Here is a 57,671-nt window from a genome sequence, read left to right on the forward strand (position 1 = left end):
ATGTGCAAGTGAAGTGATGATGGCAAAGAGGTCACACCCGTTCCCATCCCGAACACGGAAGTTAAGCTCTTTAGCGCCGATGGTAGTTGGGGGATTCCCCCTGTGAGAGTAGGACATCGCTTCGCAACTAACCAGTCAACTGTTGTTTAGCAGTTGACTGGTTTTTTATTGATTGAATATGAATTACTACTGCTGTATATACTTTCAAATTTAATAGTATAGGAGCTAAATGACAGTACTTGATGAACGAAAATAATACCGTTTAAAAAGATAACTTTCTAACCTAATTGATTAGTTTGATAAAGCCATTATTTTATCGAAGCTATTTATAGCAAAACGGAAAGTTATTCGTTAGAGGGGATAGTAATTAATTTTTAATAGAAATAGTATTGCATATGTTATGTTTTTATGATATATTTTTAAATGTCTTAAATAGGTCCCGTGGTGTAGCGGTTAACATGCCTGCCTGTCACGCAGGAGATCGCCGGTTCGATCCCGGTCGGGACCGCCATTATCAATATTAACAAAGCTCTTATGATATTTTCATAAGGGCTTTTTTTATGCTTATAGTCTCTAAATGAGTATAATTGAAATATATTTTCCTGTTTGACCATCTGTGTATACAAATTCAATAAAAGCCGTAAATCGTTTGACTTGCATCTAAATATCTTGTGGTACCACATGCAATTTGTTTTGCCACTTGTGCCTGCACAAAATACTTTCGATGGTTATACTAATTAGTGCGAGCACGTATATAGGATTTTGTAAATGGAGTACTTATTGTAATAAATCGATAGCCGATCCATTTTACTAGCTATTGCGTCTTTCTATAGCTTTTGATGATATATTAAATTAGTCATTATGAAAAAACGTTGAAATGATAATAACACTAGCTTTCGAGGAGATATGAAAGTATGAAAAAGTGTCCTTAAAATAAAGAAAGGAGAAGCTACTCGCAAAATATCCAAACAAGTTAGTAAGGTACGAAAAATCTCGAGAATAAACGACTGTGCAGTGGGGAAGATGAAGTTCGAGAAAGCCGCAATTGTACATTGTAAGGGTTATTAAAATCTTGTTATGGATACATTTGTCTCTATTTTGAGTGGCAAATATATATTTTGGTAAAAGTAAATGTAAAGCATATTGACGCATTTAGTTCAGTTCCAGGGAAAGGGAACCCAGCTGGTGTTGTCTTGAATGGTGAGGATTATACAGAGCAACAAATGCTTGCTATTGCTGCAGCAGTTGGATTTAATGAAACAGCTTTTGTTGTTCCATCGAATATTGCTGATTTTCGCATTCGTTATTTTACACCTGGGCATGAAATGAATTTATGTGGACATGCAACTATGGGAACAGTTTATGCACTACAAATGCAGGGAGCATTAAAAAAATCAGTATTTACCATTGAAACAAATGCTGGTGTATTACCAATACAAATTCGTAAAGAAAATAATCAATTACTAATTACTATGCAGCATGCGAAACCGCAATTTCAACCATTTAATGGTTCCAAATCGGAGTTGGCAGCATCAATTGGATTGAGAGAAGAAGACTTACATGCAGACTATCCAATTGTTTATGGTAGTACAGGTATTTGGACTTTAATTATTCCAATTAAAAAGTTGACAAGCTTTTCCGAAATGTTACCACGCACCGAAGAATTTCCGAGAATTTTAGCAGAGATGCCAAAAGCTTCTGTACACCCTATCTGTTTAGAAGTGCGTCATCCTGAAAATGATTTGCATGCACGTCATTTTTCATCGCCTTATTCAGGAACAATTGAAGATGCTATTACAGGAACAGCTTCAGGTGTGATGGGTGCTTATTACAAAGAATATGTCGATAAAGCTATGGAGTTGCCAACAACGCTTATTGTCGAACAAGGACATGAGGTCAATAAAGATGGGCGAGTATATGTACATATACAAAAAGAAGAGGAAGAACTAGCTATTTCTATTTCCGGGACGGCTGTTTTTGTGAAAGAGATTGAAGTTGAAATAAATGAACATAAAAACAACTCTCTTGGATTTATATAAACCAAGAGAGTTGTTTTTTATGTACAATTGAATGAAAATCAATAGATACTTTGAACATTCACGTTCATTTCGGTAAACTAGAGATAATGTAGCTTAGAGAGGATAGAAAGATGATGTATGAGAAAATCATGAATTCACTTGAGGAGACGGAACAGTTTGCACTGTCATTAGCGAATTTATTAGAATCACAGGATACAATTACATTAGAGGGGGATTTAGGAGCTGGCAAAACGACTTTCACCAAAGCGTTAGCAAAAGGGCTTGGAGTAAAGCGTACAGTAAACAGCCCCACCTTTACGATTGTGAAGCAATACGAGGGACGTTTGCCATTTAATCATCTCGATGTGTATCGTTTAGCAGAGAGCGATGAGGACTTAGGCTGGGATGAGCTATTTTATGGTGAGGCAGTGTCTGTGGTAGAATGGGCACATTTAATTGAAGCAGATTTACCGAAGGATCGTTTAACGATAGAAATTTACCGAATGGAAGATACAGTGCGTCGTTTTGTGCTCAAACCATACGGTAAACGTTATGAAGGATTGTGTGAGGAGTTGATGAAATGATTTGGCTAGGGATTGAAACAGCGAATGCCCCACTCTCTGTAGCTGTTGTACGTGATGGTACAGTTGTGGCAGAAATTGTCCAAAATATTAAGCTGACACATTCGGTAGGGGCAATGTCTGCTATTGAAAAAGTTTTAGCAACGGCAGGTGTACAAGCAAAGGATATTGATGTGATTGCTGTATCAGAAGGTCCTGGCTCTTATACAGGTGTACGAATTGGTGTCACACTTGCCAAAACATTGGCATGGACGTTACAAAAGCCTTTAGTAGGTGTATCTAGTTTGCAGGCATTAGCAGCAAATAGCTCGCTTTATAATGGCTTGATTTGCCCAATTTTTGATGCTAGAAGAGGCAATGTTTATGCAGCTGTTTATCAAGGTGTGATGTTAACAGAAATCATAAAAGATAAGCATATGGCGATTGAGGAATTACTAACAAAATTGCAAGCTATGGAAGTGCCTATATTATTTGTCGGTGCAGATGTAGATGTCTTTTGGGATACAATTGTTGCCGCTCTTGGTGAAAAAGCGCAACGTGCACCACTCAGTCATCAATTACCACGAGCAAGTGAAGTGATTCGGCTGGCTATTCAACAAGAGCTACCTAGCATTGAAGCGACACACCATTTTGTTCCTCAGTATCAACGCATTGCAGAAGCAGAAGCGAATTGGTTAAAGGAGCAGAAACATGAGTAATATTACTTATCGTAAAATGGTATCTGCTGATGTCCCAACAGTGTACGAGATTGAGTGTGCGACATTTCCAACTCCGTGGACATTAGATTCGTTTTACCATGAGATGCATGAAAATGAATATGCCTATTATATCGTGGCGGTGGATGAAGAAGAGCATATTGTCGGCTTTTGTGGCATGTGGATGGTCATTGATGCCGCACAAATTACAAATGTGGCAGTGGTAGAAGCAGCACGTGGTCAAGGTATTGGTGAAGGCTTAATGCGTGAGGCGATGGATGTGGCACGTCAGCATAATATGGATGTGATGAGTTTAGAAGTGCGTGTAACGAATACCGTAGCTAAAACACTTTATCGTAAGCTTTATTTTCGAGATGGTGGTTTACGTAAAGGCTATTATACAGATAACGGGGAGGATGCCCTGGTCATGTGGGTGAATTTATAATGGAAAATCGAATGATATTAGCAATCGAAACAAGTTGTGATGAAACAGCCGCAGCCATTATTCGCAATGGCTCAGATATTGTTTCTAATGTTGTGGCTTCTCAAATCGAAAGTCATAAGCGCTTTGGTGGAGTTGTACCTGAAATTGCTTCTCGTCATCATGTGGAGCAAATTACTATTGTTATAGAAGAAGCTTTAAAACAAGCCAATATAGTGCCAGCAGATTTAGATGCAGTGGCTGTCACTGAAGGACCTGGTCTTGTTGGAGCATTGCTGATTGGTATTAATGCAGCGAAGGCATTTGCATTTGCACATAATTTACCAATTATTGGTGTCCATCATATTGCGGGGCATATTTATGCAAATGCTCTGATACAGCCAATGGAGTTTCCTTTATTAGCACTTGTTGTATCAGGTGGGCATACGGAGCTTGTGTATATGAAGGAACACGGCTCTTTTGAAGTGATTGGCGAAACACGTGATGATGCGGCAGGTGAAGCATACGATAAAGTAGCGCGTGTGTTAAATTTACCGTATCCAGGTGGTCCACGTATCGACCAGCTTGCCCATGAAGGACAGGAAGCAGTAGCATTTCCAAGAGTATGGCTGGAGGAAGGCTCCTATGATTTTAGCTTTAGTGGCTTGAAATCGGCGGTCATTAATTACAAGCATAATATGGATCAACGGGGAGAAACGATTTCTCCAGCGGCTGTTGCAAAAGGATTTCAGGATAGTGTAGTGGAAGTGTTAACAGCTAAAACATTGCGTGCTGCTCGTGAATATCAGGTGAAGCAGGTCATTGCAGCAGGTGGTGTAGCCGCCAATAAAGGCTTACGTACATCGCTTGAGCATGTCTTTGTGGAGGAAGGTATTCCATTCTTCGTGCCACCGTTAAAGCTATGTACAGATAATGCAGCGATGATTGGTGCGGTCGCAGCGCAAATGTTTGAAGCGGGTATACGAGGCAATTTAACGATGAATGGACGTCCAGGGATGGAATTACACTCTTGGACAGAATAAACGTGGGACATCACTAATAGGTGGTGTCCTTCTTTATTGCATGTTATTTGTTGTCGATATGAGAAGGCATGTATATCCATAAAAACTGCACAGTATTGACAATATTTTCAGAAAAATTGTACACAGTATGAATCATTAAAAGTGAGCGAACATTCGTACTTATGCACAAACTGTTGATAAGTTGTGTATAAATTGTGATTATTCTATATTTAGTAGTAGATATAAACAGTTTGAATGTGGATAAAATAAATTTCAATTGTGGATAATGTGGAAAACTCTGTTGATATGTTGATATTGCTAGATTAATAATGTGAATAAATTTGTGGGCATTTTTTGTCGAAAATTAGCACTTGACCAATATATATGACAAATATAGATAAGATACGACAAACGAAGCAGTAAGACTTGCAAAAAGATATCTTGAGAAATATAATGATGAAATGTTAAAAATATTTCTATAACCGAAATATTCTAATAACAATGTGGGGGGTTCATTAGAAAGGGGGAGAAAGATGAAAGTCTTTTTAAAGTTAGGATGGTTCTTTAAGCTACAGTGGCGAGAATATACAATTGGTATCGTGATGCTTATATTCGTTGCACTACTTCAGCTAGTACCACCAAAGATTATTGGCTATACCATTGATGAAATCGGCACAGGTACATTAACAAAATCTTCATTATTAAAATGGATATCGATTATTGCACTTGTAGCGCTCTGTATGTATGTACTTCGTTACTATTGGCGTAAAATGATTTTTGGTTCCTCTAATTTACTTGCTAAAATAATGAGAGAGAAATTATTCCGTCATTTTACGAAATTAGGGACATCTTTTTATCAACAACGTCGAATAGGAGATTTAATGGCACATGCTACAAATGATGTGTCTGCTGTGCAACAAACAGCAGGTGGTGGGGTACTTACATTATTTGATTCTATTACAACGGGTGGTTTTGTATTAATAGCGATGGCTTTTACAATCGACTGGCGTTTAACATTGATTGCCTTGATTCCTATGCCGTTAATGGCTTTTTCAACAAGCTATTATGGAAAGCTGATTCATCAGCGATTCCGAGATGCACAAGCTGCTTTTTCAGACTTAAATGACAAAACACAGGAATCTATTTCAGGAGTTAAAGTTATTAAATCATTTGGCTATCAACAGGAGGATATTGAGGATTTTACAAAACTATCGAAAGATGTTGTGGATAAAAATATCCGTGTAGCACGTATTGATTCACTTTTTGATCCGACAATTAGTCTTGTGATTGCGATTAGTTACTTTTTAACGCTAGCATTTGGGGCCAAATTTATCGTTGAAGATGCCATGTCTATCGGCGATTTAGTGGCTTTCACTGCCTATCTAGGGTTACTTGTTTGGCCAATGTTGGCAATTGGTATGTTATTTAATATTGTAGAGCGTGGGCATGCTTCCTATGAAAGAATTGAGCAAATTTTAAACGAACCGATTGGGATGGAAGATAGAGCAGATGCATTGACACATGTGCCAAGTGGTGATTTATCCTTCCATATTAATAGCTTCACATTCCCAGGTGATGCCACACCTTCTTTACGACAGGTTCATTTTGAGTTGAAAGAAGGGCAAACATTAGGAATTGTAGGAAAAACGGGTGCTGGTAAATCAGCTATCTTAAAATTATTATTACGTCAGTTTGATGGCTTTGATGGATCGATTATACTAGGTGGACATACCATCGAAGCATATGAGAAAAATAAATTACGACAAGCAATTGGCTATGTGCCACAAGATCATTTTTTATTTTCCACAACAGTCTATCAAAATATTGCATTTGCACAGGTGGATGCAGCAACTGAAGAAGTGGAACAAGCAGCGAAAGTTGCCCATATCCATGAAGATATTTTGCGTTTTAGCAATGGCTATGAAACGGTTGTAGGTGAACGTGGTGTGGCATTATCAGGTGGACAAAAGCAACGTATTTCCATTGCTCGTGCGCTCATGATGCAGCCCAATGTGTTAATTTTGGATGATTCTTTATCAGCTGTTGATGCGAAAACAGAGGAAGCTATTTTAGAATCTTTAAAAATGGCTCGTGATAAAGCGACAACGATTATTACGTCCCATCGTTTAAGTGCTATTCAGCATGCACATATCATTTTATTTATGGAAAATGGTACAGTTGTTGAAAAAGGTACACATGAAGAGCTCATGGAATTACAAGGGCGCTATTATGAAATGTATCAGCTTCAACAACTAGAGCAATTAGTAGAGCAAGGTGGTGGCACACAATGACCAATTTAACGATTTCACGTCAGGAGCAGGCAACCGTTTTAAAGCGTCTTATTGGTTATATACGACCACATAAAAAAGCGCTAGCCATTGCGATTAGTATTTTATTACTATCGGTAGTAGGGGAAGTGTTATCGCCTATTATTATTAAAACGTTTATTGATAATCATGTCATGAAGATGAGCTTTGAAACATCTGCTATGGTGACACTTGCCATATCATTTATGTTTTTGGAAATTGTCAATGTCATTTGTCGTTACTTCCAGCATTTGCATTTCAATATGATTGCATTAAGAGTAGTTCAGCAAATTCGTGTTGATGTTTATGAAAAGGTTCAACATTTAGGTATGCGCTATTTTGATAGAGTGCCTGCTGGTGCAACTGTGTCACGTGTAACAAATGATACAGAGGCTATCAAAGATTTATTTATTAATGTGTTCATCGCCATTGTTCAAGCGATATTCTTGATTACAGGTGTATTTATTGCGATGTTTTTATTGAATGCTAAATTGGCGGTATTTGTGTTATTTATTTTGCCGGCAGTCGTGTATGTTGTTTATTTGTATCGTAAAAAAAGTGCGGTCATCTACATGGCTATGCGTGAAAAATTAAGTGAGCTAAATGCAAAGCTATCTGAAAATTTATCAGGCATGAGTATTATTCAAATGTTCCGTCAAGAAAAGCGGATGAATACGGAATTTGATGACATTAATGAGCAACATTTTGCAGCGATGATGAATAATACGAAATTGAATAGCTTGTTATTGCGTCCAATTATTGATTTAATTTATTTCGCTACTATTGTGATATTGCTTAGTTTCTTTGGCATTACATCTTTTACGACGGCTGTTGAAGTTGGGGTTGTATATGCCTTTGTGAGCTATATTAACCGTTTCTTTGAGCCGATTAATCAGATGATGGAACAGCTCGCTTTTTTACAGCAGGCTGTCGTAGCTGGTAAACGCGTCTTTGATGTGTTAGATGAAGAAGATATGGAGCCAGCTCAGCAGGAAAAGCCTTATGAAATTACGGCTGGAAAAATTGAGTTTAAAGATGTGACGTTTAGCTATGACGGACAAACAGATGTGTTGAAAAATATTTCGTTTACGGTGAATCCAGGGGAAACGGTAGCACTTGTTGGGCATACAGGTTCAGGAAAAAGTTCGATTATTAACTTATTAATGCGCTTTTATGAATTTGAGCGTGGTGACATTCGAATAGATGGTCATTCTATCAAAAGTTATCCGCAACAGCAATTACGCCATAAAGTAGGCTTGGTGCTGCAAGATCCATTCCTGTTTTATGGAACTATCGCAAGTAATATTCGTTTGTTTGGCCGTAGCACTGAACAGGAAATTAAAGAGGCAGCTGAATTTGTGCGTGCTGACTTTATTCAGGAGCTACCAAATCAATTTGAACAGCATGTGACAGAACGTGGCTCTACTTATTCTAGTGGACAACGGCAATTAATTGCTTTCGCCCGGACAATGGCAAGACAGCCGAAAATTTTAGTGCTGGATGAAGCAACGGCCTCGATTGATACAGAAACAGAGGTAGCTATTCAAGAGTCATTGGAGCGTATGCGAAAAGGGCGTACAACGATAGCTATTGCCCACCGATTATCTACAATTCAGGATGCGGAGCAAATTTTAGTGCTACATCATGGTGAAATTGTAGAGCGTGGTAACCACCAAGAATTATTGGCGAAAAAAGGGCTATACCATAAAATGTACTTGCTACAAAATAGTATTGTAGAATAAATAAAAAATGCGAGAAATCAATTTTAACCTTTGATTTCTCGCATTTTACCCCGTATTAACAGGCTGTAAGACCCCAACTTCCAAAGTAGGGGGAATGCACAGCCTGTAAAAACCCGATTGGTGAAACTACCAATCGGTGGGGATGAGGAAAGCCCCCACCGATTGAAGGTTCACTTTATTTTAGGAAATAATCCCCTCTAATTCTTCATTCAACTCTAGCCATTCCATTTCAAATAGCTCATGTTGCTCCTTTGTAGCTGCTAATTCATCTTGGAGCTGTGCGATTTTTTCGTGATTGGTAAAAATGTCAGGATTGCAAAGGTCTTCCTCTAAGCGTGCAATCTCCGCTGTAGTTGTTTGCATTTTGCCTTCTAAATCCTCGATAGTACGGCGGATTTGACGTTCACGCTTTTTCGCTTCCTTATCAATTTGTGAGGTAGAGGCTTTTTCAGGTATGTCGAGCTGTGTTTGTGGAGCTGATTTTAACTGCGCAAGCTCTAGTAATTCCTGCTTTTTCTCTAAATAATAATCATAGTCACCTAAATATTCAAATGAACCATCACCAGATAGCTCAATGACTTTTGTAGCAATGCGATTGATGAAATAACGGTCATGTGAGACAAATAATAATGTACCAGGATAATCAATTAAGGCATTTTCTAATACCTCTTTACTATCCAAATCAAGATGGTTGGTCGGCTCATCAAGGATTAAAAAATTGGCTTGTTGCATCATAAGTTTGGCTAGTGCGAGTCTTGCCTTTTCTCCACCTGATAAAGAAGAAACAATTTTATCTACATCTTCACCACTAAATAAAAAGCGCCCTAAGATGGAACGAATATCCCCTTCATTTAGCAATGGCCACTCATCCCAAAGCTCCTTTAATACACTTTTATTGCTGGATAGCTTAGCTTGCTCTTGGTCGTAGTAGCCGATTTGTACATTTGTGCCGTAGCGAATGTCTCCAGTAAGGGCTACTAAATCTTTCACAATCGTTTTGAGTAAAGTCGATTTTCCAACACCGTTTGGGCCGACAAGTGCAATGCGATCTTCACGGAAGGCTCGCAATGTAATGCCGCTTGAAATAGGCTGTTCATTATAGCCAACAGTGAGGTTATCGACTGTTAAAACATCGTTGCCACTTTGGCGGTCGATGGTGAAGCCAAATTTAGCTGATTTTTCGTCACCATCTGGCGCATCCATCCATTCTGTACGCTCCAACATTTTACGGCGACTTTGTGCCATTTTTGTAGTGGAGGCACGGGCGATATTTTTTTGAATAAAGTCCTCTAACTTCGCCTTTTCATCCTGCTGACGCTCATATAGCTTTAAATCACGTTCATAATTTTTTGCTTTTTCATCTAAATAGCTACTATAATTACCTACAAATTTTGTGACACGATGACGAGAAACTTCATAGACAATGGATACTACTTGGTCTAAAAAGTAACGGTCATGTGAAACAATTAAAATAGCGCCTTCATAGCCTTTTAAGTAGCTTTCTAACCATGATAATGTTTCAATATCCAAATGGTTCGTTGGCTCGTCCAATATAAGTAAATCAGGCTTGCTAAGTAATAGCTTTGCTAGTGCTAAACGTGTGCGCTGACCACCAGAAAGAGAGCTAATGGATTTTGCATAGTCCTCAGGGTAGAATTGCATGCCATGTAGTACAGAGCGTGTATCTGATTCATATTGATAGCCACCTGCATGTTTAAAATCATGCTGGAGCTGGTCATATTCAGACATAATTTTTGCATATACCTCGGCATTTTCGTAGATAGACGGATCTGCCATTTGTTGCTCTAATGTGCGTAATGTACGCTCCTGTGCAAGGAGTGGCTCAAAAATAGTCATCATTTCATCCCAAATGGACAGTGTTGAATTTAAACCTGCATGCTGCTCTAAATAGCCAACTTGAATACCTTTAGGAATGATAATATCACCAGCATCATAGGACATTTGCCCAGCGATGATTTTTAATAATGTCGATTTTCCTGCGCCATTTCTTCCAACTAAGGCGACACGGTCACGGTGCTGTACTTCTAGCTTGACACCACTTAAAATTTCCTCTGCAAGGAATGATTTATACAGTTGATTGACTTGTAATACAATCATTTTTGACACCTCAATTCCTCTTAAGTGTAATGGATGAGCGATGGGCTTGCAATGTCGGTGCTTTACTTATTCCTAGTTGTCATGTAAGATTGAAACGATTTCTCAATTATATAGCTACTATTTAGGGTCAATAGCCGATTTTGGTGAAGAGCCACTATTTAATATGAAATAAATCGCCTTTCATCAATAGCTGTGTTGAATCACATAGTTTGTGATGTATACAAGCATAGATGTTGGGCAAAGTAGGTTGTTTTACATTTTAGGTTGACGAAAAGGAGGGATATTTTTGAAACCAGATTTAAAAATTCCACAAGCCACAACGAAAAGGCTTCCTTTATATTACCGATTTATCCAAAACTTTGCACGTGAAGGCATGGAGCGTATTTCATCTAAGGAATTGAGTGAAGCGATGAAAATTGATTCAGCGACAATTCGCCGTGATTTTTCTTATTTTGGTGCATTAGGTAAAAAAGGATATGGCTATGATGTACAACATTTACTAGCTTTTTTTAGTCAGACACTTAATCAGCATGAGACGACAAAGGTTGCTTTGATTGGTGTCGGAAATTTGGGAAGCGCCTTGCTGAAATATAACTTTCAAAAAAATCATAATACCCATATTGTAGTTGCCTTCGACTCAAAAGCACCGAAGGAAGGGAAAATGATTAGTAATATTCCTGTGTTTCATCCTGATTTGCTAGAGGAAAAATATAAGGAGTATGGAGCGGAATTAGCTATTTTGACCGTTTCTTCACGCTCAGCTCAAAGTATGGCAGATCGACTAGCTGCTATGGATGCGAAAGGAATTTTAAACTTTACACCAGAGCGTTTGACTGTACCTGATCATATGCAGCTTTTAACGATTGATTTATCTGTAGAATTGCAAGCGCTCATTTATTTAATTCGCAATCAAGAGAACTGATAGTGTACATATATTTCGCGCATAGAAATTACGAGTATGACGAAAAAATTCACATAGAATTCGTTAGCCAAATGGCGAAATATGCGTTAAAATGATGAAGAGAAAGAGGAGGTGGCTACAATGGCAATGGCTAGTATTGGTCCTATGAGCCTCATTATTATCGGGATTGTTGCGTTATTAATCTTTGGTCCTAAAAAATTACCTGAATTAGGTAAAGCGTTTGGTTCAACATTGCGTGAATTTAAAAATGCAACTAAAGGTTTAACAGATGACGACGATGATGACAAGAAAAAGAAAGAATTAGATAAGTAAAAGTTAGGATGTTAAGGAATGAATCCAAAAGATCTAACTATCATTGAACATATAGAAGAATTAAGAAAACGGCTGTTTATTGTTGCCGTTTTCTTTGCTCTTGCTCTATTTGGTGGTTTTTTTGTAGCGAAGCCTTTGATTAAATATCTTCAAGGAACAGCAGGAGACTATGGTATAACGCTCAATGTATTTGATGTGACTACACCTTTAACTATCTATTTTCAAGTTATTTTTTTAGTGGCGTTCATCCTATCCTCACCACTATTAATGTATCAATTATGGGCGTTTGTTAGCCCAGGATTACGAGAAGTAGAACGGAGAGCAACATTAAGCTATATCCCATATGCATTTTTATTGTTTCTTGTAGGGCTATCCTTCTCTTATTTTTGGTTGTTTCCATATGTGATGAAGGCGATGATGACCTTATCGAATGAGATGGATTTCCAACAAACAATTGGTATTTATGAATACTTTTCATTTTTGTTTAAGTTAGTCATTCCATTTGGCATTTTATTTCAGTTGCCGATTGTGATGCTATTTTTATCACGCATCGGCTTGGTGACACCAATGTTATTAGCACGTATTCGTAAGTATGCTTATTTTGCTTTATTTGTATGTGCAGCGGTTATTGCGCCACCTGAATTAACATCGCATTTGATGGTGTCAGTGCCATTATTCGTGTTATATGAAATTAGTTTAATGATTTCACGTATTGGTTATCGAAAATATTTAAAATCAGAAGAACTACGCTTGAAGGAAGAACAGGAAGCAGAGGAAAAGCGCCAAATTGAAGAAGCGTTAGCATTACAGCAACGTCAAATTGAAGAACTTAACCAATAAGCATAAAAGCTCGGTGTCTATAAAAGGCACCGAGCTTTTGTACGTTTACTGCATATGGATTAATTGCTCTGTTATTTTTTTGAGAGATTCAGCATATTTTTGTAATGGCTCTGCATAGATTTGTACAAGGGTTACAAAACCATTCAATAGAATATGTGCAATAATAGATGCCCAGATGCGTTTTGTCACATGATATAAAAAGGCAAAAATTAAGCCACAAATGGTATACAGTAAAATATGAGAGAAATCAAAGTGAATCAGTGCAAAACAAAAAGCACTGACAATGGCAGCAATCCAAAAATTTGTGACCTGAATCAATGAGCCAAAGATGACACGACGAAAAACAAATTCTTCTAAAATAGGGCCAAATACAACAATAGCGAGGATAGCAATGGGAGCACCTTTCGCAATACCCATAATATCAGCGGTGTTTTGTGAGCCACCTTCAATACCAAAAACAGTCATTTCAATAATAGCACCAATCGTTTGCCCAACAAAGACGAGGATAAAGCCAAGCACCCCCCATACAATTGTTAAAGGAATCGATTCTTGTTTACTCTCATAAATAAGCCAAAATGATTTATCACGAGACGTTAATGCTAAACTAATAATTAAGGCAACTGCAAAGCTAATGGCAATATACCAGCCCTGTGTAATTGGTGCAGCTTGTGTAGACGATAAATCCGTCATACGCATCACTAACTTATGAAATGGTAACAAGAAAAAGGCACTGGATAGTTGCATCACCATGTAAACGACTAAAAGTAAGATCGCTGTTGTGAGATGTTTTTTTGTTTTAGTCACGGACAAAATCCTTTCCATTTATCAATTATGCCCTAGTGTAAATGACATCGAAATTTTTGCATTAAATCCACTGGAGCTTTAACCTTGGTTCACTGAATAGATGGTAAGCCAAGACCAACTATTCTCTATTGTAGAGGAAGACAACAAGAAAACAAAATTTTTAGGAGTTCAGACTTGCAAAAAAAAGGGTGATTGATTATTATAATAATTGTGTTAGCACTCAATAGGATAGAGTGCTAATAAAAAATAAATGAACATTTTATTCATAGGAGGTTGTTTCACGTGTTAAGACCACTAGGAAACCGTATTGTAATCGAATTAATCGAGGTAGAAGAAAAATCAGCATTCGGGATTGTACTACCAGACTCGGCTAAAGAAAAAACACCCGTTGGTAAAGTTGTCGCAGTTGGGGCAGGTCGCGTATTAGAGAATGGACAGCGTGTAGAGCTTGACGTGAAAGTTGGCGACCAAATTTACTTCGCACAATATGCTGGTAAAGAAGTGAAATATGAAGGAAATGAATATCTAATTTTGGAAGAAGATCATATTCTTGCAGTAGTTGAATAATAAGCAAAGTCAATCATTCGTTTGATATAAATCGATTCATCGAATACTTTTATTTTAGGAGGATCATTTCAAATGGCAAAAGATATTAAATTTTCGGAAGAAGCACGTTCATTAATGTTACAAGGTGTAGATAAATTAGCAAATGCTGTAAAAGTAACATTAGGGCCTAAAGGTCGTAACGTAGTATTAGAAAAAAAATTCGGTTCACCACTTATTACAAATGATGGTGTAACAATCGCAAAAGAAATCGAATTAGAAAACCCATACGAAAACATGGGTGCAAAATTAGTTGCAGAAGTAGCCTCTAAAACAAATGAAATCGCTGGTGATGGTACAACAACAGCAACAGTATTAGCGCAAGCAATTATTCGTGAAGGCTTGAAAAATGTAACGGCTGGTGCAAATCCTGTAGGTATCCGTAAAGGCATCGACAAGGCTGTAGCAGCAGCATTAACAGAGTTACATGCTATTTCTCGTCCAGTAAGCAACAAAGAAGAAATCGCTCAAGTTGCAGCAATCTCTGCGGCTGACGATGAAGTAGGTCAATTGATTGCAGAAGCTATGGAACGTGTTGGTAACGATGGTGTTATTACAATCGAAGAATCTAAAGGCTTCACAACTGAGCTTGATGTTGTAGAAGGTATGCAATTCGACCGTGGCTATGCATCACACTATATGGTAACAGATACGGATAAAATGGAAGCGGTACTGGATAACCCATACATTTTAATTACAGATAAAAAAATCACAAATATCCAAGAAATCTTGCCTTTATTAGAGCAAGTAGTTCAACAAGGTCGTCCACTATTAATCATTGCGGAAGATGTTGAAGGGGAAGCTCTTGCAACACTTGTTGTCAATAAACTTCGTGGTACATTCAATGCTGTAGCAGTAAAAGCTCCTGGCTTTGGTGACCGTCGTAAAGCAATGCTTGAAGATATCGCTATCCTAACAGGTGGACAAGTGATTACAGAGGAATTAGGCTTAGACCTAAAATCTGCGGATATTACAGCACTTGGTCGCGCTGCAAAAGTAGTGGTAACAAAAGACAATACAACAATCGTAGAAGGTGTTGGCGGTGCAAATGCAATCGAAGGACGTATTGGTCAAATCCGTGCGCAACTTGCTGAAACAACTTCTGAATTCGATAAAGAAAAGTTACAAGAGCGCCTTGCTAAATTAGCTGGTGGTGTAGCGGTTGTTAAAGTCGGTGCAGCAACAGAAACAGAGCTGAAAGAGCGTAAACTTCGTATTGAGGATGCTTTAAATTCTACTCGTGCAGCGGTAGAAGAAGGAATCGTATCAGGTGGTGGTACAGCACTTCTTAACGTATATGCAGCTGTAGAAAAAGTAGCAGAGAACGAAGAAGGCGATGTAGCAACAGGCGTAAAAATCGTTTTACGTGCTTTAGAAGAGCCAGTACGTCAAATTGCTAACAATGCAGGTCTAGAAGGTTCTATTATCGTAGATCGTTTAAAACGTGAAGAAATTGGCGTAGGCTTCAACGCTGCGACAGGTGAATGGGTAAACATGATGGAAGCGGGCGTAGTAGACCCAGCGAAAGTAACTCGCTCAGCTCTACAAAACGCAGCATCTGTAGCATCTTTATTCCTAACAACAGAAGCAGTGGTAGCAGACATTCCAGAAGCATCAGGTCCAGCAATGCCAGATATGGGCGGCATGGGTGGAATGGGTATGATGTAAGCCTTGTGTGACAAGGATTTACACAGCTGTTGAAGGAAAATAATTGAGCCAATTATGGACAAAGATTTTCCACTCCACCACTTCTTTTATGAAGTAGTGTTACGCACAATTAAAATGCAAAGCAACTACCACTTCTCATCATGTCTAATACTTGATGAGAGGTGGTTTTTTAATACTTAAAAATGGCTAAATCCGTATGTGGTTTTTATGAACACAATTCACTTTAAGAATAAAACGTTTTTATTTTTCATTTTATAGCGATTTTTTTCAAAATTCGTTAAATTAATTTTAATAAAGCGCTTTCAAAAAGTGAAGAGGGGTGTTTCACAATGACGATGCTTGCCATTCTTGGTTTTGCCATGGTAGCTACATTTATGTATTTAATTATGAGTGGAAGACTTTCTGCATTAATCGCACTGATGATTGTACCAGCAGCGTTTGCTATTTTTGCTGGTTTTGGCTCTACTCTTGGTGATATGGCACTAGAGGGGATTAAAAATCTAGCACCAACTGGCGTTATGCTAATGTTTGCTATTTTGTATTTTGGCGTTATGATTGATGCTGGTTTATTTGATCCAGTTGTTGGGAAGATTTTGAAGGCTGTGAAGGGAGATCCGATGAAAATAGTAGTCGGTACAGCGGTATTAGCGACAATTGTTTCCCTTGATGGTGATGGGACAACAACGTATATGATTACGATTTCTGCTATGTTTCCACTTTATCAGCGTTTAAAGATGAATCCACTTATTTTGCCAGCAGTTGCGTTAATGGCGGTAGGTGTCACGAATTTAACACCTTGGGGAGGCCCAACTGCACGGGCTGCTAGTGCATTAAGTCTTGATATGCACGAGCTATTTAATCCACTCATCCCTGTTATGATAGGTGGCGCTATATGGGTGATTCTTGCAGCTTACTGGATGGGAAGAATGGAGCGAAAACGTCTTGGTATTTTATCCATCGACACAATGCCTGTAGCGATTGGTAAAAATGAACATGGTATGGTATTGGGAGATGAAGTGACAGCTGATGAGAATATGCAATGGAAGCGTCCAAAGTTACTATGGGTGAACTTCCTTTTAACGATTACACTTATGGTATTACTGATTTTAGGTGTTATGCCGTTAGCGATTTTGTTCATGCTTGCATTTGCTGTCGCTATTACAATCAACTATCCAAATGTTATGCATCAAAAAGAGCGAATTGCTGCACATGCTGGCAATGTACTTGCCGTTGTATCACTGGTTTTTGCGGCTGGAATTTTTACAGGTATTTTATCGGGTACGGAAATGGTAGGTGCGATGGCTAATAGTCTTGTCGCCATTATTCCGGATTCAATGGGACCTCATTTACCAGTTATTACAGCTCTTACAAGTATGCCATTTACATTTTTCATGTCTAATGATGCTTATTATTTTGGTGTACTACCAATTATTGCAGAAGCAGCATCAAATTATGGTATTAGTGCAGTAGAGCTTGGACGTGCCTCTTTACTTGGGCAGCCTGTTCATTTACTTAGCCCACTTGTTGCATCCACCTATTTACTTGTTGGTATGGCAAAGGTTGACTTTGGTCAGTATCAGCGTTTTACAATTTTATGGACGGTTGGTACATCTGTTGTTATGACGATTGTTGCAGTGCTACTTGGTGTTATTTCACTTTAATTAACCATTCCCGGATATTTTACATTCGGGAATTTTTCTTTTATTTCGATATATTTTTTCGTACAATTTAGTATAAAGCAGAGATGGGGAGCCTTTATGAGCAAAAAAACGATTACATTGCGGACAAAAATTTTTATTCTCGTATTTTCACTGCTTTTTTTCATTGTTGCGGGTATGTCTGCCGTTTTTTACTTTATTCAAGCGCGTGAAACGTCTGGGCAGGCTGAAAAACTGTCTTTGCAAACCGCACAAACCTTGTCTTTTATGCCAGAGACCATTGCTTTTTTAAATGGACAGGCAGATCAAGATACGCTGCAATCCATTTTAGAGCAAATACGAAAACGCACTGCAGCACAGTCGATTACTATTGCAGGGCGAAATGGGGTTATACTCTCTACGCATGAATCTGTTATATCTTTACAGGAGTCTGACAGTCGTTCTCTTATATATGGTGGAACGTATATCGTTGAAGAGCAGGGAACTGACGGGAAGGCAATCATTGGTAAGGCACCTATTTTACGTATTGTTGAAAATTATACCGAAGTCGTTGGTACTGTTTCAGTTGAATTTTCCAAGCAGTCTATTGCCGTTCAAACTGCTTCACAAATGAGTGATATTTTAGTTGCAGCAGCTTTTGCCCTTTTCATAGGCGTTATTGGTGGACTATGGCTGACAAAAAGTATTCTCGCAGATACACTCGGCTTTGAACCTGTGAAAATGGCTGCTATGTATAAGCGGACGATCGATGAAATGCGACTCTATTCAGATGAACTACGCGCTCAGACCCATGAATTTATGAATAAGCTATATGTGCTCTCTGGACTTTTACAACTAAATCGCCATGATGCTGCATTGGATTTCATTCAAAAAGAAGTGGATACTATCACTGTGCACCAGCATATTGTATTCAGACAAATTAAGGATGATTTTATACAGGCTGTTCTACTTGGTAAAACAGCAAAGGCATCTGAGCGTAAAATTGCTTTTTCTATTGAGCCAGAAAGCACACTATCGGCTGTACCACCAACGATTGATGTGCATTTATTGCTGACGGTCATCAGCAATCTTATCGATAATGCCTTTGATGCAGTAAAAGAATCGGAGGAACCAAGTGTTACTTTTTTAATCACAGATGCTAGTCCAACACTCATTATTGAAGTAGCAGATAACGGACATGGTGTTGATGAAAATAGGGTGCAGTTGCTATTTGAAAAAGGCTGGTCCAAAAAAGGAGAGCATCGTGGCTATGGCTTATTTAATGTCAAAGAAGCAGTGGATTCTTTCGGGGGCATGATAGAGGTGCTACCAAATGAACCAAACGGCACGATTTTCACCATTTATATACCTAAAAAGGGGGAAGCTTAACGTGATACGTGTTGCGATCGCTGAAGATGATTTTCGCATTGCTAGCATACAGGAAGGCTTTTTGCAGCAACTAGAGGGATTTACACTTATCTGGAAAGCATTAAATGGGGCAGAAACATTGGAGCATCTGGATAGAGAGCCAGTGGATATACTATTGCTAGACATTTATATGCCTGATCAGCTTGGAACAGAGCTTCTACCGATTATCAAAGAGCGCTTTCCACAGACTGATGTTATTATGATTACCGCTGCCTCTGAAAAAGAAATGCTACAGGAGGCGCTTCGCTATGGCGTTTTTCATTATTTAATCAAACCAGTATCATTGCAAAAATTTACATCTGTGTTGATGAATTATAAAAAGAAAAAACAGCTTTTATCTGAAACGAGCCATGTGACACAAGATGTAGTGGATGCCTATTTTTCGGAAGCAGTGTCACCAACTTTGTCTAATACATCCCTGCCGACAGGGATTGATAGTGTCACACTTACACATGTGTCGGACTTGATGAAAACGATTGAATCAGGTATTTCCATTGAAGAAATGGGTGCAAAAATGGGTGCTTCTCGAACAACAGCCCGCCGTTATCTTGAATATTTGGTGACAATAGGTGCTTGTCGTGTGGTGCATGAATATGGAATTGTCGGACGTCCAGAGCGTCGTTATTTTAAGCTATAGCTGGAGGGGTGAATGATTGAAAAAGTTAATGATTTGCTTATTCATCGGCTTTATAGCTGGTTGCGTTCCAACTGATACACCCCTGTCCGAAAAAGAGTTGACATTGATTGTGCCGAGCTCTCCAAATGGTGGTTGGGATGCCCTTGCTACTTCTATTAAGACGGTAATTGAAAAAGAAAAGCTTGTAAATGGCAATGTCAACATTGTCTATGAAGAGGGAAATGGCGGAGAGCAAGGCTGGTTGCGTTTGAATGAATCCTCTAGTAGCACTGTTGCTATGACATCTAGCCTTTTACTAACAAATGAGTTACTTGGGCATAGTAAGCTTCATTATGAAGAGTTTACACCACTTGCTACAATGGCAAGTGAATGGCAGGCAATTGTTGTTTCGAATCATTCGTCCATTACCTCCATTCAAGATTTAATGCACAAGCTCAAAATGGAACCAGCTCAATATCCGATTGGCATTGAAATACAGTTCGGCAATGACGATCAAATTTCCTTTATACAAGCTGCTCGTACACAGCAAATTGCTGCGGCAACATTACGCTTTTTCCAATATGCAAACAGCAATGATTTGTTGCAGGCACTGAATTCAGGAGAAATTGTAGCTGCTTCGCTTTCTTCTTCTCAATCAGCGGTACTTGCTGAAAATAAGCAAATTCGTATTATTGGCATTTCATCACCTAAACGGCTAGAGCAGCTTCCTACTATCCCAACATGGAGGGAGGAAGGTGTTGATGTTGTATTTCCGCACTGGCGAGGGGTAATGGGGACAGGAGAGATGAATGACGAGGAGCGGGAACAATGGAGCCAATTATTAGCCAAAGTGCAAGCATCTCCAATATGGGAGGAGGAACTACAAAAAAATAATTGGACTGCTTTTTACAAAAACAGTGAGGAAACGATGATATTTTTGGATAAAGAGTATCAAAAATACCGCTATACAATGAAATTAAAATGAAATTCTTCCTACTAATGACCACTTCTTAAAAACTAATTTGAGAAGTGGTTTTTTATATGTATAATTAAAGATAAGTACTAAATATATGTAAATTAAAGAGAATAAGGAGGTAGATTTGACTAATGAATAATTTTCATGAATTAGAAGTTGAGCTTGAAAAATTATTGGAGCTGTATATAAAAGAAATTGACGGGACGATGAAAGTAAATGTAGAAGTATTGAAAGATGGAAAAAGTGAGCAGCTTCAAGAAGAGGTAGACGAGGAGAAACGTTCAGTACTGGGTGAAAGTGATATTTATAGCATTTTAGAGTACCATGATACTTTTCAAATTGAAGCTGACGATATCTCTATTTATATTCAAGTACACGGACTTCCGAAAAATATTATTGATTACTCGAAGAATGGTATCAAAAATCAGTATGTTTTCATTCATTTTTTATTAGATTATATTTTAAAGAGAATTAACTTAATAGAATATGGAATTATAGTAAAAAAAGTAAAGAAATTAAAGACAGAAGATATAAATATTCAGCTTAGCTATATCGTCAATAAATTTTTCGAAAAACTAGTTCTAACTATACAAGAGGGAGAGCAGGAGGAGGAACCAACTAATTCTTTATCGCTTAAACATCTTGATGTTATTTCCACTATGCATTATGAAGGGGCAAAGGTAAATGCGAAATTAATTGTTATTAATGACAGCTATAAAGATACCTTCATTCATTTTATGGTTGAATTACATAAACCTATTCCTTATACAGAATATAGAAAAGTGAGAAAGATGCTGGAGCTTTCAGGGCAAGATATTTTTGTAATAGGGAATCATCAGGAAATTTATGGTCTAGGAAGGTTAAAGCAATTTTACAAAGCGCAAAAAATTGAAGATAAAATCTTAGTCATTGATTTTTTAAATACATCTTATTATAAAATTAGCTCCATTGATTTTGTCAAAAAAATGATTGATTCATCACATGCAACAATTGAAGATATAAGATGGACTTATGAACAACAGCTTATTATCGGCTTTAAGCATAAAAATTTATTTTTAACAGACAGTGAATTTCCTGAAAAAAAACTTAGACGTGTTTTAAAGAACACTTTTGATACATATGACAAAGAGCATAAAAATGAGTTAGAAAATATGCTTGAAATTGTAAGGCTAGCCGCAAATCAGAAAAAGGGCACAATGGTTGTGATCACAGAGCCAAGTATTGCTGAAGCTGAAATGGATAGATTATCTGGTCAGGGAATGCAAATAAACGTTTTAGATTTTGCGAAGGATGTACCTAATAATGATAAGGCATTATTAATCGAGCGTTTAACAAGTATTGATGGTGCCATTTACTTAGATACGGAATGTACATGCTATGCTATCGGCATGATATTGGATGGCAAGGCTGTAGCAGATAAAGGTAATAGTTCAAGAGGTGCTAGATATAATTCTGCTATTAGATATCAAAATTTAGATAATCTAAAGGATCGAAGTGTTATTGTGGTCATATCTGAGGATGGAATGGTAGATGTTATTGGTGATGAGATAAAGCTCCAAGAAGCTATTGATGATGTGAAAAATTTAATGGTAGATAAGCAATATAAAGAAGCGCTAGCAGTATTAGAGAATTTGTTGACTAAGTATGGTAGTGTATTGGAATTAGATGAATTAAAAGCAGATATTTTGTATGAATTAAAGGAATATGACAAGGCACTTGATGCTTTAAATCAAATTGTAAAAGATGAAAATGATGTACAATTTTATTTTAAACGAGGTTTGATAAATAGGAAGCTTCAAAATTATGAAGGTTCTATCGTAGATTATACCAAGGTAATTGAACTTCGCCCAAACTATGCAGTTGCTTATAACAATCGAGGTGTTGCATATGATGATTTAGGGAAATATGACGAAGCATTGGAAAATTACACCAAGGTAATTGAGTTAAATCCTAATTATGCGAAGGCTTATAATAATCGTGGGATTGTATATAAGAAGTTAGAGAAGTATGATGAGGCATTGGAGGACTACACAAAGGCAATTGAGCTAAACCCAAATTATGCACGAGCTTATTATAATCGAGGAAGTATATATGATGATTTAAAGGAATACGATGAGGCATTGGAGGACTATACAAAGGCAATTGAGCTAAATCCAGATGATGTAGATGCTTACAATAATCGAGGAATTGTGTCTAGGAAGTTAGAAAAATATGATGAAGCATTGAAAGATTATGCAAAGGCAATTGAGTTAAAACCAGAGGATGCCGGTCTTTACAATAATCGAGGGGTTGTATATAAGAATTTAATGAAGTATGACGAGGCATTGAAGGATTATACAAAGGCAATTGAGTTGAATCCAAATTACGCAACTACCTACAATAATCGAGCGTATGTTCATCAAAAGCTAGGGAATAATGAGGCTGCTGCGTTAGATAGACAAAAGTATAATGAATTAAAATAGAATAAAAATAATCCAACTCTTATCAACTGTTAACTTGATGAAGGGTGGATTATTTTTTATATAGTTCTAGGATAACGTAATAAAAAATATATTATTAAATTGACCTAATTTATCAGCAATCTACCTGCTAAAATTTAATCAATATAGTCCAAAAATTTATAAAAATTACTATTATTATTTAACAGGTGTAACTTAATTCTCTGTATCGAGATGGAAAAGGAATCTATTGAGAGTTCACTTCAGCGGTTCCAAACAAAATTGTACTTTATGCTTTTAACATACATTTTCCTAACATTATGAACAATTTGACCGAATAATAGAGTAAGACAACTCTTGGCAAAGGAGGAGTATATATGCGTGTGATGAATGAGCGTGCTGTAGATAATTCGTTAAAACTAACAAGACCGCGACTAAAAGCAACAGATGATGACAAGCAATTGAAAAAGCGGCAACAGCTAGAGCAGGAATTAAAAAGGCAAGAACAGCAGGCAGAGCAGCTCAAAAGAGAAATGGAAGCATCTAAGAAACAAATGGAGGCGGAGAAGGATGCCTTTAAAATCTATACTACATGCTTAGAAATTGCGAGACGTATTACAGCTGGTGATAAAGTACCATCGAAAGACCATCACTATTTACTTGAGCATGATCCTGCACTTTATGGGAAATCATTGACATTGCGTATCGAAAAAGAGGACCCTGAGGAGTATGAGCAATTGTCTGAGGATGAAGAATCGACTAATAGAATGAGTGAGATACCTAGCCAAAATAGCGATAGCTCGGCAATCAATATAAAAATTTAACACGATATATCTAGCAAAGAAGTGTTTCTACATGAAATAGGAGCGCTTCTTTTTGTCTGCAAAAATTTAAAATTGCCTATTGTGTTTCTACATATTATCTATTACAATACAAAATGAAAATGATAATCGTTATCATTAATTGATAGGTAGAGGTGACATTTTGAATACTAGTAATAGGAAGAAAATGGGCAACATGTATTATGTCATGATTTTGCTATTAATCGGCGCTATTTTACTCTCTGCTGTATTGTCCGTATCAATCGGACAGGTGAGTATTCCGTTTAAACAATCAATGGACATTCTGTTGAACGTTATAACAAATGGGAAGGTCGGTTCACTTGATCATATACAAAATGAATCGTATCACAATATTATTTTACAAGTGCGGATGCCACGTGTGATTTTTGCCTTGTTAATAGGTATGGGGCTTGCTTTATGTGGAGTTGTGATGCAAGCGATTGTACAAAATCCACTTGCCGATCCTTATATTTTAGGGATTTCCTCTGGTGCTACATTAGGTGCAACATTTGCCATCCTAGTTGGCTTTGGTGGTAGTGCATTATTATCACAATTTGGTGTTGCGTTTGGTGCCTTTACAGGTGCAATGCTTACATCTATGGCTGTTCTCTTATTATCCAGTATTGGTGGTAAGGCAACATCTATTAAGCTAGTACTATCAGGCGTTGTCATAGGTGCGCTATGTAGCTCGTTTTCTAGCTTACTTATCTTTTTTGCGAAAAACACGGATGCCATTAAAGCTGTAACATTTTGGTCAATGGGGAGCTTAGCATCTGCAAGTTGGGATAAAACACCCATTTTAACGATTGTCGTTGTGCTTGGTTCAGCATTATTCCTCTTCCAACATCGAATATTAAATACCATGTTGCTAGGTGATGAATCAGCTATAACACTAGGTATTAATCTAAGTGTTTATCGAAAGCTGTATATGGTGCTAACTTCGCTAATTGCAGGAACAATGGTTGCGTATGCAGGTATGATTGGCTTTGTTGGTTTGATTATTCCGCATATTACAAGAGGTATTTTCGGTGCGGATCATAAGCGATTGATGTTAGGGACATTACTTTTAGGTGCACTTTTCATGATTTGGGCAGATATTTTATCAAGGACATTAATTGACAATATTGAATTGCCCATAGGGATTATTACATCTGTTATTGGTTCACCATTATTCATCTATATGATTGTGAAAAAAGGGTATAACTTCGGAGGGTAAAACAATGGAATTACTTGCAAAGGATATGGCTGTAAAAATCGGCAAAAAGGAAATTGTGAAAAATGCTTCGGTTCATGTGAAAAAGCGTCAATTTGTGGGCTTAATCGGACCAAATGGATGCGGAAAGTCAACTTTGTTAAAAAGTATTTATAAAAGCCTTACACCACAGCAGGGAACCGTTTTTTTGGATGACTTAGATGTATTGAAATCATCTGAAAAGAAAGTATCACAGCGACTAGGTGTGGTAGGTCAATTTAATGAAATGCATTTTGATCTCACAGTACATCAGATGGTCATGCTAGGAAGAACACCACATAAGGGAATGTTGGAGTCCGATACACAAAAGGATTACGAAATTGTAGAAGAGGCACTTGCACGTACAAATTTACTTCATTATAAAGAGCGTAGTTATTTATCGCTATCAGGTGGAGAAAAACAACGTGTGATTTTGGCGAGAACGATTGCACAGCAGCCTCAATTTATGATTTTAGATGAGCCGACGAATCATTTAGACATTCGTTATCAAATTGAAATTTTATCATGTGTAAAAGATTTAAATATTGGTGTATTAGCAGCGCTTCACGATTTAGAAATGGCCGCACATTACTGCGACTATCTTTATGCGATCAAAGATGGTGAAATTCATGCGCATGGTGTACCCGAAGAAGTGCTAACACCCGAAATAATTGAAGATTTATATCAAATAAAATGCCAAACATTTACGAACCCTGTCACAAAGGGCTTAAGTTTTGCATACGGATTTTAGGAGGAACAGAGGATGAAGAAGAAATTATTACTTGGAGTGGGCTTGGCTACAATGTTAATGCTAGCAGCTTGTGGCTCAACGACTAAAACAGATACAGAAAAAACGGGGGATAAAGAGGCAGCTCATTACCCACTAACAATCGAAAACTTTGCAAAAGCTGAAGGTAGCGAGCAATGGGATAAAAAAGAGCAAACTTTCGATAAAGCACCTGAACGTATTATGGCAAATACACGTCCAGCGGCAGAATTATTATTACATTTAGGCTTAGGCGATAAAATTGTTGGGGTTGGCGCTGACTTTGGTGCAGTAGATGAATCAGTTGCAACAGAATATGCAAAACTTCCGATTTTAAGTTCAGATTATGTTGGGAAAGAGGTAACATTAGGAACAAATCCTGACTTAGTATTTGGTCGTGGTGGCTTATTTGATAATGCAGAATGGGGTGTAGGTACGGTTGATTCATTAAATGATATGGGTGTTAAAACATATGTATTAGAATCATCTGTGACAGGTGGAACATATGAGTCAGTATATAAAGATATCAAAAATCTAGGTGAAATTTTTGAAGTGCAAGATAAGGCAGATGCGTTTATTAAAGAATTAAAAGAAAAACAAAAAACAATTGCAGGTAAATTAGACAGCATTAAAGAGCACAAAACATTTGCATACCTACATACAAATGATCCGAAAGAATTATATATATATCCCGCAAACGGCGAAACATTCTTTAATGATGCATTTACGATGGTGAAATTAGATAATGTCTTTAAAGAGGAAAAAGGGGATGTCAGCATTGAAACATTAATTGCAACAGACCCAGATGTGTTAATTTTACCAAATTGGGATGGTTCAGATTTAATACCAGTACGTGATGCAATCTATGCAAATCCTAAATTATCAAGTATGAAGGCTATTAAAAATAAACAACTGTATATTGTAGATTACAACTATATGTTTGGTTATGGCTATAGTACAATTGATGGTATGGAAGCTTTAGCAAAAGAAATGTATCCTGATTTATTCAAATAAAAGCAAAAAGCCGCTTCACACATTTATGTGAGGCGGCTTTATAGTGTTGAGAGAAGCTTTATTCAAGCGAAGAAAGGATTCGTAGACAATCGACAAAATTACGTCGATAAATTGCTGGAAGGCAGGCTCAGAACCTTTTTCAACAATTTCTTCACACTGTTATATAAGTTGCTGTGTATTAATGACTGTGATATTCACTGTGAACTGCTTTGGATACCAACAGATAGAGACAGGATGTTCTTCGTCCAGATAAATTAATTTCGTAGCGACATCGAGTACGCCTGCTTTAAAACGAGCTTCCTGTAATGTCCAACGTTCATAAAATAAACGTAAATAATTCTCTGTTTGTTGTTCTCGGTCTGATAAAAGATAAGATAAAACCTCCGAAGAGACAGGACGAATTTGCTCTACATCAATGCCGACATGCCCTCTATCTGTCAGAGCAACCACAAGCCATTCACCAGAATGAGAAAGATTAAAATCTCCCTGCCAGTCTGCCGCAAAAGGACGTCCATTTGCACTACGAATAATTTGTATAATGGGTATGTTCAGCTGTTGCCGTAATGCCCATCTGATTAAAATACGCCCAAGCAATGCACGCTGACGATCTTGCCACAATCGGTACTGATCGATGGCTAGTTGCTCGTCAGAGGGGAGCTGCGTATAAAAATACATCCATTCTGATGGTGTTAACTCTGTACCAAGTGGCAATGCCCAAACATGAATCATAGTATTTCAATAGGCATTGGTTTAGGGAAATATCCAATGTCTATGCCGTATTGAAGCATGCGATGAATATAGGACACGTTTGGAGCAACACAACGAACATCAGTAGATGCCAAAAAGGCTTGTGTTGTACGGCAGTTAAAGACAAAAGGTGAATCACTAGCACCATCACCTTCTAATTGTGCGATAGCCAAAGGTAAATATTGCTGGACTTCTCTAGAAAGCTGTCCATGTAGTAGCCATTCTGTATAGTCAGTGGCAGTCATAATATCTAAGTTGTAGCCTAATTCCTCTATTATTTCTAATAATTCACTATATGGTAGTTGAATAGGGTTGCACAAATGGAATATTTGCCCGGGTGATGGTAGTTGATTAGCCAATGTGACAAGTGCCTTACTAGCATAATCAATTGGTGTAAAATCAACATGCCAATTAGCACTTGGTGTTTTACCTAAAGCTAACATGGATTTCATCATACGATAAAAGGCATTATCGTCAATATTACGTTGGAATTTTCCTGTTTCCGAATGACACGATAAGTTACCTACACGATAAATCGTGGCAGGAATTTGTTCATTCATTGCATGGCGAACAAGATTTTCAGCTGTTAGTTTACTTTGCGTATACACATTATCAAGCTGTATATCATAGTTAAAGTCCTCATCTTCCTCATGATGTGCTGCAAGCTCCTCAGGGATACCCATCGTTGATACGTAATGAAAATGAATTCCTTGTCTGCATTTGGCAAGCTCTAGTAAATAGCGAGTGCCTTCTACATTAACATCTGTAAAATGCTGAGCAGCACCGAAATGTCGTACATCAGCTCCGCAATGGATAATCGTGTCAATGGCTGTTGCCAACAGTTGCTCATCTGCTAATGATAAACCAAGTTTCTCCTGCCCTAAATCTCCTTCTACGATGGTTAGACGATTTGAGAATAACGATTTCATATCATCATCGAAGTAAAATTGCATGCTAGTTCTTAATTTTTCATCTATTGATACAGAACTATTAGAACGGACAAGACAATAAATATGTGCATCTGTAGATAGTAAAAGTTCATATAGTATATGACTACCTAAATAGCCTGTTGCACCAGTCAGAAGAACATTCCTCATAGGTAAGGATTTTACAGTAAGAGGCGTACCAAAGGCTTCTGGCTCCATTAATTCCTTCAATATCATATGTTTTGGTGATGCTGCTACTGCTTCTGATTTATGCTGTTGCAAATATTTATCCAATCCCGAAATCGTAGGATATTGGAAGAAATCCTGTATTTTTAAAGTGGGTATATGTTTTTTGACGAGTGCTAAAATTTCTAACACTTTCAGTGAGTGTCCACCAATATGGAAGAAATTATCGTGAATACCGACACGTTCAATGCCTAATACAGATGACCAAGCATTTGCTAATAATTGCTGCTGTTCATTTTCAGGTGCATCGTATGTTCGATCAGATGATACATCTATAGGAAGAGTTGCTAGGTATTTACGGTCTATTTTACCAGTAGGTGCTAAAGGCATCTCCTGTAATGTCAAAAAATGATCAGGCACCATATAGTCAGGTAAACGCTGCCCAAGATACGTACGAATAATATCGTGTTCCACTGTACCAGTATAATAAGCATATAAACGATTAATGCCATCCGCCATTTTTTTAGCGAGTACAACGACTTCTTCAATGTGAGGATGGCTACTAAGTACCGCTTCAATTTCACCTAGCTCAATACGGAAACCTCGTACTTTAATTTGTGAATCTTTGCGTCCGACAAATTCAATCATGCCATCTGGCAATAAACGTACAATATCACCAGTTCGATACATCAGTTGATTGTCCTTTAACAGATGTGGAACAAAGGCTTCACTTGTTTTTTCGGGTTGATGTAAATAACCTGCTGCTAAACCAATCCCCGCAATATAGAGTTCTCCCGCTGTATTGACGGGGCATAGTTGCTGATTGTCATTGATAACATACATCTCATAATTGGCAATAGGTTTACCAATAGGGATGCTCTTTTGAGGATAGGTGATGGACCAGTCGACTTTATAGTAGGAGGACAGCACTGTACATTCAGTAGGTCCATAAACATTGACAATCTCTGTTGTTGTGCCGAATTTTTCGTGCCATTTTTGAACAACAGCAGGTAATAAGGCTTCACCACCTACAGCTATATAGCGCAGAGATGCTAGCTTGTCCTTATATTCTTCAGGCAAATATGTAGCAAGCTGTGTGAAAAAAGCGTTTGGTACAGTAGCTGTTGTAATATGCTCTAGTGATATTCTATCTGCAAATGCTTCTACAGAGATACGCTCAATACTTGTTAGTAGGTGTAGACGTGCACCTGAAAAAAGAGCAGTAAACGTTTCTGTAACAGATGGATCAAAGCTATACGAAATGAATTGCGAAAACACATCTTGTTCAGTCGTTTGATAAATTCGTTGATTATCAGTAATTAAATTAATGACTGCCTCATGTTTGAGCATGACACCTTTTGGCTTACCTGTAGAGCCAGAGGTATAAATAATATAAGCTAAATCAGTTGGTTGCACGGTACTTGAAAAATCAGCCGTTGAAAGAGACAGTTCTACTTGATTGAATGACAATGTCGTACAAGGCTGTGCGTAGTCAGCTAATAAAGGCAAATGCTCCTCCTTTGTCAAAATAAATGGCGCACAGGTGTCGTTCAATAAATAATGGCAACGTTCTTTTGGATAGGTTGGATCGATAGGAATATAAACACCACCCGCTTTTAAAATGCCAAGTAAACTAATAACGGTTTCTATGCTACGCTCCATGATAAGTGCTACATAATCGCCCTTTTTTAAGCCATGTTTCACTAACATATGAGCAATTTGGTTAGACTGCTCATTCAATTGACGATAGGTTAATGTACGGTCTTCAAAGGATAATGCAATGCGATCTGCATATTGGTGGGCTGCATGATAAAAGGCATCGGGAATTGTTTGCTCTTTATGATAAAAAGCAGTTGTTTGATTTAATCGTTGGTAGATTACTTGATCTTCTTCATTTAATAATTGTGTAATAAATGCTAATTTTTGTTTCGTCGTCACACGTAACAGCTCCTATTTTATAAAGAGCCATATCTTGCAACTTCAAGATATGGCTCTTTTAAATGATTAGTAAAAGGACATGCCTTTTTCATAAAAATGAATGTTACTTCACGATAAATGTGTTAACAACATTTAACAGTTCATCAGAGAGATCTGACAATGCCTGTGCTTCTTCAGAAACTTTGGACATCATATCATGCTGTGATGCTGTGGCTTCTGCAACTGTATTTGTCATGTTTCGTGATTGGATAGAAAAGGCTTCTGTTTCTTTTACTGTAGATGTAACTTCTTCCATACCTGCTGCCATTTCTTCGATAGTGGCTGATAGCTCCTGCATTTGTCCTGTCACATGATGAATGGAACTTAGGATTTGGCTAAATGATTGTTCAGAGTCATTAATCATGATAATACCACTATCTACTTCTTCAACAGCACGCGTCATTACAGTAACAGATTCATTTGTATCATGCTGGATACGTGAGATCAATGTTGAAATTTCTCGAGCAGATGTTTCAGATTGCTCCGCTAGTTTGCGCACTTCGTCTGCTACGACAGCAAAGCCACTACCCGCTTCGCCAGCACGGGCTGCTTCTATAGCTGCATTCAATGCTAGTAGGTTCGTTTGAGAAGCAATACCTGTAATAATCCCAACAATTTCTTCAATTTTTTCAGAATGCTCCCCTAGCATTTTCACAAAGGTAGAGGATTGATTAACGGCTTGGCTAATCGCATTCATTTGTGCTACCGATTTAGTAGTAGATAAATTTCCTTTTTCAGCTTCCTCTGAAGCAATGATGGAAGCTTCTGAAATTTGGTTTGATGTAAGGGCTAAACGTTGAATACCAATACTCATTTCTTCAATTGTTTGAGCGCTGTCCTGTGCTTTTTGTGCCTGTAAGTCAGCACCACTAGCAATTTCTTGCATCGATGAAGTCACTCGATTATGAGAATCAGTAGCATCAAGCATATTCGTAGAGATAACGGTAGCTGTATCCGCTACACGAGCTGAAGCCGTTGACGCGCTTTTAATAACCGTTTTTAGACTGTCAATCATCGAATTAAAGTTGTGTGTCAGTATACCAAATTCATCTTTTGATGTTACAGGCAATGGTTCTAGCTCTAAATTTCCTTCAGCAACCTTTTTCGATTGTTGGGAGAGCTGTTGAATAGGTGCTAATTTTTTGCTCAATAGTGTATAGACAACTAGAGAGGAGATAATAAGAAAAATAGCTGTGACTAATAGCATCCACAATGCTTCAAACATCGCTTTCGTCGTAACGATGGAAACATTATAGTCAATCGCATAAGCTGCTACAATATTCCCATTCTCATCTAAAATTGGGGCTAAGCCTGTTTTAAAGCTACCAAATGAGTCAGTATATGTAGCAGTGGCTGTATTTTTCTTTGTTTCAAAAACTTCTGTAATTCGTGCAAGAAAGTCTTCAGAAATACCCATTTGACGCATATCTTGATTGTACTCAGCGCCAAGGTCAAGGATGGTAGATGACATAACAGGAGCGTGAATGTTATCGCCATCCACGGTTATAATGTATAGATTCGTAATGATTTCAGAATGCTCATTAATAGAATCCATCTCTTTTGTTAGCTGGAGAACATCTGGATTGCTTGCATTTGGATCTTTGAGAGCAGATTGCAGTGTTTTTTGATTAATAGTTTTAGCTAAAATCATCCCTTTGTCTGCTAAAGAACTGTCCATATCTTTTAAATTACTGTTTCTTACTGTGAAATAAGATATAGCAGAAGAAACGATTCCGAATAATAATAAGACACTAACAGTTATAATGGTTAATTTCTTGCTGATAGATAGTTGTCTTTTGGCCATGTAGCATCCTCCTAATAGTATTAAGCTTACAAGTATAACAAAAAGAACATAATAAATGATAAAGTATATTTGTTAATAACTGGTTAATTCAGGGGAGATTCATAGATTTTAAAAATATATACTTTACCACTTTATAACTATAACACCTAGTAACGCGATTCGTAATGTTGAAAAAATACTGTTTTTACTACTTCAGTATTTAAAATTGCTATGATTTTTAGTCCTTAAGAACTGGGAAAAATATCTGAAAATACTAACTTTATTGAATAGTGCAAGTAACAAATGCCTATACTGAATCAATTACGCTAAGATATGCTGGCTTTGAAAAATAAAGGGAGCTTTCAATCTGGTTTTTACAGCCTTTTAATACAAGATAAATTTGCTCAGAGCTTTATTTGTGCTAATGATAAAATCTTATTTCCTACAAAATGTTTCACTTTAAACTATGTGAAAGGTTATACAGTAAGCTTGCCGTAATTTTGAAGAAGAGCATAAAAAAAATTGCCATTTCATACGATAAACGAGCGTATCAATTCAAAAAAGGAGGCACTGCTATTCAAATACATGTTGTGCGAGCAGGAGATTCACTATGGGGAATTGCACAAGCCTATGGGACAACAGTGCAAAGTATTGTGGACGCCAATCAAATTCCAGATCCGAATCAGCTTGTTGTTGGGCAAGCACTTGTTATACCGATTGTCGGGAGCTTTTACTATGTGCAACCTGGAGATAGTCTATGGTCAATTGGACAGCGTTTTGGCATTAACTATATGACACTTGCACAAATAAATGGTATAAATCCGAATCAAATGTTAGTGGTAGGGATGCGTTTGTATATCCCACCATTACCAAAAACCCCTGCACAAACACTAGCTTATCTTGAACCGCGAGGAGAGAGGGTCAGCGAGGCACTGTTAAATCAAACGAGGGAAGCTGCTCCATATTTAACGTATTTAGCACTGTTTAGCTATGAAGCAAAAAGGGATGGTACATTAAAGGTTCCACCAAGTCAAGGTGTAGCAAAAATTATGAGTGATACAGGTGCTGTTATTGCTATGGTTGTGTCTAATTTAGAGAATTTCAGCTTTAGTGGAGAGCTAGCAAGAGATATCTTTCAAAGTAGAGCTGTACAGGATATTTTATTCGATAATATTGTGGAGGAAGCAAAACGCTTAGGTCATGTACGCGATATTCATTTTGACTTTGAAAGTTTACCGCCTGACCAGCGTCAAGCCTATAATCGCTTTTTAAAGAGAGCTGTCGAGCGATTCCATCCAGAAGGCTTTACTGTATCCACAGCATTAGCACCTAAAACAAAAGATGATACGACAGGTCAATGGACAGGGGCACATGATTATAAAGCACATGGAGAAATTGTAGACTTTGTTTTACTGATGACATATGAATGGGGATATTCAGCAGGGCCTCCTATGGCAGTATCTCCACTTCCAGAGGTCGAGGCAGTTGTTAAATATGCAGTGAGCGAAATTCCGCCACATAAAATATTGCTTGGTCAAAATTTATATGGCTATGATTGGACATTGCCCTTTGTACAAGGGGGACCAATTGCTGAAGCAGTGAGTCCACAAAGAGCGATTGAGATAGCCAAAAAATATCATGCAGCAATTCAGTATGACGAGCGAGCACAAGCGCCTTTTTTTGAATACTATGATGAGCAAGGGAGAGCACATATTGTTTGGTTTGAAGATGCTCGTTCGATTCAGGCAAAATTCAATTTAATCAAGCGTTATCAGTTAAGAGGCATTGGCTATTGGAAGCTAGGTTTACCATTTCCGCAAAATTGGCTATTGCTTGGTGCGAATTTTGATATAGCTAAAAAATAAAATCTCCTAAATTTTTAGAATATAGAAAAATATTTGGGGATATTGTTTCCTATTTCATATTTTGTATATTATAATTGTTGGTAAAATAGTAGTTTTGGAGGGATATACTGGTGAAATTCAAAAATTTAGGAATCGTTCTAGCTTCAGCAGCATTAACAGTAGGAGCGTTTACACCAACATTACAGGCATCTGCAAATGGTAAAGATACTTCAGAGCGAATTGAGATTGCTTTAACAGATGAAAGTAAAGTCACAAAAAGCACATTGATTAAACAGTTACGTGCATTGTTCCCAGAGAAGTTTGATTTCTTAACAGATGATGATTTTTATACAGGTCGTGGACATTATTATACAGATGACAAAACAATACGCTATGAATTAGGTTTTAATAAAAGTGTAGATGGTAAAGAGGCCCATGGTAATTTCACATTTAAGGGGGATAAGTTGGAGCTAGAAAACTTCTATTATCGTCCACTAGCTGGAGAAGAAGCAATCTACCCATTAAAATATTCAGAGGAAGATGCTAAAAAAGCAACACAAGACTTTTTGAAAAAGGTCTTGAAAATTGATAATTTCAAGTTAAGAGAGAATAAAGAATTTTGGGAGTATAATTATTATGGTGGGCGACTTCTTTCTGAGCCACAGACGTACTCATTTATTTATGATGTGACTCAAAATGGTGTGCCAATTGCTGATCAAATGATTGCGTTTTCTGTATTAGCAAATGGTGAAGTAGTATCTATGAATCGTAATATAGAGCCTATGCAAAAAGCGACATTCGATGATACGAGTAAGAAAAAAGAAGTAACGGAAATATTGCCAGCAGTACAAGATAATATGGCAGTAGAGTTACGTTATATGCTTGACTACGATTTTAAAACAGATGAGCGTATCGTAAGACTTGTATATGCACCAGCAATTGGCTTTAATGGTGTACAGGCACTCACAGGGCAATGGAAAACGCCAAATGGTTTTGTTTCACAAGTACCTAAAGCCAAAACAATTGAAAAGCTGTCTAAAGAATCATTAGCACCAAGAAAAAGCAACATGACTTTGGCAGAGGTAGAAGCATTAGCGAAAGCCTTCTTAAAAGTTGGAGAAGAACATAAAGATGTTGAGTTCCAAATTGACATGATTGATGAACGAGAAAATGAAAACGGCAATACTATCTATTCTGTTAGTTATTCCTACACATATGGAAATGGTACAACAAGTACATCCTTCGAAATAGATAAAGCAACAGGAGAGATTGTGCATTTCTATGATTTACGTCGAGAATTTACGAAATCAGGTAATGTAGCATCACCGATTTCAAAGGAAGCTGCTTTAGCAAAAGCAATTGAGTATTTAAAGGAATGGTCGCCATCAAAATTGAGTAATTATGCAAAACCTATTAATGAAGTGACATATGATAAATACAGCCAACAATATCAGTTTGCATTCCCACGTGTCATGAATGGCATTATTGTTGAGGGAGATGATTTAATGGTATCTGTTGGTGCAGATGGTGCGATATACTCTATGTATGGCAATACACAGAAAATTGATAGCTGGCCTGCTGTGAATAAAGTGATTGAAGCGGAGAAGGCCAAGGAACTATATCGTGAAACACTTAAATTACAGCTACAATATGAAAAACAAGACACAAAAGATAATCAGCATTATGACCTTGTTTATGTATCAACTTTTAATGGTAGCTTAGAAAATAGAATAGACGCGGTTACTGGTGAATGGTTAGTGGATATGGACAAAGAAAAGCCAGTGATTTCACACCCAACTGCTGCAGACGAATTAAACTATTTATTGAACCGTAACATATTGGAAGTAAAAGATGTTAGTAAATTTAATGCAGATGCGAACGTGACAAAAGGAGAAGCATTAAAAATTCTTTTAAATGCTGTTGGATATGGCTATTATGGTGCAAATGATGAACAAAGCAAGCCGACATTTAGCAATGTTGATAAAAATCATCCATTGTATAAAGTTGTAGAGCAAGCAGTGAAAATGAAATTACTATCACCTGCTGAGCAATTTGCGGTGGATGCACCGTTAACTCGCCAAGAATTAGCTGTATGGTATATTCGTGTGTTAAATTTAGAAAATGCAGCAAAACATAGCGATATTTATAAACTGAACTTTGCAGATGCAAGTACTGTTGACCCAGCATATACAGGCTATGTAGCGCTAGCAGGAGCACTGGGCTTAATGGATGCGCCACAAAACAACTTTAATGCAACAGGTAGTATTACGTATGCAGATTTAGCTGTATCTATCTTACGTTTAGCAAATAGTAAATATTTAGAGAACAGTGACTATAGATATTATTAAATAGTATGAAAGGGGGCTGCGAACAAGCCAGATTTTGTCTGACTTGCTCGACAGCCCTTTTAAAATATATTGGTTAAATAAATTGCAAAAGATAAATTTCTATGTTATTATTATCTCGAATTAGAGATAATTTAATTCGAGATAATGAAACGAGTGATTGAAATGGAGCAGAATCATCAAAGTTTAAAAGCCTTCACTATTTTGTTCCAAGCCTCACAAACCATTCAAGATGTCGTGAGGAAAGATTTATTACGCTACGATTTGAATCCAAGTGAGTTTTCCGTGCTTGAATTTTTATACCACCATGGAGAGCAACCTGTGCAGACCATCTGCAAAAAAGTATTATTGGCAAGTAGTAGCATTACCTATGTTATTGATAAATTGGAGCAAAAACGCTTTGTATATCGTCATGCTTGCCCGAATGATCGCCGTGTGACATATATCGTATTGACGGTGGAAGGGCGGCAACTAATGGATGCTATTTTTCCAGAGCATGTACAAATCATAGATAGGATATTTGAAGTATTAGAAAAAAAAGAGCTGAACACAATGATGTTAGCATTGAAAAAAGTAAGCTTTCATACAGAAGAAATTTAAAAAACTAGGAGGCATATTATTATGAATCATTTAAAAGGTATTCATCACGTAACAGCTATTACAAGTAGTGCAGAGGAAAATTATAAATTCTTTACGTATGTATTAGGCATGCGTTTAGTAAAGAAAACAGTGAATCAAGATGATATTCAAACATATCATTTATTCTTTGCAGATGATAAAGGAAATGCAGGAACAGACATGACATTTTTTGATTTCCCTAATATACCAAAAGGTATGCATGGTACAAATGAAATTGCGAAAACATCATTCCGTGTGCCAAGTGATGCAGCATTAGATTATTGGGTGAAACGCTTTGATCGCTTACAAGTAAAGCATACTGGTATTCAAGAGCGATTTGGCAAAAAAACATTGTCATTTGTAGATTTTGATGATCAACACTATCAATTAATTTCAGATGAATATAATGAAGGGATTGCATCAGGCACACCATGGCAGAACGGACCAGTTCCGTTGGAGTTTGCTATTACAGGCTTAGGACCGATATTTGTTCGTGTAGCAGACTTTGGCTATTTTAAAGAGGTGCTTGAAAAGGCATTACTTTTCAAAGAAATTGCGAGTGAGGGAGATTTTCATTTATTTGAAGTAGGAGAGGGTGGTAATGGTGCACAAGTAATTGTTGAACATAACACAATTTTACCAGCAGCAAGACAAGGCTTTGGTACAGTGCATCATGTAGCCTTCCGTGTAGAGAATCGTGCTGTATTAGATGAATGGACAGAACGATTAGAGCAAATAGGCTTCCATACATCAGGCTATGTAAATCGTCATTTCTTTGAATCCTTATATGCACGAGTAGCACCACAGATTTTGTTTGAATTTGCTACAGATGGTCCTGGATTTATGGGAGATGAGCCATACGAAACATTAGGTGAAAAGCTATCATTGCCACCATTTTTAGAGCCAAAACGTCAACAAATTGAGCAATTAGTTCGACCAATTGATACAACAAGAAGTACAATTACATTTGAAAAAGAGTATGAATGAGGTGCTGTAAATGGAGTTTACAAAGCTAATTGATAAACGACGCTCCGCTAATAATTTTATCAAAGATGTTCACATGACTGAAGATGATATTCGACCAATTTTGGAGGATGTAAAGCTTGCGCCATCAGCATTCAATTTGCAACATGCTCATTACATTGTTGTATTAAATGAGGAAATGAAGGAAAAAGTAAGAGAAGCGGCATATGGTCAATACAAAGTACATTCAGCTTCAGGTGTGATTCTTGTGTTAGGCGATAAAGAGGCATATAAGGATACAGCAGCCTTAAATCAAGGAATGGTTGACTTAGGGATTATTACAGATTGTGAGCTTGATGCCTTAGTAGAGGAAAATACCCAGTTTTACAAGGAACGTGGCGAGGAATTTATGGTAGCCGAGGCTGTGCGCAATGCTTCACTATCAGCTATGTTATTTATGTTAGCGGCTAAAAACCGTGGCTGGGATACATGTCCGATGATTGGCTTTGACCAGCAGCAAATGCGTGCCCTATTCAATGTACCAGCGACACAGGAAATTGTATTGATGATTACGATTGGTAAGGAAAAAGAAAGTAGTCGTCGTTTGAGAGGCTATCGTAAGCCAGTTGAAGAATTTACAACTTATTATTAATGAGGAGGCACTATCATGAAAGTAGTAGCAATTGTAGGGAGTATCCGCGAAAAATCATATAATATGCAGTTAGCACAGTTTATTCAAAAGCGTTATGCTGAAAAAATAGAGGTAGAAATCGCAAGTTTGAAGGATTTACCAATGTACAATCAAGATAACGAAAATGAACCACCACAGACAGTTATTGATTTTAAAGCAAAGGTAAAAGCGGCAGATGCAGTCTTATGGATTACACCTGAATACAATGGGACAGTTCCAGGCGTTATGGTGAATGCTATTGACTGGCTATCACGTGTAGACAAAGTGATGATTGGCAAACCGTCCTTTATTATGGGTGCATCTATGGGGAATTTAGGCACAGTAAAAGCACAATTGCATTTACGTGATATTTTATTCTCAGCTGGTGTAAACTCACCACAATTAAGTGGCAATGATGTTTATATTGGCGCAGTACACACAAAATTCGATCAAACAGGTAATTTAACGGATGAAGGTACTGTGAAATTCCTTGATATGGTGATTGATAACTTCTTGAGCTGGGTGAAAAAGTACGTTTAATAGAAGTACGTTATAGCTAACCACAATAAAAAATGAGATCGCTCAATCCATAAAGTAAATTCTCAGTATGGGCGGCCAAGAGCAACAACAGCGCTATAGCTTGACTAACAGGCTCTTAAAAAGGTAGTATTGCCTTTCTTTTTGAGAGTAGACATCAGTATGGTTCAAAAAAGCTGTAGATATTTAACAGGAAAAACATACTAAATCGTCCCCTTATTTCTACAATAAAGAGGACGGTTTTTTTGTATCAGTTAGCTAATGCGATTTTTATATGAGCTAAGTGATGTGCTTCATGCCAAGCTAATTTTGCTATTTTTGTAGAAACAGGTATTTCTCCGTTTATTTGATGTGTAAAAACACGGTTTAATTGCTCTTCTGTTAAACTTTGTCCTAAAGAGACGATGCGTGCATTGATACCTTCTAGCATTTGAATAGAGCTTTCTACAGGTAACTCGGTATCTGGCTGAATTGCCCACTTTTCCTCATCAAACGCTGGTACTGTTGGATTGTCATCTGTTAAAGCAAGCTTCAAGCGTTGATACATATTTAACTGTGAATCTGCAATATGATGAACAAGTTGACGAACTGTCCATGCGCCTTCACGATACGTTTTCTCTAATTCGGCAGCACTTAATGTACCGACCATTTCTCTAAGTTGAGCTGTATATATTTCAATTTCCTTTAACCACTGTTTCACATTTTCAACTGTTACTTGTTCAGGAACTTGCAATTGACCAATCGGGTATTTTACATCCATGCTCAAACCTCATTTCCTCATTATGTACAACCATATTCATTTGCTTTGATTATAAGTGAATGGTGATATGATTTTCAAATATTCAGTTTTGTATTTAATTGCATGAAATCTGCAAAATTTCAGGCTATAATGTGGTGACATCTGAAAAGGCGGTTGTGTATATGCGAAAACTTTCAGTAAAATTAGGCATTATTTTTTTTATTACGCTATTTTGTATTGAGACATTTATGATGCTTTTTTTACATACTTCGTTAGCTAATTCGAGGGTAGCAGAGGAATTAGCTAGCTTACAAGCACGAGGCAATGCACATCGAATGATAGCAGAGCAAAATTTCGATGCACCGACATTAGCCCATATTGTATTAATGGAATCAGTGAGCGATACAGATGTGATGATTATTGATAATAGCGGTACGATACTTGCAAGTTCAAATTTAGATGTGGACGTAACAGCGTATATAAAGCAACAGAAGAAAACAATCCCTTATGAAGGACAGGTGTTAGAGAGCAATTGGAAGGAAAAGGCCTATATTGCAACAATTAGTCCAGTTCATAAAGCGCAACAGGTAATTGGCTATATGATAATGTTTCAAGATACAGCTTCCATTCATACCTTAATGGCACGTTTAAACAAGCATTTTTTAATCGTGGGTATTGTTTCAGGTATAGTCACGATGATTGTCATTGTTTTATTATCTAAAAAATTGGCTCGCCCATTAATTGACATGAAGGAAGCTACGTTAAAAATAGGGAATGGTGATTTTACAGTGGCGCTTTCTAGGCAAGGGAGGGATGAATTAAGTGATCTTGCGAATGCCATTCAGTTTTTATCTGATGATTTGCAGCACTTAAAGCAAGAACGGGGAGAATTTTTATCAAGTATTGCACATGAATTGAGAACACCCTTAACCTTTATAAAGGGCTATACAGACATCCTTGCCAAACGCGAGCTGGCGACAGAAGAGCGTCAAAAATATTTAGGAATCATTGTGGAGGAGACAGATAGACTTTCTCATTTAATTAAAGATTTATTTGATTTAGCAAAAATGGATGAAAATTCGTTTGTCATTCATAAAGAGCCAATTGATTTGTCTACATTTTTTACGACAATAGCAGCAAAGCTAAGCCCAGCGTTTCATGAAAAACAAATAGATTTTATTGTTGATTGTGAAGCAGGTGTAACATGGCAGATGGACCCAGCGAGGTTAGAGCAAATGATGCTCAATCTTTTAAATAATGCCTTAATTTATTGTAGCCATGGAGATAAAACGCTCGTTTCTGTTCAAAGAGAGAGAAATGCATTAAAAATAATCGTTTCAGATACAGGAAAAGGTATTCCGCAAAAGGACTTGCCTTATATTTTTGAGCGCTTTTATCGAGTAGAAAAGTCACGTACTCGTGCATTGGGAGGTTCTGGACTTGGCTTAGCAATCGTCAAAGAGCTTGTGTATGCACATGGAGGAGAAATACGTGTTGATAGTGAAGTAAACAAAGGTACAACATTTGAATTATTATTTAAAGGAGCAACCGATGAAGACATTATTGTTAATTGATGATGAACCACGCATGCTCGAACTGTTAACACTTTATTTAGAGCACACATTTCGATGTATAGCAACACCATCTGTTACAGAAGCTCTCACCTGTTTAAGAGAACAACATATCGATTTAGTGCTTTTGGATATTATGATGCCCGAAATGGATGGCTGGCAAACTTGTCAGGAAATTAGGCGTTTTTCAGATGTGCCTATTATTATGCTGACTGCAAGAGCGGAACAAACAGATATTATCAAAGGCTTAAATATAGGTGCAGATGATTATATTTTAAAGCCCTTTGATGAGGAGGAATTGTTAGCACGTATCCAAGCGGTGTTACGAAGAACAAAAGCACAGGAAACGATGCTGCTATTTGAGGGATTAGGCATAGATAAAGAGTCATTTGAAGTGACCTTTCAACAACAGCCCATTGCGTTAACACCTAAGGAATTTGCCATGCTCGTATTATTTTTGGAGCATCCTAATAAAGTATTTTCACGGGAACATTTAATGAATGTCGTGTGGGGGTACGATGCCTTTATTGAGGATCGCACAATTGATTCACATGTCCGCAACTTACGTGATAAATTGCGCAAAAATGATTTTCCTGTAGATGATTATTTACAAACAGTATGGGGAATCGGTTATAAATGGCTTGATAGAAAGCCCATATAGCATGAAAAATCCGTGTTCTCTCACGGATTTTTTTCATGCATACGATTTATTTGGCTGTGAGTTCTTCTTCCGTAACCCATTGATGATTTTTCACATTTTCCCCAGTTGCTGTGTCTGTGTAATCAACCATATAGACAGTTGTCTCTACTGCTGTATCAATGACAACAGTAGCATCTTCCATCCCAGCTATATGTGAAGCGCTTGTCTTTATTTTAGTGCCAGGTGCTAATGGCGTATTGTCAGGATTAATCAATTCCTCGTGAATGACCCACTTATGATTTTTTACTGGAGCCCCACCTGTAGTTGGTGTATAGGAGATGCTATAAGCAGTTGTATTGTACGCACCAACGATGGTTGCTTCTGCTCCTTTCATGCCATCCATATGTCCATCTGTAATAATAGCCGTACTACCTATTGGAAATTTTGGATGCTCAGCATTTTTTAAAGTAGCTGGTAGCTCACCTGAATTTGAGTGATTCATTGTTGAATGGTCCATTTGTTCTGCATCATTTGATTCGGGTTTTGAAGAATCTGCTGTACATGCTGATAGTGCAAGTGTCACTATTGCTATGCCAATCGTCCATTTTGTTTTGAAAGTCATCATTATACCTCCTCGTAATTTGTTTCTAGCATAGCAAATAAATATGCAGAAATTATGGATGTTGAATAATAAAAACAGCTTTCTCTAGTTTGATACTAAAGAAAGCTGTTCACATTATGATTTTAATGGAATGATTTTTAGTGTTTTTTGTAGACGGTATGCTAAAATCCCTGCAAAGATGCCTAAAACAATATCCTTTGGTAGTGGTGGAACCATCCAAAGCCAAGCCATTTTATAGCTAAAAGCGTCTGGTGCGCTAGCCCAAAGCTTGTAGGCTGCGTACATTAAATTTGTACCGACTAAATAATTGATAGCTGTTGCAATGAGTGCAGCAATGATATAGCTTGCTTTTGTCCCACTGCGTTCTACAATAAGTCCAGCGATATAAGCAGCTAAAATAAATGATACAATAAAGCCAAATGTCGGGCTTAAAATTTGCCCAAAGCCACCGCTAAATTTTGCAAAGACAGGAGCACCAGCTAAACCGAGGCACATATATACAGTACAAGCAATAGCGCCTTTTCTGCTACCAAGAATAAGTCCAGCTAAAATAGCGAAGAATGTTTGTAATGTAATAGGTACGCCACCAACCGTCATGAAAGGGATAATACTCGTGATATTAGCACCAATCATCATTAAAGTGGAGAATAGCCCCATGTAAGCGAGGTCTACTGTGCGAAACTTATGATGTGTGTGTTGTACAATTGTTGTCATATTGCCACTCCTTGTTAGTCTATTGTATTGCTAGTGTATGCAATTTTGATTTTTGTGTCAACCTATTTTTTGTTGCAGTTAACGTAAATGATTTTATATAGAAATGAGGGATTGAACGAATGCAGGAATATTATGCAGATTTACATATTCACATTGGACGTACAGCCAGTGGACGAGCTGTCAAAATTACAGGCAGTAAAACGCTGACATTGGCGAATATTTTGGAAACAGCTAGCAGTAAAAAAGGTTTAGATATTATAGGAATTATTGATTGTCATTCACCAGAGGTTATGGATGAGCTCACGATGATGCTAGCGCAAGGCCGTTTACAGGAGCTGAACGAGGGTGGGCTACTTTTTCAGACAACGACATTAATTCTTGGTACAGAAATTGAAATTTACGATGAGCATTGTCATGGTCCGATTCATGTGCTTGCTTATTTTCCAACATTGACACAGATGAGGACGTTCTCTGACTGGATGTCTCAGCATATGAAAAATATCCATTTAAGCTCACAGCGTATTTATTGTGATGGAAAAACGTTGCAACAAAAGGTTCGAGAGCTGGATGGTTTATTTATTCCTGCACATGTATTTACACCGTTTAAAAGTTTGTTTGGTAAAGGTGTAAAGCACAGTTTAACAGAAGTATTTGATCCACAGTTAGTTGATGGTATCGAACTAGGTTTAAGCTCGGACACAGATATGGTAAGCCGTATTAGTGAATTACAGGCATATACATTTGTCAGTAATTCAGATGCTCATTCTGTTGGAAAAATTGCAAGAGAATATCAAAAGCTAAGATTAGCAGCAGCTAATTTTGCTGAATTGAAATTAGCCCTGCATGAGCAGCAAGGACGGGCTATTATAGCGAACTATGGGCTGAATCCATTGTTGGGGAAATACCATCAAACTGTTTGTGCAAAATGTGATAAACAATCGGAGGAAGGGACGACAATATGCCCGTATTGTGGCAGTAATCAAATGACTAAAGGCGTTGCAGCACGTATACAGGAATTGTCATCTGCATCAGTGATTCCACGTCAGCGTCCACCATATATTCATCAAGTACCATTAGATTTTATCCCTGGCTTAGGACCGAAAATGATGGAGCGCTTATTGCAAGCCTTTGGTACGGAGATGAATATTTTACATCGTGCGACATATGAACAGCTTGAGCAAGTCGTGCCAGCGAAAATTGCACAAATGATTGATTTGGCTAGAACAGGGCAATTGGCTATTACAGTTGGCGGTGGTGGTGTTTATGGCAAAGTACAACGAGATTAACTGTAGTCATTAGGATGTAGCTGAAAATAAAAAATAAGTATAATTAAAGGTTAGTTTATCGATTAATGTAATTTATGTGAATTAACCCATCATATAAAAAACGGTGTATGGGCTGATTTGAGGTGTTTTTTAGTATAGGGGCACTGTAGAGAAAAAATAGGGACATGAACGAATTTCTGTTCATATCCCTATTTTTGTTTTTTACATGACTTTGATGTTAGATAAGTGGTGACTAGTTGACTATCATTGTTTTTTCGAAAATTTATAACCAATGATTATCATCCCAACAAATAATATCAAAAAGATTAGTAATATTAAAATAGAAATTAAATCACCCATATAATACCTCCCTTTCTAAATAACTAAATAAAAGGATGCAATTAATATAAAATGTATGATGTTATGAATTATATACTAAAAAGAAGGTGAAGAAAATTTCTTTTATCTATTTTTCACTTTAATTACATTATTAGGACTTTCCTTATTGTGTACAAATAATGTACAAGCTGAGGAGTTAAAAGATATTCCTTCAAAACAAGAATTAATCGGATTAGGTGTCAACCCTAGTAAAGTAGGACTGTTACAAGAAAAACTAATGAATGGGGAACAATTAGAGGCAGATATATATTTAGAGAAACATGAAGATGAAATGTTTTCCTCAAGTGAAAATCCACATTTTAGAAAAGATTTTTCAAATGGTTCTTTTATAGAGACTATGATTGAAGATATTACTGAAGAAGACCTTAACATCATTACACCTTATTCTGGTGATATTGAGCAAATTGGTGGTTTGTAAGAAAATAGAACGTTAAAAGTTTCAAAAACAACAGTGTGGGGTCATTTTTCTTTTAATGCTAAAATTCTAGATGCTTACGATTGGTACTATTTATTCTACAGAATACAAAGGCATTTATAGATCTACAAGATAAACATGACGAAAAAATTTAACCTATTTTTAATCTATATCGGGTAAGATAAAGATTAATAAACGAAAGGAGCGTGATTATATGCAGTTTTCTAAAAAATTCCGTTTTTTAGCTGCTAGTGTACTAGCTTTACAATTGGCTATACCACTAGGAGCAAGTGCTGAAGAACAGAAGGATACACAGCCACCAAGCTGGGAAGTGAAGGCTGATTATTTGGCACTTGGTGATTCATTAGCACATGGTGTAAATGAGGTTGGTATTATCGGGCTAAGCTACGCAGACTTTGTTGCACAAGCACTGCAAAAGGATAACCTTCTTGCATCCTACAATAAGGGGTTCGCTTATACAGGCTATACAACAAAGGATGTATTAGCGGATTTACAAAATGATGTAGAAAAAACAGTGACAGGGTTCGGGTATAGCAGTGAAAAAGCAAAGATACGTGCATCTGTACAAAACGCAGAAGTGATTACATTAACAATTGGTGCTAATGATTTATTGCCTATTTTAAAAGAATCACAGGCAACAGGTATCAATGTTGGGGCGATTTTAAAAACATCACAGCAAACGGTCACAAATATTGCTACTATTTTAGCCGAAATGAAAAAAATTAACCCACAGGCACAAGTGTATGTAATGGGATACTATAATTCATTCCCCTATTATCCTGAGAACCTGCAAAAGCAGTTTAAAGTGTTACTAACAACAATGAATACCAATATAAAAGCGACAGCAGAAAAGACAGGCGCTATATTTGTTCCAACATTGGATATCGTAGCGAAAAACGTTGCTAGCTATTTACCAAACCCCGATAATATTCATTTAAGTGAAGCGGGATATGCAGCGGTTGCCAATGAAGCATTTTTACCTGTTATGAAAACAAACACACTATGGGATGTGTCAAAAGCTGTTCAAGTGAAATCGGAAACATCGACAACAGCTAAAATTACTTGGCAGCAGGCATATGATAATGTGGGGGTTGAGAGCTACCGTATTTATGTGAATGACGAATTATTCGCTACTGAAAAAGCAAACACAACAGCTATTACATTGAATAAGCTCATAGAAAATACAACGTATACAGTAGTGGTGAAAGCGGTAGACGGAGCGGGCAATGAAAGTGTGAAAAATCCAAGCGTGACGTTTACAGCACAAGCACAGCCGCTATTTACAGATGTTGCGAATCATTGGGCAAAGGATTTTATTCAGCAAGCATCACAAGCAGGTATTATGAAAGGCTATGCAGATGGCACATTCAAGCCAGAAAATAATGTAACACGTATACAAGCAGCGGCAATGCTCGTAAGAAGTTTAGGATTAACAACAACAGAGCAAGCACCATTTACAGATATTGCGCAATACAGCGCTGATACACAAGCAGAAATTGCGGCTGCCTATGCACATGGCTTAATTAAAGGAACAAATGGTCAATTTAATCCTGAGCAACCAATTACACGTGCACAGCTAGCTTTAATGATTTATCGTGCCTATGAGCAACAGGTGAAGCAGCCATATGTTGCAAAAGGAACAATACCATTTACAGATATTGCATCTTATAATGAAGAAACACAGCGTGCCATTGCGCTATTGTATGAGCAAGGGATTGTGACGGGCAGTAATGGTCAATTTGCTCCTGAAGGGCCGACTAAGCGTAGTCATGCAGCAAAAATCTTTACAAGTGTCAGTGGCTTGTTCATGAAGTAGAGGGACGTAGTAGATGCTGTCATTTATTTTATCGACTAAACGATTGTTGGTGGGCTTATGGAAGGCCTTCAAGCAGCCACAGTTTTTATCTTTATTTACAACTTTGTTCTTAATTGTGTTGTCAGGAACGTTGTTTTATAAAGGGGTAGAAGGCTGGTACTGGTTAGATGCGATGTATTTTGCGGTCGTCAGTTTAATTCCAACAGGTGTAGAAACAGGGCTTTATCCGACAAGCCAATATGCAAAAATCTTTACAATGATTTATTTGGTGATTGGTACAGGCGTGATGTTTATTACCTTGATTATGCTTGGACGAGCGATTGTTAATTTTTCATTAGATGAAGATGAAAAAGCAAAAATAAAGAAACGCTTTTAATAGAAAATAGCAGTCTCCAATTCATTACGGAGACTGCTATTTTGGGTGTTTAAGATAATCGGGCAATAATGCCTTCTTCATCGTCTAGCACAAGTTCAATGCTTGTTGCGAATGGGTCACCGTGGAGAACATCCTTAATCCATACACGAAGAGCGCCAATGATGGCAGAGGTAGGAAGCTGTTCGATTTGACCATTTCTCTCCACTTCAGCACCAAAGCCTGTATCATCCTCATATGTCAGCTCCACAAGAATATCCTCTGGACGCAGCTGGTGATGAAACGCTTGTGATAAGCAAAGGGCATTAATAATATCTTGTTCCGTTATTATCTGTGCCATTGTGTTTCCTCTTTACGCTTTTTGTCTGTGAACATTTTGATGATTCGTACAACAAGCATCACAATAATATAAATAGCTGCAACATTAATCAGTAATCCTAAAATATTACCTAACATCCCTAAACCACTAAAAAGACTGCCAAATAATAGACCAGCTAATCCGCCAATCATTAAGCCTTTCATCAAACCACCTGAAAAGAAGCCACCTTTTTTCGTTGTGGAAGTTGTACTTTTTGTAGAAGTCGTGTTGCTTTTATCTGGTGTAACATTGTTTTTAGATGTGTCTTGTGATTTTTGGATATTTGAGCTGTTATTGTTGTTGGTAAATCCTTTTTTACCTGATTTATAGGATTTAGCCTCTGCTGTTGGTGTGTCGACAATGAATAAAGTCGTCCCAACTGTTGCAAATAGTAATGTTGCTGCGAATAATGCAGCGAAAAGCTTCTTCATGTTTCATATTCCTCCGATAGTTTCTATTCATGTTACATGTTCCTATTTTTATTGTACATGAAGTGTTTTTGAAATGACACTAATCGCCCCTAATTGTGAATAATGTTGGATGAGAGCTTATTTGTAACAAAGGTGATACAGTCTGCCATATAATAAAAGCGAGTACATGATGTGCAAGGAGGAGAAGAAATGTATCAGCAATGGTTAAAAGAGAGTAATCAAGAACGTTTGAAATCCTTACACAAGCAGAGCACATTACAAGGTGTAGAATATGAGTCACTAGAAAAATTTAGTCTCCCAGTGTTACAGCAAGCATTAGTGCAAATCGTACGTACAGTGTTAGCGAAAAAAGGACAGCGACATTTACGTGTTGTGCACACAAAGCATGACCATGTATTAACGTTATTAGCCGAATATGATGATTTATTGCGAGAAGTAATGCCAGCGACAATCTATATTTTGAGCTGGCAGCTGGCTTCTTTAGAGAAAATTAGTTATCCTGTCGAGGTAGCAGATGACCTATTAGATTTATTGGAATGGCATCTTTCAAATGAAGAAAGTGCAGAAGTATTACAGGCTGATGATGAAATAGATCACGAAAAGATAATGGACTTATATAAAGAAGCGTCAGAACACAATGCCGAGGCACAATGGCGACTAGGAGAATACTATCGTCTGCATATGTTTGAAACGAGGAAAGCGATTAAGTGGTTTGCTGTGGCAGCAATGCAGAATAATTCAGAGGCACAATATGCGCTGGGCAATTATTATTTTGAAGGAATAGGTGTGTCAGAAGACTATCAACAGGCTTTACAACTTTATGAAAAAGCAGCACAACAAGGCCATGCAGATGCCGCTAATAATTTAGCGGATATGTATTTTAATGGTGAAGGTACGAAAGAAGACCTTGTGCTAGCTAAAAAATGGTTTGAAAAAGCAGCCAAGCAAGGGGTAGTCGAGGCAATGTTCACGCTCGGTATTATATACGAGCAAGGCTTAGGTGTGGATATTGATGAGCAGCAGGCACTTGTGTATTATCAAAAAGCAGCGTTACAGGGCTATGTAGAAGCACAATATCGGATAGCAGGTATTTATTTAGAAGGACGATTTGCTCAGCCAGTGGATATGAATCGAGCGTTGTATTGGTATGAGCAAGCGGCTGCACAATATCATGTCGATGCATTTTACGACTTGGGCTATATTTGGAGTAAAGGATTGACAGGGATTCGCAATATCGATAAAGGAATTCATTGGTTTAAACAAGCTGCGATTCAAGGAGATGCAGAAGCGAAGCTACAGCTTGGGCATTTATATAATAATGGTGAGGGAATAGCAAGAAATGTATCAGAAGCAAAACGTTGGTATGAGTTGGCAGCTAATGATGGAATAGCAGAGGCGACTATATTATTAGAAAAGTTGAAGGATTTATAGGTATAAATTCTTTCTTAGATGATGTGTATTTAATAAATGATTGTGTAGCTACCCCATTTATTGTGGTGGCTTTTTAATTTTTATCACAATTATTCTATAAATGAGTATTTAGAATCAGTTAGAATACATGTGAAATGGGGGAATAAAAAGGAAAATAACAATGAACCCATAGTGTACTATGTGGATATATCAAAGGTCATTTTTAATATTTTATTGATAAAAATAGCATGTATATATTATATTTAGATGAATATACTGTTCAGCAGCTTTACCGATGTCATATAAATGAAAGAGGGATTGTATATGCTTTTTCAAAAGACTAACAAAATACAAAGAATAGATTTGCAGCAATATACAGTACGTATCGATGTAGCTAATCGTCAAACAACGGTAAAGCAAATCAAAATGCTTAATTTAACAAATCAGGATTTACAATATTTAAAGGCCTTTCAGCCATATGTTATTCAACATATTGATGAAATTGTGGATAAATTTTATGACATGGTTGGTCAAGAGCAAAAATTAGATGAAATTATTGCTAAAAATAGCTCTGTAGAAAGACTGAAGGTTACATTGCGTAGCCATATTATTGAGATGTTTAATGGTGTGATTGATGATGAATTTTATGAAAGACGTAATACGATTGCCAGAGTGCATGTCCATATTGGATTGCGTACACAATGGTATATTTGTGCATTTCAAAATTTACTAGTATCCTTTATCGATTTAGCAGAGCAATATGTTGCACACCCAACTGACCAATTCAATACGATTCGAGCATTCTCTAAAATTTGTAACTTTGAGCAACAACTCGTTTTAGAGGCATTTGAAAATACAGTAGAACAATTAAAAATAGATATTGCGCAGGGCAAAAAAGAAATCGAACAGCAAATTGTTGAATCCTCAGAAAGTCTTGCAGCTATTTCACAGGAAACGAATAATGCTTTTTTAGTATTAAGCCAACAAACAGAGGGTATTCGACAGTTAGTAAAGGATTCTCTGCAAGTCTCAACCGTTGCGGAGCAGCAAGCGATAGAGGGACGTGCACAATTACAGCACCAATCAGATACAATGGCAAGTATGATTCATTTACTACAGGATATCACAGGCAATATTGAAAAGATGACTGAAATGTCGAAGGAAATGGAAACGATTATGAATGTAGTAACGACCATTGCTAATCAAACGAATCTACTTGCACTGAATGCAGCTATTGAAGCAGCTCGAGCTGGCGAAGCAGGTAAAGGGTTTAGTGTGGTGGCAGATGAAGTGAGAAAGCTATCACTGCAAACGACAGAATCTGTTACATCAGTAGCAACGCTATTGCAAACGACGAATGAGCGTACGATGAAACTCACACACTTATTAGCAACTATTCAAGAGGAAGTTATAACAGGTGAGGAGTATATGCGTCAAACGGAGGGGCAATTTGGAAAAATCGTAGCATCCATGACAGAATCAAAGATGCAAAATGACTGTGTGGAGCAAGAGGTACAAAGTATTACGGCTGTGTTAAGTGAATTAGGTACGGCTTTTGATGAAGTGAAAAATGCAGCAGAAACATTATCCGTTGTAGCGAAAAGTCTACGTTGATTGCCCTATTATTGAATGAATGGAAGCTCTATCGTTATGCGAATAGCAAAAACGATAGAGCTTTTCAATATATAAGAAGGAATTTTGCTAAAATTGTAAAGCTTTGTGCGTTCATTGATGAGAAAACGGTTTATACTGAAATTATCTTGATTTAGCAGTTTTTTTCTGTGCGAAAGCGAAGCGACAGCAAATCTTTTTCTACGCGAAAGTGAAACGTCAGTGTTAACAAGCCATTGTCACAGGATGTGATGCTTTTAGGTTAACTTCCTTTATACAAGTGAACTCGAAAAAAATCCAGACGCAATTACGCAGGAGAGTAATTGATTAGAATACATAATAGGAGCGGTTGCAGAATGAAAACGGTCGTGGTATTAGGTGGCGGTATAACAGGATTATGTACAATGTATTATTTACAGCGTCAGGTACAACAGCAGCAAATACCTGTCAAATTAGTATTGGTGGAAAAAAATACGTATTTAGGTGGCAAACTGCATACAACGAAGGAGCAAAGTTTCTTAATGGAAACAGGGGCAGATTCAATGGTAGCCCGACATCAAAGTGTCGTAGAGCTTGTGCGAGATTTACAGTTTGAGGAGCAGCTTGTTTATAATGAAACAGGTATTTCGTATATTTATACAAATAATGAACTTCATGCCATTCCTGTCGATTCTACATTTGGTATTCCAATGAGTGTGCAAGCATTAGAAGCAAGTACACTTGTGTCAGAGAAAGGGAAGCAGGAGGCGTTGAAGGATTTAACATTGCCGAATGCAGGCTTTACAAAAGAAAGTTCAATTGGTGATTTTTTAACGCACTATTTAGGGGAAGAATTTGTTAAAAATCAAATAGCTCCTGTGCTTGCGGGTGTGTATTCAGGTGATTTATATCAATTGTCCATCGCATCAACATTGCCTTATTTAATCGATTATAAAAATAAGTATGGCAGTATTATTAAAGGCTTTGATGCCAATCGGGAGCAATTTGCGAAAGCAGCAAATCGAAAATTTATTTCTTTTCAAAATGGTCTATCTTCATTAATTGATGAACTAGAAGCTTCTTTGACAGAAGTCGAAATGATAAAAGGGATAGCGACAACGAATGTGACGAAGCAAGCTGAAGGATATATGGTGGGCTTAGCGAATGGGACAACGATTGCGGCTGACCATGTTGTATTAGCACTGCCAAATGAGGCGATTCAAAAATTACTGCCAGATCAAGCATTGCAGCAGTATTTCGCAAAGTTTAGTACAGCGTCTGCATTGACAATTTACTTAGGCTTTGACATACCAGATGTGAAACTACCAGCGGACGGTACAGGCTTTATTGTTTCACATAATGCGGATGTGCAATGTGATGCTGTCACATGGACAAGTCGTAAATGGAAGCATACTTCTACAGAGAATAAATTACTTGTCCGCTTATTTTATAAAAGTAGTAATCCAGCCTATGAAACATTGTGTAAGCTGACAGATGAAGAATTGGCACAAATAGCATTAACAGATATTCGTACAAGTTTAGCTATTGAAGAACAGCCGACTGTCATCAATGTGACGAGATGGATTGACCAAATGCCAAAATATGATTTAACACATCGTGAAGCATTACAAGGCTTATTACAGGAGTTAGCAGAAAATTATCCTAATTTGTGGTTAGCTGGTTGCTCTTATTTTGGTGTAGGGGTTGGAGCCTGCATTCAAAATGGTAAAGAGATTGGCGAAAATGTAGCCGCACAGTTAGGTACAAGCTAGATTTTGCATAAAATCTCTTTTGTTCAGTCAAATAGTCTTGACGCAAGCGTTTGTTAACGATATGATTTTTTTAACTTATTCATTCATAGTATGCGTATTGTCTATTATGAGATTTAGAATATGAACTGTAAATTGAATGATGCAATTTCTTATCAAGAGAAGCTGAGAGACTGGCTCGATGACGCTTCAGCAACCAACTTTATGTCAGGTGCTAAATCCAGAAGACCTTGGTGTCGAAGATGAGAAGGGAAAACATTGACGAATCGTTAAAGCCTTCTTTATATAAGAAGGCTTTTTATATTTTTAGGAAATGAAGAAAGAGGGGCTAGCTTTATGACATTGCTTGAAACATTAAAAACACAGGTGCTCACAGGAGATGGTGCGATTGGTACAGTTTTATATAGCTACGGCTTGGAGTACTGCCATGAGGAAATGAATATACAAAGACCAGAACTAATTGAAAAAATTCATCAAGAATATATTGCAGCAGGTGCAGATGTTATTCAAACGAATACATATGGTGCAAATGCTATTAAATTAGCACGCTATGGATTGGAGTCACGTGTTAAAGATTTTAATGCGGCAGCGATAACGATTGCTAAACGAGCAGCGGCAGATGGCGGGCAGTTTGTGCTAGGAACAATCGGTGGTATCCGAGGTATTCGTAAAAGTGCAGCTACACTAGAGGAAATTTTAATGGCAGTAGACGAGCAGGCAGGCGTATTACTGGCGGGTAATCCAGATGGTCTTTTATTGGAAACCTATTATGATTTTGAGGAATTGACAGCTACATTAAAAATGCTACGCGCGAAAACAGATTTACCAATTATTACACAGGTATCTATGCATGAGCCAGGGGTGCTACAAAATGGCATGAGCTTAAATCAAGCGTTACATGAATTAGAAGCACTTGGTGCAGACATTGTTGGCGTGAACTGTCGTTTAGGCCCACATCATACAATTCAAGCGTTTGAAGGGGTAGAGCTTCCCGAAAAGGCATTTTTATCTGCTTATCCAAATGCTTCATTACTAGATTTAGAGGATGACCGTGTTGTTTATGAATCGGAGGCTGACTATTTTGGACGAGCAGCGGTGGCATTGCGTGACCAAGGTGTACGTTTAATCGGTGGTTGCTGTGGGACGACGCCAAAGCATATTGCGGCAGTCAAGGCATATTTAACAGGTTTAGCCCCTGTACAGGAAAAACAAGCGAAGCCTGAAAAAGTACAGATAGTGCGTGAGGCAGAGCCTGCTAAATATGAGCCATTACATGAAAAAGTAAAGCGTGAACGCTCCGTTATCGTAGAGCTAGATACACCACGTCATTTAGAAATCGATGGCTTTATCGAAGGGGCCAAACAATTGTATGACGCAGGTGCAGATGTTGTGATGATGGCTGATAATTCACTTGCCTCTCCAAGAATTAGTAATATTGCAATGGGGGCATTATTAAAAGAGGCACATGGTGTTCGTCCATTAACACATATTACTTGTCGTGACCGTAATTTAATTGGTTTGCAGTCCCATTTGATGGGCTTAAATGCACTAGGTATTCATGATATTTTAGCTGTGACAGGTGATCCGACAAAGGTGGGTGACTTCCCAGGGGCGACAAGTGTGTATGATGTATCCTCTATGGAATTAATTCAATTGATTAAACAGTTGAATGAGGGGGTATCTTTTTCAGGAAAACCATTGCGTAAAAAGGCGAATTTTTCGGTGGCAGCAGCCTTTAATCCGAATGTACGTGTCTTGGATCGGGCGGTGGCACGCTTGGAGAAAAAGATTGAGCATGGGGCTGATTATTTTATTTCCCAGCCTGTTTATACAAAGGAAAAAATCATTGAAATTTATGAGGCGACAAAGCATTTAGAAGCACCGATTTATATTGGGATTATGCCAGTAACGAGCTATAAAAGTGCTGAGTTTTTACATCACGAAGTACCAGGGATTAAATTATCGGAGGATGCGTTGGAGCGCATGAAGGCTTGTGGGGATGATAAAGAGCGTGCTACACAAGAGGGAATTGCTATTGCAAGAGAATTAGTAGAAGTAGCAGCGCAATACTTCAATGGTATTTACTTAATTACACCGTTTTTACGTTATGATATGACATTGGAATTAATGAAGTTTATTGAGCAATTGGATGAACAGAAAGAAGGAGTAAGAGTAGATGGCTAAGCATTTAATTGAAGAACAACTGGAGAAACGTATTTTAATTCTTGATGGTGCAATGGGAACAATGCTGCAAAATGAAGATTTAACACCAGAGGATTTTGGTGGTGAGGAGTACGATGGTTGTAATGAAAATCTTGTATTAACAAGACCAGATGTGCTAGAAAAGGTACACCGTAAATATTTAGAGGCTGGCGCAGATATTATTTGTACGAATACATTTGGTGGTACGCCACTTGTGTTAAATGAATATGATTTAGGTGCAAAGGCTGATGACATTAACAAAGGTGCGGTGGCGATTGCCCGTAAAGTAGTGGATGAATTTTCAACACCTGAGTGGCCACGTTTTGTAGCGGGTGCAATGGGACCGACGACGAAAACATTATCTGTCACAGGTGGTATTACATTTGACGAGCTTGAGGAAAACTTTTACGTTCAGGCAAAGGCATTAATTGAGGCTGGTGCAGATGTGCTATTGCTTGAAACAAGTCAGGATATGCTGAATGTCAAAGCGGGGACATTAGGGGTATCTCGTGCCTTTGCAGCAACAGGTAAGGAATTGCCTGTTATGATTTCAGGAACGATTGAGCCAATGGGTACAACGCTTGCAGGACAATCCATTGATGCTTTTTACATTTCGATTGAACATATTAAGCCATTATCGGTTGGTTTGAACTGTGCGACAGGGCCTGAATTTATGACAGATCATATTCGTTCATTATCAGAGCTTTCTACAGGTTATATTAGCTGCTATCCAAATGCTGGATTACCAGATGAAGAGGGGCATTACCATGAGTCACCTGAATCTTTATCACAAAAGTTAAAGGGCTTTGCAGAAAAAGGCTGGCTGAATATTGTCGGTGGTTGCTGTGGGACAACACCAGCCCATATTGCGGCTATTCGAGAGACATTAAAGGATGCCGAGCCACGCCAATTGCCAGAGGTGACACACGGTCATGCTGTATCTGGTATTGAATCCTTACTATATGATGATTCCATGCGCCCTCTATTCATTGGAGAGCGTACGAATGTTATTGGCTCACGTAAGTTTAAAAATTTAATTATTGATGGCAAGTTTGAGGAAGCGGCAGAAATTGCACGTGCACAGGTGAAAAATGGAGCCCATGTTATTGATATTTGTTTAGCAAACCCTGACCGTGACGAGCTAGCAGATATGCGTGGCTTTATGCAGGAAGTTGTGAAAAAAGTTAAAGTGCCACTTGTTATTGACTCAACAGATGAAAAGGTTATCGAGGAAGCGTTGAAATTTTCACAAGGGAAAGCGATTATTAACTCCATTAACTTAGAGGATGGCGAAGAGCGCTTTGATGCGGTCATGCCATTGGTGAAAAAGTATGGTGCTGCATTAGTTGTTGGGACGATTGATGAGCAAGGGATGGCTGTAGACCGTCACCGTAAGCTTGAAATTGCGGAGCGTTCTTATAAGCTTTTAACAGAAAAATGGGGTCTTGCGCCTGAGGATATTATTTTTGATCCATTAATGTTCCCAGTAGGTACAGGGGATGAGCAATATATTGGCTCGGCACTTGAAACGGTTGAGGGGATTCGTTTAATTAAAGAAAAAATGCCACGTACATTGACGGTGCTTGGGGTAAGTAATATTTCCTTTGGTCTGCCACCAGTAGGGCGTGAAGTATTAAATGCAGTGTATTTATATCACTGTACACAGGCTGGTTTAGATTATGCCATTGTTAATACAGAAAAGCTAGAGCGTTATGCGTCCATTCCAGAGGAGGAAATTAA

Annotated in this window: 48 protein-coding genes, 1 tRNA gene, 1 rRNA gene and 1 riboswitch (1 of these 51 running past the window's edge); of the genes, 40 read left to right on the forward strand and 10 right to left on the reverse strand. The window is 37.6% G+C overall.

Translation table 11 applies throughout. The annotated features are described in order from the left end of the window. Nucleotides 1–9 precede the first annotated feature (9 nt). The 9 genes from rrf to OPF91_RS16995 all read left to right on the forward strand — a co-directional run bounded on the left by rrf (nucleotide 10) and on the right by OPF91_RS16995 (nucleotide 8,785). Nucleotides 10–125 (forward strand): 5S ribosomal RNA (gene rrf / locus OPF91_RS16955). A 310-nt stretch (nucleotides 126–435) separates the two neighbouring features. Further along, nucleotides 436–511, forward strand: a tRNA-Asp gene (locus tag OPF91_RS16960). A 607-nt stretch (nucleotides 512–1,118) separates the two neighbouring features. Continuing rightward, a complete protein-coding gene (locus OPF91_RS16965) occupies nucleotides 1,119–2,039 on the forward strand; it encodes a PhzF family phenazine biosynthesis protein (protein ID WP_264990117.1) in 921 nt (306 codons plus the stop codon). Between the two features lie 113 nt (nucleotides 2,040–2,152). Continuing rightward, a complete protein-coding gene (tsaE, locus tag OPF91_RS16970) occupies nucleotides 2,153–2,602 on the forward strand; it encodes a tRNA (adenosine(37)-N6)-threonylcarbamoyltransferase complex ATPase subunit type 1 TsaE (RefSeq protein WP_264990181.1) in 450 nt (149 codons plus the stop codon). Continuing rightward, the gene (gene tsaB, locus OPF91_RS16975; protein ID WP_264990118.1) at nucleotides 2,599–3,297 is read left to right on the forward strand and encodes a tRNA (adenosine(37)-N6)-threonylcarbamoyltransferase complex dimerization subunit type 1 TsaB; all 699 of its coding nucleotides are present in this window, start codon (nucleotides 2,599–2,601) and stop codon (nucleotides 3,295–3,297) included. Before tsaE ends, tsaB begins: the two co-directional genes overlap by 4 nt. Continuing rightward, nucleotides 3,290–3,739 (forward strand): ribosomal protein S18-alanine N-acetyltransferase, encoded by a 450-nt coding sequence (gene rimI, locus OPF91_RS16980; protein ID WP_264990119.1) that lies wholly within the window; start codon nucleotides 3,290–3,292, stop codon nucleotides 3,737–3,739. Before tsaB ends, rimI begins: the two co-directional genes overlap by 8 nt. After that, the gene (gene tsaD, locus OPF91_RS16985) at nucleotides 3,739–4,758 is read left to right on the forward strand and encodes a tRNA (adenosine(37)-N6)-threonylcarbamoyltransferase complex transferase subunit TsaD (RefSeq protein ID WP_264990120.1); all 1,020 of its coding nucleotides are present in this window, start codon (nucleotides 3,739–3,741) and stop codon (nucleotides 4,756–4,758) included. Before rimI ends, tsaD begins: the two co-directional genes overlap by 1 nt. A gap of 512 nt (nucleotides 4,759–5,270) precedes the next feature. Then, on the forward strand, nucleotides 5,271–7,028 hold the full coding sequence (locus tag OPF91_RS16990; RefSeq protein WP_264990121.1) for an ABC transporter transmembrane domain-containing protein: 1,758 nt from the start codon (nucleotides 5,271–5,273) through the stop codon (nucleotides 7,026–7,028). Next, nucleotides 7,025–8,785: an ABC transporter ATP-binding protein gene (locus OPF91_RS16995; RefSeq protein WP_264990122.1), complete on the forward strand. Its 1,761-nt coding sequence runs from the start codon at nucleotides 7,025–7,027 to the stop codon at nucleotides 8,783–8,785. Before OPF91_RS16990 ends, OPF91_RS16995 begins: the two co-directional genes overlap by 4 nt. 180 nt (nucleotides 8,786–8,965) lie before the next feature. Here OPF91_RS16995 and OPF91_RS17000 read toward each other — a convergent pair whose 3' ends face one another. Beyond that, nucleotides 8,966–10,903, reverse strand: coding sequence for an ABC-F family ATP-binding cassette domain-containing protein (locus OPF91_RS17000; RefSeq protein ID WP_264990182.1), 1,938 nt, complete (start codon nucleotides 10,901–10,903; stop codon nucleotides 8,966–8,968). Nucleotides 10,904–11,189: 286 nt separating this feature from the next. On the opposite strand from OPF91_RS17000, the gene OPF91_RS17005 reads away from it, so the two are divergent. The 3 genes from OPF91_RS17005 to tatC all read left to right on the forward strand — a co-directional run bounded on the left by OPF91_RS17005 (nucleotide 11,190) and on the right by tatC (nucleotide 12,977). Beyond that, nucleotides 11,190–11,825 carry a redox-sensing transcriptional repressor Rex gene (locus tag OPF91_RS17005; RefSeq protein ID WP_264990123.1) on the forward strand — a complete coding sequence of 212 codons (636 nt, stop codon included), beginning with the start codon at nucleotides 11,190–11,192 and terminating at the stop codon, nucleotides 11,823–11,825. Nucleotides 11,826–11,951: 126 nt separating this feature from the next. Continuing rightward, a complete protein-coding gene (gene tatAY / locus OPF91_RS17010) occupies nucleotides 11,952–12,137 on the forward strand; it encodes a sec-independent protein translocase protein TatAY (RefSeq protein WP_264990183.1) in 186 nt (61 codons plus the stop codon). Nucleotides 12,138–12,155: 18 nt separating this feature from the next. Further along, nucleotides 12,156–12,977 carry a twin-arginine translocase subunit TatC gene (gene tatC, locus OPF91_RS17015; RefSeq protein ID WP_264990124.1) on the forward strand — a complete coding sequence of 274 codons (822 nt, stop codon included), beginning with the start codon at nucleotides 12,156–12,158 and terminating at the stop codon, nucleotides 12,975–12,977. A 45-nt stretch (nucleotides 12,978–13,022) separates the two neighbouring features. Here tatC and OPF91_RS17020 read toward each other — a convergent pair whose 3' ends face one another. Beyond that, a complete protein-coding gene (locus OPF91_RS17020) occupies nucleotides 13,023–13,781 on the reverse strand; it encodes a CPBP family intramembrane glutamic endopeptidase (RefSeq protein WP_264990125.1) in 759 nt (252 codons plus the stop codon). Between the two features lie 282 nt (nucleotides 13,782–14,063). On the opposite strand from OPF91_RS17020, the gene groES reads away from it, so the two are divergent. From groES to OPF91_RS17075, 11 genes are all read left to right on the forward strand, one after another. After that, nucleotides 14,064–14,348, forward strand: coding sequence for a co-chaperone GroES (gene groES, locus OPF91_RS17025; protein ID WP_264990126.1), 285 nt, complete (start codon nucleotides 14,064–14,066; stop codon nucleotides 14,346–14,348). A gap of 72 nt (nucleotides 14,349–14,420) precedes the next feature. Further along, nucleotides 14,421–16,052 (forward strand): chaperonin GroEL, encoded by a 1,632-nt coding sequence (gene groL / locus OPF91_RS17030; protein WP_264990127.1) that lies wholly within the window; start codon nucleotides 14,421–14,423, stop codon nucleotides 16,050–16,052. 335 nt (nucleotides 16,053–16,387) lie between these two features. Then, on the forward strand, nucleotides 16,388–17,713 hold the full coding sequence (locus OPF91_RS17035; protein ID WP_264990184.1) for a CitMHS family transporter: 1,326 nt from the start codon (nucleotides 16,388–16,390) through the stop codon (nucleotides 17,711–17,713). Nucleotides 17,714–17,809: 96 nt separating this feature from the next. Further along, nucleotides 17,810–19,078, forward strand: coding sequence for a sensor histidine kinase (locus OPF91_RS17040; RefSeq protein ID WP_264990128.1), 1,269 nt, complete (start codon nucleotides 17,810–17,812; stop codon nucleotides 19,076–19,078). Between the two features lies 1 nt (nucleotide 19,079). Further along, nucleotides 19,080–19,754, forward strand: a complete 675-nt coding sequence (locus OPF91_RS17045) for a response regulator (RefSeq protein WP_264990129.1) — start codon at nucleotides 19,080–19,082, stop codon at nucleotides 19,752–19,754. 16 nt (nucleotides 19,755–19,770) lie between these two features. Next, complete coding sequence (locus tag OPF91_RS17050) at nucleotides 19,771–20,718, forward strand: tripartite tricarboxylate transporter substrate-binding protein (RefSeq protein WP_264990130.1); 948 nt, start codon at nucleotides 19,771–19,773, stop codon at nucleotides 20,716–20,718. A 122-nt stretch (nucleotides 20,719–20,840) separates the two neighbouring features. Further along, the gene (locus OPF91_RS17055) at nucleotides 20,841–23,171 is read left to right on the forward strand and encodes a tetratricopeptide repeat protein (RefSeq protein WP_264990131.1); all 2,331 of its coding nucleotides are present in this window, start codon (nucleotides 20,841–20,843) and stop codon (nucleotides 23,169–23,171) included. A 353-nt stretch (nucleotides 23,172–23,524) separates the two neighbouring features. Then, a complete protein-coding gene (locus OPF91_RS17060) occupies nucleotides 23,525–23,971 on the forward strand; it encodes a hypothetical protein (RefSeq protein ID WP_264990132.1) in 447 nt (148 codons plus the stop codon). A 184-nt stretch (nucleotides 23,972–24,155) separates the two neighbouring features. Then, nucleotides 24,156–25,205, forward strand: coding sequence for a FecCD family ABC transporter permease (locus tag OPF91_RS17065; RefSeq protein WP_264990185.1), 1,050 nt, complete (start codon nucleotides 24,156–24,158; stop codon nucleotides 25,203–25,205). 4 nt (nucleotides 25,206–25,209) lie between these two features. Next, a complete protein-coding gene (locus OPF91_RS17070) occupies nucleotides 25,210–25,971 on the forward strand; it encodes an ABC transporter ATP-binding protein (protein ID WP_264990133.1) in 762 nt (253 codons plus the stop codon). A 12-nt stretch (nucleotides 25,972–25,983) separates the two neighbouring features. Then, entirely contained in the window at nucleotides 25,984–27,000 is a 1,017-nt protein-coding gene (locus OPF91_RS17075; protein WP_264990134.1) for an ABC transporter substrate-binding protein, read from the forward strand. Nucleotides 27,001–27,159: 159 nt separating this feature from the next. On the opposite strand, the gene OPF91_RS17080 is transcribed toward OPF91_RS17075, so the two are convergent. The 3 genes from OPF91_RS17080 to OPF91_RS17090 form a co-directional block, all read right to left on the reverse strand. Further along, nucleotides 27,160–27,729 (reverse strand): 4'-phosphopantetheinyl transferase family protein, encoded by a 570-nt coding sequence (locus tag OPF91_RS17080; protein WP_264990135.1) that lies wholly within the window; start codon nucleotides 27,727–27,729, stop codon nucleotides 27,160–27,162. Continuing rightward, complete coding sequence (locus OPF91_RS17085; RefSeq protein ID WP_264990136.1) at nucleotides 27,726–30,797, reverse strand: non-ribosomal peptide synthetase family protein; 3,072 nt, start codon at nucleotides 30,795–30,797, stop codon at nucleotides 27,726–27,728. Before OPF91_RS17085 ends, OPF91_RS17080 begins: the two co-directional genes overlap by 4 nt. A 103-nt stretch (nucleotides 30,798–30,900) precedes the next feature. Next, nucleotides 30,901–32,640: a methyl-accepting chemotaxis protein gene (locus OPF91_RS17090; RefSeq protein WP_264990137.1), complete on the reverse strand. Its 1,740-nt coding sequence runs from the start codon at nucleotides 32,638–32,640 to the stop codon at nucleotides 30,901–30,903. 554 nt (nucleotides 32,641–33,194) lie between these two features. On the opposite strand from OPF91_RS17090, the gene OPF91_RS17095 reads away from it, so the two are divergent. The 6 genes from OPF91_RS17095 (at nucleotide 33,195) to OPF91_RS17120 (ending at nucleotide 39,599) form a co-directional block, all read left to right on the forward strand. Beyond that, nucleotides 33,195–34,484: a glycoside hydrolase family 18 protein gene (locus tag OPF91_RS17095; RefSeq protein WP_264990186.1), complete on the forward strand. Its 1,290-nt coding sequence runs from the start codon at nucleotides 33,195–33,197 to the stop codon at nucleotides 34,482–34,484. A 110-nt stretch (nucleotides 34,485–34,594) separates the two neighbouring features. Beyond that, the gene (locus OPF91_RS17100) at nucleotides 34,595–36,811 is read left to right on the forward strand and encodes a YcdB/YcdC domain-containing protein (RefSeq protein WP_264990138.1); all 2,217 of its coding nucleotides are present in this window, start codon (nucleotides 34,595–34,597) and stop codon (nucleotides 36,809–36,811) included. 162 nt (nucleotides 36,812–36,973) lie between these two features. Continuing rightward, nucleotides 36,974–37,408, forward strand: a complete 435-nt coding sequence (locus OPF91_RS17105) for a MarR family winged helix-turn-helix transcriptional regulator (RefSeq protein WP_264990139.1) — start codon at nucleotides 36,974–36,976, stop codon at nucleotides 37,406–37,408. A gap of 21 nt (nucleotides 37,409–37,429) precedes the next feature. Further along, nucleotides 37,430–38,413, forward strand: a complete 984-nt coding sequence (locus OPF91_RS17110; RefSeq protein WP_264990140.1) for a ring-cleaving dioxygenase — start codon at nucleotides 37,430–37,432, stop codon at nucleotides 38,411–38,413. Between the two features lie 10 nt (nucleotides 38,414–38,423). Beyond that, nucleotides 38,424–39,041, forward strand: a complete 618-nt coding sequence (locus tag OPF91_RS17115; RefSeq protein WP_264990141.1) for a nitroreductase family protein — start codon at nucleotides 38,424–38,426, stop codon at nucleotides 39,039–39,041. Nucleotides 39,042–39,056: 15 nt separating this feature from the next. Further along, nucleotides 39,057–39,599 carry an NADPH-dependent FMN reductase gene (locus tag OPF91_RS17120; protein ID WP_264990142.1) on the forward strand — a complete coding sequence of 181 codons (543 nt, stop codon included), beginning with the start codon at nucleotides 39,057–39,059 and terminating at the stop codon, nucleotides 39,597–39,599. Nucleotides 39,600–39,846: 247 nt separating this feature from the next. Here OPF91_RS17120 and OPF91_RS17125 read toward each other — a convergent pair whose 3' ends face one another. Further along, complete coding sequence (locus tag OPF91_RS17125; protein WP_264990143.1) at nucleotides 39,847–40,356, reverse strand: YfiT family bacillithiol transferase; 510 nt, start codon at nucleotides 40,354–40,356, stop codon at nucleotides 39,847–39,849. A 161-nt stretch (nucleotides 40,357–40,517) separates the two neighbouring features. Here OPF91_RS17125 and OPF91_RS17130 point away from each other — a divergent pair, with 161 nt between their 5' ends. Both OPF91_RS17130 and OPF91_RS17135 read left to right on the forward strand, forming a co-directional pair. Further along, nucleotides 40,518–41,909 (forward strand): sensor histidine kinase, encoded by a 1,392-nt coding sequence (locus tag OPF91_RS17130; RefSeq protein ID WP_264990144.1) that lies wholly within the window; start codon nucleotides 40,518–40,520, stop codon nucleotides 41,907–41,909. After that, nucleotides 41,887–42,567: a response regulator transcription factor gene (locus tag OPF91_RS17135; protein ID WP_264990145.1), complete on the forward strand. Its 681-nt coding sequence runs from the start codon at nucleotides 41,887–41,889 to the stop codon at nucleotides 42,565–42,567. Before OPF91_RS17130 ends, OPF91_RS17135 begins: the two co-directional genes overlap by 23 nt. A gap of 46 nt (nucleotides 42,568–42,613) precedes the next feature. On the opposite strand, the gene OPF91_RS17140 is transcribed toward OPF91_RS17135, so the two are convergent. After that, entirely contained in the window at nucleotides 42,614–43,168 is a 555-nt protein-coding gene (locus tag OPF91_RS17140) for a YdhK family protein (protein WP_264990146.1), read from the reverse strand. 114 nt (nucleotides 43,169–43,282) lie between these two features. Beyond that, nucleotides 43,283–43,882 carry a biotin transporter BioY gene (locus OPF91_RS17145; protein ID WP_264990147.1) on the reverse strand — a complete coding sequence of 200 codons (600 nt, stop codon included), beginning with the start codon at nucleotides 43,880–43,882 and terminating at the stop codon, nucleotides 43,283–43,285. Nucleotides 43,883–44,001: 119 nt separating this feature from the next. On the opposite strand from OPF91_RS17145, the gene OPF91_RS17150 reads away from it, so the two are divergent. The 4 genes from OPF91_RS17150 (at nucleotide 44,002) to OPF91_RS17165 (ending at nucleotide 48,174) form a co-directional block, all read left to right on the forward strand. Beyond that, nucleotides 44,002–45,168 (forward strand): endonuclease Q family protein, encoded by a 1,167-nt coding sequence (locus tag OPF91_RS17150; protein WP_264990148.1) that lies wholly within the window; start codon nucleotides 44,002–44,004, stop codon nucleotides 45,166–45,168. A gap of 484 nt (nucleotides 45,169–45,652) precedes the next feature. Beyond that, the gene (locus OPF91_RS17155) at nucleotides 45,653–45,964 is read left to right on the forward strand and encodes a hypothetical protein (RefSeq protein WP_264990149.1); all 312 of its coding nucleotides are present in this window, start codon (nucleotides 45,653–45,655) and stop codon (nucleotides 45,962–45,964) included. Nucleotides 45,965–46,175: 211 nt separating this feature from the next. After that, nucleotides 46,176–47,798, forward strand: a complete 1,623-nt coding sequence (locus OPF91_RS17160; protein ID WP_264990150.1) for an S-layer homology domain-containing protein — start codon at nucleotides 46,176–46,178, stop codon at nucleotides 47,796–47,798. A 13-nt stretch (nucleotides 47,799–47,811) separates the two neighbouring features. Further along, entirely contained in the window at nucleotides 47,812–48,174 is a 363-nt protein-coding gene (locus OPF91_RS17165; protein ID WP_264990151.1) for an ion channel, read from the forward strand. 49 nt (nucleotides 48,175–48,223) lie between these two features. On the opposite strand, the gene OPF91_RS17170 is transcribed toward OPF91_RS17165, so the two are convergent. Both OPF91_RS17170 and OPF91_RS17175 read right to left on the reverse strand, forming a co-directional pair. Continuing rightward, on the reverse strand, nucleotides 48,224–48,511 hold the full coding sequence (locus OPF91_RS17170; RefSeq protein ID WP_264990152.1) for a DUF2653 family protein: 288 nt from the start codon (nucleotides 48,509–48,511) through the stop codon (nucleotides 48,224–48,226). Further along, nucleotides 48,499–48,960 (reverse strand): hypothetical protein, encoded by a 462-nt coding sequence (locus tag OPF91_RS17175; protein ID WP_264990153.1) that lies wholly within the window; start codon nucleotides 48,958–48,960, stop codon nucleotides 48,499–48,501. The genes OPF91_RS17170 and OPF91_RS17175 overlap by 13 nt, the downstream gene beginning before the upstream one ends. A 189-nt stretch (nucleotides 48,961–49,149) precedes the next feature. On the opposite strand from OPF91_RS17175, the gene OPF91_RS17180 reads away from it, so the two are divergent. From OPF91_RS17180 to metH, 5 genes are all read left to right on the forward strand, one after another. Further along, nucleotides 49,150–50,391, forward strand: coding sequence for an SEL1-like repeat protein (locus OPF91_RS17180; protein WP_264990154.1), 1,242 nt, complete (start codon nucleotides 49,150–49,152; stop codon nucleotides 50,389–50,391). Nucleotides 50,392–50,694: 303 nt separating this feature from the next. Further along, on the forward strand, nucleotides 50,695–51,984 hold the full coding sequence (locus OPF91_RS17185) for a globin-coupled sensor protein (RefSeq protein ID WP_264990155.1): 1,290 nt from the start codon (nucleotides 50,695–50,697) through the stop codon (nucleotides 51,982–51,984). 353 nt (nucleotides 51,985–52,337) lie between these two features. After that, entirely contained in the window at nucleotides 52,338–53,732 is a 1,395-nt protein-coding gene (gene hemG, locus OPF91_RS17190; protein WP_264990156.1) for a protoporphyrinogen oxidase, read from the forward strand. Between the two features lie 146 nt (nucleotides 53,733–53,878). Next, a riboswitch (SAM riboswitch) is annotated at nucleotides 53,879–53,978 on the forward strand. Between the two features lie 87 nt (nucleotides 53,979–54,065). Next, the gene (locus OPF91_RS17195; RefSeq protein WP_264990157.1) at nucleotides 54,066–55,913 is read left to right on the forward strand and encodes a bifunctional homocysteine S-methyltransferase/methylenetetrahydrofolate reductase; all 1,848 of its coding nucleotides are present in this window, start codon (nucleotides 54,066–54,068) and stop codon (nucleotides 55,911–55,913) included. Continuing rightward, nucleotides 55,906–57,671 carry the 5' portion of a methionine synthase gene (metH, locus tag OPF91_RS17200; RefSeq protein WP_264990158.1) on the forward strand. Its footprint extends 1,666 nt past the window's final position, so 1,766 of the gene's 3,432 nt are visible here — the first part of the coding sequence; its start codon is at nucleotides 55,906–55,908; its stop codon lies off the right edge, out of view. Before OPF91_RS17195 ends, metH begins: the two co-directional genes overlap by 8 nt.

Origin of the sequence: Lysinibacillus piscis, from assembly GCF_026012395.1 — a bacterium.
GTDB lineage: Bacteria > Bacillota > Bacilli > Bacillales_A > Planococcaceae > Lysinibacillus > Lysinibacillus piscis.

What these genes read in the sequence shown, in the direction of transcription:
- tsaE (WP_264990181.1), top strand. Translation starts at nt 2,153, where the DNA reads ATGTATGAGAAAATCATGAATTCACTTGAGGAGACGGAACAGTTTGCA.
- tsaB (WP_264990118.1), top strand. Translation starts at nt 2,599, where the DNA reads ATGATTTGGCTAGGGATTGAAACAGCGAATGCCCCACTCTCTGTAGCT.
- rimI (WP_264990119.1), top strand. Translation starts at nt 3,290, where the DNA reads ATGAGTAATATTACTTATCGTAAAATGGTATCTGCTGATGTCCCAACA.
- tsaD (WP_264990120.1), top strand. Translation starts at nt 3,739, where the DNA reads ATGGAAAATCGAATGATATTAGCAATCGAAACAAGTTGTGATGAAACA.
- OPF91_RS16990 (WP_264990121.1), top strand. Translation starts at nt 5,271, where the DNA reads ATGAAAGTCTTTTTAAAGTTAGGATGGTTCTTTAAGCTACAGTGGCGA.
- OPF91_RS16995 (WP_264990122.1), top strand. Translation starts at nt 7,025, where the DNA reads ATGACCAATTTAACGATTTCACGTCAGGAGCAGGCAACCGTTTTAAAG.
- OPF91_RS17000 (WP_264990182.1), bottom strand. Translation starts at nt 10,903, where the DNA reads ATGATTGTATTACAAGTCAATCAACTGTATAAATCATTCCTTGCAGAG.
- tatAY (WP_264990183.1), top strand. Translation starts at nt 11,952, where the DNA reads ATGGCTAGTATTGGTCCTATGAGCCTCATTATTATCGGGATTGTTGCG.
- tatC (WP_264990124.1), top strand. Translation starts at nt 12,156, where the DNA reads ATGAATCCAAAAGATCTAACTATCATTGAACATATAGAAGAATTAAGA.
- groL (WP_264990127.1), top strand. Translation starts at nt 14,421, where the DNA reads ATGGCAAAAGATATTAAATTTTCGGAAGAAGCACGTTCATTAATGTTA.
- OPF91_RS17035 (WP_264990184.1), top strand. Translation starts at nt 16,388, where the DNA reads ATGCTTGCCATTCTTGGTTTTGCCATGGTAGCTACATTTATGTATTTA.
- OPF91_RS17040 (WP_264990128.1), top strand. Translation starts at nt 17,810, where the DNA reads ATGAGCAAAAAAACGATTACATTGCGGACAAAAATTTTTATTCTCGTA.
- OPF91_RS17055 (WP_264990131.1), top strand. Translation starts at nt 20,841, where the DNA reads ATGAATAATTTTCATGAATTAGAAGTTGAGCTTGAAAAATTATTGGAG.
- OPF91_RS17060 (WP_264990132.1), top strand. Translation starts at nt 23,525, where the DNA reads ATGCGTGTGATGAATGAGCGTGCTGTAGATAATTCGTTAAAACTAACA.
- OPF91_RS17065 (WP_264990185.1), top strand. Translation starts at nt 24,156, where the DNA reads ATGGGCAACATGTATTATGTCATGATTTTGCTATTAATCGGCGCTATT.
- OPF91_RS17070 (WP_264990133.1), top strand. Translation starts at nt 25,210, where the DNA reads ATGGAATTACTTGCAAAGGATATGGCTGTAAAAATCGGCAAAAAGGAA.
- OPF91_RS17075 (WP_264990134.1), top strand. Translation starts at nt 25,984, where the DNA reads ATGAAGAAGAAATTATTACTTGGAGTGGGCTTGGCTACAATGTTAATG.
- OPF91_RS17080 (WP_264990135.1), bottom strand. Translation starts at nt 27,729, where the DNA reads ATGATTCATGTTTGGGCATTGCCACTTGGTACAGAGTTAACACCATCA.
- OPF91_RS17090 (WP_264990137.1), bottom strand. Translation starts at nt 32,640, where the DNA reads ATGGCCAAAAGACAACTATCTATCAGCAAGAAATTAACCATTATAACT.
- OPF91_RS17105 (WP_264990139.1), top strand. Translation starts at nt 36,974, where the DNA reads ATGGAGCAGAATCATCAAAGTTTAAAAGCCTTCACTATTTTGTTCCAA.
- OPF91_RS17110 (WP_264990140.1), top strand. Translation starts at nt 37,430, where the DNA reads ATGAATCATTTAAAAGGTATTCATCACGTAACAGCTATTACAAGTAGT.
- OPF91_RS17115 (WP_264990141.1), top strand. Translation starts at nt 38,424, where the DNA reads ATGGAGTTTACAAAGCTAATTGATAAACGACGCTCCGCTAATAATTTT.
- OPF91_RS17120 (WP_264990142.1), top strand. Translation starts at nt 39,057, where the DNA reads ATGAAAGTAGTAGCAATTGTAGGGAGTATCCGCGAAAAATCATATAAT.
- OPF91_RS17125 (WP_264990143.1), bottom strand. Translation starts at nt 40,356, where the DNA reads ATGGATGTAAAATACCCGATTGGTCAATTGCAAGTTCCTGAACAAGTA.
- OPF91_RS17130 (WP_264990144.1), top strand. Translation starts at nt 40,518, where the DNA reads ATGCGAAAACTTTCAGTAAAATTAGGCATTATTTTTTTTATTACGCTA.
- OPF91_RS17135 (WP_264990145.1), top strand. Translation starts at nt 41,887, where the DNA reads ATGAAGACATTATTGTTAATTGATGATGAACCACGCATGCTCGAACTG.
- OPF91_RS17140 (WP_264990146.1), bottom strand. Translation starts at nt 43,168, where the DNA reads ATGACTTTCAAAACAAAATGGACGATTGGCATAGCAATAGTGACACTT.
- OPF91_RS17145 (WP_264990147.1), bottom strand. Translation starts at nt 43,882, where the DNA reads ATGACAACAATTGTACAACACACACATCATAAGTTTCGCACAGTAGAC.
- OPF91_RS17150 (WP_264990148.1), top strand. Translation starts at nt 44,002, where the DNA reads ATGCAGGAATATTATGCAGATTTACATATTCACATTGGACGTACAGCC.
- OPF91_RS17160 (WP_264990150.1), top strand. Translation starts at nt 46,176, where the DNA reads ATGCAGTTTTCTAAAAAATTCCGTTTTTTAGCTGCTAGTGTACTAGCT.
- OPF91_RS17165 (WP_264990151.1), top strand. Translation starts at nt 47,812, where the DNA reads ATGCTGTCATTTATTTTATCGACTAAACGATTGTTGGTGGGCTTATGG.
- OPF91_RS17170 (WP_264990152.1), bottom strand. Translation starts at nt 48,511, where the DNA reads ATGGCACAGATAATAACGGAACAAGATATTATTAATGCCCTTTGCTTA.
- OPF91_RS17175 (WP_264990153.1), bottom strand. Translation starts at nt 48,960, where the DNA reads ATGAAGAAGCTTTTCGCTGCATTATTCGCAGCAACATTACTATTTGCA.
- OPF91_RS17180 (WP_264990154.1), top strand. Translation starts at nt 49,150, where the DNA reads ATGTATCAGCAATGGTTAAAAGAGAGTAATCAAGAACGTTTGAAATCC.
- OPF91_RS17185 (WP_264990155.1), top strand. Translation starts at nt 50,695, where the DNA reads ATGCTTTTTCAAAAGACTAACAAAATACAAAGAATAGATTTGCAGCAA.
- hemG (WP_264990156.1), top strand. Translation starts at nt 52,338, where the DNA reads ATGAAAACGGTCGTGGTATTAGGTGGCGGTATAACAGGATTATGTACA.
- OPF91_RS17195 (WP_264990157.1), top strand. Translation starts at nt 54,066, where the DNA reads ATGACATTGCTTGAAACATTAAAAACACAGGTGCTCACAGGAGATGGT.